Annotated in this window: 34 protein-coding genes (2 of these 34 cut by a window edge); 7 read left to right on the top strand and 27 right to left on the bottom strand. The window is 64.0% G+C overall.

Features of this window, described 5'->3' with window-relative positions; translation table 11 throughout:
* A protein-coding gene (locus A5724_RS29250; protein WP_232005023.1) for a phthiotriol/phenolphthiotriol dimycocerosates methyltransferase crosses the window boundary here: on the top strand, window positions 1-312 show its 3' end. 486 nt of this gene lie to the left of the window's left edge; only the last 312 of its 798 coding nucleotides appear in the window; its start codon lies beyond the left edge, outside the window; its stop codon occupies window positions 310-312.
* Between the two features lie 643 nt (window positions 313-955).
* On the opposite strand, the gene A5724_RS29245 is transcribed toward A5724_RS29250, so the two are convergent.
* Both A5724_RS29245 and A5724_RS29240 read right to left on the bottom strand, forming a co-directional pair.
* A complete protein-coding gene (locus tag A5724_RS29245) occupies window positions 956-1,801 on the bottom strand; it encodes a class I SAM-dependent methyltransferase (RefSeq protein ID WP_067810526.1) in 846 nt (281 codons plus the stop codon).
* Window positions 1,802-1,942: 141 nt separating this feature from the next.
* Window positions 1,943-4,057, bottom strand: a complete 2,115-nt coding sequence (locus A5724_RS29240; protein WP_156752505.1) for a hypothetical protein — start codon at window positions 4,055-4,057, stop codon at window positions 1,943-1,945.
* 511 nt (window positions 4,058-4,568) lie between these two features.
* Here A5724_RS29240 and A5724_RS29235 point away from each other — a divergent pair.
* Complete coding sequence (locus A5724_RS29235; RefSeq protein ID WP_067810523.1) at window positions 4,569-5,405, top strand: phthiotriol/phenolphthiotriol dimycocerosates methyltransferase; 837 nt, start codon at window positions 4,569-4,571, stop codon at window positions 5,403-5,405.
* 153 nt (window positions 5,406-5,558) lie between these two features.
* Here A5724_RS29235 and A5724_RS29230 read toward each other — a convergent pair whose 3' ends face one another.
* The 4 genes from A5724_RS29230 to A5724_RS29215 form a co-directional block, all read right to left on the bottom strand.
* Window positions 5,559-8,558 carry an RND family transporter gene (locus A5724_RS29230; RefSeq protein WP_067810520.1) on the bottom strand — a complete coding sequence of 1,000 codons (3,000 nt, stop codon included), beginning with the start codon at window positions 8,556-8,558 and terminating at the stop codon, window positions 5,559-5,561.
* A complete protein-coding gene (locus A5724_RS29225; RefSeq protein WP_232005022.1) occupies window positions 8,555-9,019 on the bottom strand; it encodes an MmpS family transport accessory protein in 465 nt (154 codons plus the stop codon). Before A5724_RS29225 ends, A5724_RS29230 begins: the two co-directional genes overlap by 4 nt.
* A gap of 179 nt (window positions 9,020-9,198) precedes the next feature.
* A complete protein-coding gene (locus A5724_RS29220; RefSeq protein ID WP_067810519.1) occupies window positions 9,199-10,686 on the bottom strand; it encodes an NAD(P)/FAD-dependent oxidoreductase in 1,488 nt (495 codons plus the stop codon).
* A gap of 182 nt (window positions 10,687-10,868) precedes the next feature.
* Window positions 10,869-11,654 (bottom strand): alpha/beta hydrolase, encoded by a 786-nt coding sequence (locus A5724_RS29215; protein ID WP_197518815.1) that lies wholly within the window; start codon window positions 11,652-11,654, stop codon window positions 10,869-10,871.
* Window positions 11,655-11,873: 219 nt separating this feature from the next.
* Here A5724_RS29215 and A5724_RS29210 point away from each other — a divergent pair, with 219 nt between their 5' ends.
* Window positions 11,874-12,707 carry an SDR family NAD(P)-dependent oxidoreductase gene (locus A5724_RS29210; protein WP_067810515.1) on the top strand — a complete coding sequence of 278 codons (834 nt, stop codon included), beginning with the start codon at window positions 11,874-11,876 and terminating at the stop codon, window positions 12,705-12,707.
* Between the two features lie 71 nt (window positions 12,708-12,778).
* On the opposite strand, the gene A5724_RS29205 is transcribed toward A5724_RS29210, so the two are convergent.
* From A5724_RS29205 to A5724_RS29195, 3 genes are read right to left on the bottom strand one after another with little or no spacing between them, the layout of a single operon-like run.
* Window positions 12,779-13,540, bottom strand: coding sequence for a nitroreductase family protein (locus A5724_RS29205; RefSeq protein WP_067810513.1), 762 nt, complete (start codon window positions 13,538-13,540; stop codon window positions 12,779-12,781).
* Window positions 13,533-14,036, bottom strand: coding sequence for a DUF2505 domain-containing protein (locus A5724_RS29200; RefSeq protein ID WP_067810511.1), 504 nt, complete (start codon window positions 14,034-14,036; stop codon window positions 13,533-13,535). Before A5724_RS29200 ends, A5724_RS29205 begins: the two co-directional genes overlap by 8 nt.
* A 12-nt stretch (window positions 14,037-14,048) precedes the next feature.
* Window positions 14,049-14,732, bottom strand: a complete 684-nt coding sequence (locus A5724_RS29195; protein ID WP_067810509.1) for a flavodoxin — start codon at window positions 14,730-14,732, stop codon at window positions 14,049-14,051.
* Between the two features lie 62 nt (window positions 14,733-14,794).
* Here A5724_RS29195 and A5724_RS29190 point away from each other — a divergent pair, with 62 nt between their 5' ends.
* A complete protein-coding gene (locus A5724_RS29190; RefSeq protein ID WP_067810801.1) occupies window positions 14,795-15,625 on the top strand; it encodes a class I SAM-dependent methyltransferase in 831 nt (276 codons plus the stop codon).
* Here A5724_RS29190 and A5724_RS29185 read toward each other — a convergent pair.
* The 10 genes from A5724_RS29185 to A5724_RS29140 form a co-directional block, all read right to left on the bottom strand.
* Window positions 15,618-16,871 (bottom strand): acyltransferase, encoded by a 1,254-nt coding sequence (locus A5724_RS29185; RefSeq protein WP_067810507.1) that lies wholly within the window; start codon window positions 16,869-16,871, stop codon window positions 15,618-15,620. The two genes, A5724_RS29190 and A5724_RS29185, sit on opposite strands and share 8 nt — an antisense overlap.
* A gap of 14 nt (window positions 16,872-16,885) precedes the next feature.
* A complete protein-coding gene (locus A5724_RS29180; protein WP_082965349.1) occupies window positions 16,886-21,268 on the bottom strand; it encodes a type I polyketide synthase in 4,383 nt (1,460 codons plus the stop codon).
* 47 nt (window positions 21,269-21,315) lie between these two features.
* Complete coding sequence (locus A5724_RS29175) at window positions 21,316-26,739, bottom strand: type I polyketide synthase (protein WP_067810503.1); 5,424 nt, start codon at window positions 26,737-26,739, stop codon at window positions 21,316-21,318.
* A complete protein-coding gene (locus A5724_RS29170) occupies window positions 26,736-32,093 on the bottom strand; it encodes a type I polyketide synthase (protein ID WP_067810501.1) in 5,358 nt (1,785 codons plus the stop codon). Before A5724_RS29170 ends, A5724_RS29175 begins: the two co-directional genes overlap by 4 nt.
* 5 nt (window positions 32,094-32,098) lie before the next feature.
* Window positions 32,099-36,853, bottom strand: coding sequence for a type I polyketide synthase (locus A5724_RS29165; RefSeq protein WP_067810499.1), 4,755 nt, complete (start codon window positions 36,851-36,853; stop codon window positions 32,099-32,101).
* Window positions 36,854-36,887: 34 nt separating this feature from the next.
* Window positions 36,888-42,131, bottom strand: coding sequence for a type I polyketide synthase (locus A5724_RS29160; RefSeq protein ID WP_067810498.1), 5,244 nt, complete (start codon window positions 42,129-42,131; stop codon window positions 36,888-36,890).
* A gap of 80 nt (window positions 42,132-42,211) precedes the next feature.
* Window positions 42,212-43,963, bottom strand: a complete 1,752-nt coding sequence (locus A5724_RS29155) for an AMP-binding protein (RefSeq protein ID WP_067810496.1) — start codon at window positions 43,961-43,963, stop codon at window positions 42,212-42,214.
* A gap of 1,155 nt (window positions 43,964-45,118) precedes the next feature.
* Entirely contained in the window at window positions 45,119-45,832 is a 714-nt protein-coding gene (locus A5724_RS29150) for a thioesterase II family protein (protein ID WP_067810492.1), read from the bottom strand.
* Window positions 45,833-45,842: 10 nt separating this feature from the next.
* Complete coding sequence (gene ilvA, locus A5724_RS29145; protein ID WP_067810490.1) at window positions 45,843-47,132, bottom strand: threonine ammonia-lyase IlvA; 1,290 nt, start codon at window positions 47,130-47,132, stop codon at window positions 45,843-45,845.
* 26 nt (window positions 47,133-47,158) lie between these two features.
* Window positions 47,159-47,599, bottom strand: a complete 441-nt coding sequence (locus tag A5724_RS29140; RefSeq protein ID WP_067810488.1) for a nitroreductase family deazaflavin-dependent oxidoreductase — start codon at window positions 47,597-47,599, stop codon at window positions 47,159-47,161.
* 87 nt (window positions 47,600-47,686) lie between these two features.
* Here A5724_RS29140 and A5724_RS29135 point away from each other — a divergent pair, with 87 nt between their 5' ends.
* Window positions 47,687-47,878: a hypothetical protein gene (locus tag A5724_RS29135; RefSeq protein WP_067810486.1), complete on the top strand. Its 192-nt coding sequence runs from the start codon at window positions 47,687-47,689 to the stop codon at window positions 47,876-47,878.
* Here the strand turns inward: A5724_RS29135 and A5724_RS29130 are convergent.
* Entirely contained in the window at window positions 47,875-48,276 is a 402-nt protein-coding gene (locus A5724_RS29130) for a polyketide cyclase (RefSeq protein WP_067810798.1), read from the bottom strand. The genes A5724_RS29135 and A5724_RS29130 overlap by 4 nt on opposite strands.
* Window positions 48,277-48,305: 29 nt before the next feature.
* Here A5724_RS29130 and A5724_RS29125 point away from each other — a divergent pair, with 29 nt between their 5' ends.
* Window positions 48,306-49,052: a hypothetical protein gene (locus A5724_RS29125; RefSeq protein ID WP_067810484.1), complete on the top strand. Its 747-nt coding sequence runs from the start codon at window positions 48,306-48,308 to the stop codon at window positions 49,050-49,052.
* 35 nt (window positions 49,053-49,087) lie between these two features.
* On the top strand, window positions 49,088-49,921 hold the full coding sequence (locus A5724_RS29120; protein ID WP_067810482.1) for a class I SAM-dependent methyltransferase: 834 nt from the start codon (window positions 49,088-49,090) through the stop codon (window positions 49,919-49,921).
* Here the strand turns inward: A5724_RS29120 and dnaE are convergent.
* The 7 genes from dnaE to A5724_RS29090 all read right to left on the bottom strand — a co-directional run.
* Window positions 49,918-53,451, bottom strand: coding sequence for a DNA polymerase III subunit alpha (dnaE, locus tag A5724_RS29115; protein ID WP_067810481.1), 3,534 nt, complete (start codon window positions 53,449-53,451; stop codon window positions 49,918-49,920). The two genes, A5724_RS29120 and dnaE, sit on opposite strands and share 4 nt — an antisense overlap.
* A 58-nt stretch (window positions 53,452-53,509) precedes the next feature.
* A complete protein-coding gene (locus A5724_RS34025; protein ID WP_156752504.1) occupies window positions 53,510-53,650 on the bottom strand; it encodes a hypothetical protein in 141 nt (46 codons plus the stop codon).
* Window positions 53,651-53,723: 73 nt separating this feature from the next.
* Window positions 53,724-54,458, bottom strand: a complete 735-nt coding sequence (locus A5724_RS29110; protein WP_197518814.1) for a TetR/AcrR family transcriptional regulator — start codon at window positions 54,456-54,458, stop codon at window positions 53,724-53,726.
* A gap of 31 nt (window positions 54,459-54,489) precedes the next feature.
* Window positions 54,490-55,692, bottom strand: a complete 1,203-nt coding sequence (locus tag A5724_RS29105) for an RNA polymerase sigma factor (RefSeq protein WP_232005017.1) — start codon at window positions 55,690-55,692, stop codon at window positions 54,490-54,492.
* 22 nt (window positions 55,693-55,714) lie between these two features.
* A complete protein-coding gene (locus A5724_RS29100) occupies window positions 55,715-56,095 on the bottom strand; it encodes a YciI family protein (protein ID WP_067810475.1) in 381 nt (126 codons plus the stop codon).
* Between the two features lie 30 nt (window positions 56,096-56,125).
* Window positions 56,126-57,028 carry an EamA family transporter RarD gene (gene rarD, locus A5724_RS29095; RefSeq protein WP_067810473.1) on the bottom strand — a complete coding sequence of 301 codons (903 nt, stop codon included), beginning with the start codon at window positions 57,026-57,028 and terminating at the stop codon, window positions 56,126-56,128.
* On the bottom strand, window positions 57,025-57,671 hold the 3' portion of the coding sequence (locus A5724_RS29090; RefSeq protein ID WP_067810471.1) for an RluA family pseudouridine synthase. It continues 283 nt past the right edge of the window; 647 of the gene's 930 nt are visible here — the last part of the coding sequence; the start codon falls outside the window, past its right edge; it ends in the stop codon at window positions 57,025-57,027. Before A5724_RS29090 ends, rarD begins: the two co-directional genes overlap by 4 nt.

The raw sequence follows: 57,671 nt of genomic DNA, 5'->3' as shown, positions 1-57,671 counted from the left end.
GAAGTGGTGCGCGTCCTCCGCCCCGGAGGGCGTTTCCTCTACGCTGATTTCCGCGACCGCAAGGATTTTTCCGATTGGGAGGCAGCGCTGGTCGACAGCCAGATGCGGCAGGTTTCGGAACGCATCATCAATGCGGAGGTTCTGCGCGGGCTGGAGAAAAATGCGCAGCGGTCACTCGACCTGATCGGTGTGCTGCCGGCGTTTCTGCGCCCCATAGGCCGCTGGTTCGCCGGTGTGCCGGGCGGGTGGATATACCGCGATATCCAGAGCGGGCAAATCGAGTACCGAATGTATTGCTTCACCAAGAATTGAGCGGCGTCCCGCCACCAAAAAGCGGCGCCGAGTTCGCTTTTCACGTGTCTTGGAAGTCAAGAGTGAAGAGCCGAACTATGGGTGTGCCGCGTCAACTTCAACTCGGCATCTACAGATGCCGTGCGGTGAACTCGAACCACCGCTAATGCGGATCGAACCCAGCGCGGCACAGATCGGCGGTATGACGCTCGCTCAGGCCCGCGGGAACCGATCCGAAGTCCTGCTCCCCCTAGGAATTACCTCAATTCACTCAATTGCCAGCTACCTGGGACGCAAGAGGGAGCTTTGACGGTGTCTTGAGTTTTCGGCCTGTCTTTGGCACGAGACGAGCCGGTCGATGGTTTGTGTTGTGTGAATGTGGATAATGCACAACGCATTTCGGAGTATCACCGGGGCGGGTAGCTGGTCGGCAGCGGGCGCCGCAGCCGGTGATCGACTTCGGTGTAGAAGATGGCAAACCGTAGTCCCTCGCCGGTAAGCGGGTAGCGGAGCGGGGACTCGATATCCAACCCCACCTGACTGTCGAGCACATTCCTCGACCGTGACAGTCGCAACCATTCACTCAGCCTGAGCGCGACGACCGCTTGACCAGCCCCGCCGCTCGCCAGTCAGAGGCGAAGCCGACTTCACGGTCATCAACGAGCTAGAAGCGGTAGCGCAACACAACGGTTGCCATTAGTCGAGACAGCTTCGCGCTCCTGGCTGCCAGCCGGGATGCCAACCTGCCGATCAGCGGCAACTCGGCAACCTCAGGTGCTCGGGTGAGAAAGATTTCGTCAAGCAGGGCCAGCCCATCGACCCAATGTTCGAGCAGCCGGGGGTCGTTGATACCGGGATTGGCCATGCCGCCCGCGATCGCCCGCATAGCGCGGGAGTGTTTGAACGTCCACATGGCGTATGTGGTGTAGGCGTTGAATGCCAGCTCCCCGCTGGGGAAGTGGGCGGTAAGCCGGTTCAGCAGCGACACGAAGTCATCCTGTCCGAGGAAGAGGATGAGCCCGTCGGCGACGATCATCGCTGGCCGGTTTCTGGGGATGTCTTGCAACCAGTCCGGATCAGTCAGGTCCGCGCCGACGTTGTGGGCATTGGCGCGCTGCGGCAACAGTTTACGCCGGAGGGCAACCACCTCGGGGAAGTCGACGTCATACCACTCGACGGTGGGCGGCGGGTTGACCCGGGAGACTCTGCCGTCCAGGCCCGCGCCAAGATCTAGCACGACCGCGTCCGGTTGACCGACTATGAACCGGCGCACCATCCCGTCAAGTATCTTGGCCCGCACCGCCACGTCGAACACCTTGGAACGTCGGTCGAGGAATTTCGTGTTCAGTTGGGGGAACTTGTCGAGACCGTAACCGATGGTCTTGATGATCTCGTCGGCCATAACGTCGCCCAGGAACGGGCGCGGCAGGCGACTGTCGAGTGCCCTGCTGCCCAGCGTGAGGAACAAGCTTTCTTGTGCCGGTGTGAACTCCGGAAGCGCGATCCCCATGTGTCGCCACTCTCACTTCTGTCGTGATGCAACAGGGCGGACAGTCCGACCTCGCGACGGGATCTCGCTGCTCCGATGCCGTCGAAACCCGCCGAGCAAACGAGCGAATCGGACCGCTGTACGCCCGGGCGCTACCGCTCCTTACGCAGCCCGGTGCTTGCCACCGGCATTGTCAGCCCGGTGCTTGCCACCGGCATTGTCAGCTTTGCCGCCGCCGGCATTGTCAGCTTTGCCGCCGCCGGCATTGTCAGCCTTGCCGCCGCCGGGATTGTCAGCCTTGCCGCCGTCGGCTTTGTCGGGTACTGCCTTCTTGCGATCAACGGTCAGGCCAGTTGACGTCGCGTCGGTTGACGTGGCAGTCGTCGGCTCGGGCGCTTCGACCGGCTTCCTCACGGGAGCCGGTGCCTGGCTGGCTTCGGGATCCGCATTGCTTGGCAGCGCCTCAATGTCGACGGCAGCCTCGGTGACGGGCCGGATCTTGCGCTCGACTTGGCCGACAACCGTATTGGTCAGTTGGCTGTCCGGCGCGGCGAGGGCCGCCGTCCCGTCCGTCGTTGCGGAGTCCGCGGTTAGCGCGGGGACCGACGTTGCCGAAACATCCAGCGTCCGCGAAGGTAGGCGATTTTCAGTGGAGGGGGGCGTGGGGTACGAGCCGATTCTGTTCAGCAGTGCGCCTACGCCCCACAGCGCCGCGTTGACTGTCTTGAGCACTTCGTCGACGCCCAGTTGGTGCCCGATGTCGATCAGCGCTGCGTTCAGCCTCGCATTAAGATCCGTCAGCGTTGCGTTTACCCTTGCGCCGACGTCCTTCAGCGTTGCGTCGAGGACCTGCAGCTGTCCGCCGATTTCCTGCAGCGTCTGGTCGATTCCCAGCCGATTGCCGATGTCCGCGAGCCCTGCGCTGATGCCTGTGAGGACGCCGATGTCCTGGAGCAGTGCATTGGCGTTGTAGCCGCCTAGCAGTCCGCTGTCGCGGGCGATGTCCACCAGTTCGGGATGGATTCCAGCCAGCCAGGTGTTGATCGCCGCTGTCGTGGCCGGATCAAACGTGAAGAACCCTGTTTGCAAGATCTTTATGGAAGTGTCGATTTGCTCTTGCGTTGGGCCGTTGGCCTGGCCGGCCGCCTCCAATTCCAGCCATTTCTCGAGAATCGGATTTCCCGGGTAGAGGTCTGAGATCCATTTGACGATCACCGGGGTGGTGATACCCAGGGTCGTATTGCATGCCCCCGGGCAAAAGGGGCTTCCGGGAACGAATGGGTTGAAGTCAACGACCAAGCCCGCGAGCAGGGCCTGGAAGGAATAGATGACGTCCTGGGGGCTGGCGACATGGATGCCGGTGCCGTAGACGCCGGTGGTGTCCGGCGTGGAAACCAGGCTGGCGTAGAACGCTTTCCAGGGCAGGAGCGGATCCCAGACAAATGTCGTGCCGGCCCACGGCATCACGGTCTGGCCGTTTTCGTCCACCTTCGTACCCACGAACGTGAACTCATTACCCATGCTGTCCGTGAAGGTCTGGGTTGGTATTGCCCCGTTTTCGCCCACCCCCGGAGACACGCTTGGGTAGAGGCCGTTGGGGAAGGTGTACCCGGCCGCCGAGGTCAGGCCAGCGAAGGCTTGCTGACTAAACCATTGGTTTAGGAGGGGAAACTTCCTCAGCCCGGCGATGATCTCCACGGAGTAGATGAGCCGGTCGAGCGAGGTGATACCGGTCAGAGGTACCACCGGAGTCAGCGGAGAGCAGCCCTCCGCGTCACAGGACACGCTCGCGGGGAGCAAGGCGGCCGCGATCATGGCAACTTGAAAACCCATGATGTTGGACATCGCCGGGAACGGATTGAACACGTTGATGATCGACTCGAAATGCCCCGGGTCTGCCGGATCCTCGCCCCACACGTTCGTGCCGCTGGGGACAAACCAGTTTCCGGTGTAAAGCAGCGATGCCGCTAGCTGGTTTATGGCCGTAGTCTCGTTGAACGAAACGTTGGCCAGGGCATAGAGCAGGTTGAGTGGAATGTTCCTGACGTCGCCATTCGCGATGGCTTCATCGACCTCGGCGCTCGTGGGAATCGTCCCGGCGGCACTGGTGACCGCGGCGGCCAGCCACACATCGAGCTTGGCGGCGTGGATGGCGGGCGGCGTTGGCGGTGCGACGATGGCGGGCGGCGTTGGCGGTGCGACCGGAGTGAGGGCGATGGCGCACGCCCCTGCAAGTGCGACGCCGGCTGCAACATGTCGACGCACAGCTATACCCATGCGTCCCCCCTTCCACTGATGTACTAGTGGCGACGCAGCGAACCCGACGTCGAATCTCCCCCGACTCGCCGGACGTTTGCTCAACTGAGGCTAGGACGCCGCTCGCCTCTGCGTCAACCCTGGCCAATGCTTGCGTGGCCAAGGGCGTCGTGCCAAGGCCGGATGCCGCTCGACCGGTTTGCGCGTCGTCGGCGGGTAGCGTCCGCGCGGCCAACCGCAGGCTAGGACCCAGCAAGGGTTTACGGCGCCGATAGGCCACCGCCAGGACCAGGATCTCGGTGAAGTTGTCGGCCTGCCACTGCGCTGCGCGCGCTGCATCATCATCGCGTCGGACAGCGACATGTGGAGGCCGGCCAACGCCTCGGACGCGGTCCGCACGATGTATCCGGACGGAGTGCCCGCATTCGGTGTGACAACATCGCGCGCCCGTGCCCGACCCGGGCCGCCGACCGGTCTGGACTGCCGCCCGATACCCGCCCACTATCGAGCCCTGCCTGCGATACTGCCCTGCATGAGTCGCAGCCCGCTGCAAACCTTGGACAGAATCGGCGTTGGCCTCGTGTACCGCATCGGGTCCACCGCGACCTATAAGAAGGTCTTCAAGTACTGGTATCCCTTCATGACGCGTCGGCTTGTCGGGCACGAGGATGTCGTGTTCCTGAACTGGGGCTACGAAGAAGATCCGCCGATGGGTCTGCCACTTGATGAGTCCGACGAGCCCAACCGCTACAGCATTCAGCTGTACCACCAGACCGCAACCCAAATCGATCTCAGCGGCAAAAAAGTGCTGGAAGTCAGCTGCGGCCACGGTGGCGGAGCCTCCTACCTGATGCGCACACTGCATCCCGACTCCTACACCGCGCTGGACTTCAATTCGGCGGCCATCGAGTTCTGCCGAAAGAGGCACAATCTGCCCGGCCTGGATTTCGTGCAGGGCGACGCCCAGAGCCTGCCGTTCCCCGACGAATCCTTCGATGCGGTGATCAACGTCGAGGCTTCTCACATCTACCCCGACTTCGACCGTTTCGTACGCGAAGTGGTGCGCGTCCTGCGCCCCGGCGGGCATTTTCTTCACGCCGATTTCCGCAACCGCGACAACTTCCCCGCCTGGGAAGCAGGACTGACTCAGCCCCCACTGCGGCTAATCTCCGAGAAGATCATCAACGACCAAGTTCTGCGCGGCTTGCGCAAGAATTCACCCCGGTCAAACGAACTGATCAATCGTTATTCGCCGCCCTTCCTGCGCCGCTTCGGCCGCGAATTCGCGGTCGTCGATGGCTCGATGTTCTACAAAGACCTCGAGCGCGGCGAAATTCATTACCGCACCTACTGCCTCACCAAGGACTGAAGCGGGCCTGCCTTAAAGCCTGGGAGTGCACGCGCCGTTGCGCGTACTTCTTTGCGGGCGTGCGCGTCGTCGTCATCGGCCCGCAAGGCCAGCAATGGCGTCGTCACGCGGCGATCAGGGCTGTGCAGCACCTGCTCAAGGCCTGAACCCTTCTTAAGCCAATGGCGGCAACTTGGCTGTCGGCAGATCCTCGGAGTGAAGGTCGGGTGCAACCGGCTGCTGCGCAACGCGGGGCGGGGAGCCATGGCTTCTGACGCGGGGCGGACGCGACCGAACCTTTGTGGGCCACCAGAACCAGGGTCCCAGCAGCGCGGCGGCGGACGGCATCATGAACGACCGCACCACCAGGGTGTCGAACAGCAGACCGAGACCAATCGTGGTGCCCACCTGACCGACGATTCGCAGGTCGCTGACCACCATCGAGGCCATCGTGAACGCGAACACCAGGCCGGCCGTGGTCACGACCTTACCGGTGCCGCCCATCGCACGGATGATGCCTGTTTTCAGCCCGGCGCCAATTTCCTCCTTGAACCGGGCGACCAGCAGCAAATTGTAATCAGCTCCCACCGCCAAAAGAATGATGATCGACATCAACAGGACCATCCAGTGCAGGTTGAAGCCAAGAATGTACTGCCAGACCAGCACCGACAGCCCAAACGAGGCCCCCAATGAGCCCACTACTGTCCCCACGATCACCAGCGCGGCAATAAGGCTTCGCGTGATGATCAACATGATGATGAAGATGATGCAAAGCGATGTGATCCCTGCGATCACCAGGTCGTATTTCGAACCTTCTTTCAGGTCTTTCAAGACTGCCGCGGTGCCCGCCACGTAGATCTTGGCGTCCGCCAACGGCGTCCCCTTGAGGGACTCCTCAGCAGCCGTCTTTATGGGGTCGATGCGTTCAATGCCCTCTTCCGAGGCGGGATTCTCCCTATGCGTAATGATGAAGCGCGCCGCCTTCCCGTCCGGTGACAGGAACAGCTTCATGACGCGCTGGAACTCCGGATTGTCGAATACTCCTCGAGGCAGGTAGAAGGAATCGTCGTTTTGGGCGGCGTCGAAATCCTGCCCCATGGCAGCCGTTTCGCCGCTAACCTCCTCCGTTTGCTCAATGATTCCGGACATCGTGCTGTACGTCGTCAGTAGCGTGGTCTGTACGCTTTGTACGGTAGCGATCTGCGCGGGTAACAGCGCGAGAAGCTGCGGCATCACCGTGTCGATATTCTCCAGATCTGGCACGACTTCGTCCCGCATGACCGTGTCGATTTTGTCCAGATCTGGCGTGAGCTCGTCCAGCTTGTCACTGATCCTGTCCACACCATCCGATGCATCATATGCAGACCTCAGCGCCCCGCAGATCGGGATGTTCTCGCAGTGCGGTTCCCAATAGAAATAATTGCGTATAGGTCTGAAGAAGTCGTCGAAATTGGCAATTTGGTCCCGTATTTCCTTAGTGATATCCACCGTTTCCTTCGTGACGCCAATTGCGTGGTGAGTGGCGTCGGCAAGGTCTTTCGTGGCGCCGACCGAATGGTGTGTGTTGTCGGTAAGCTGTTGCAAAAGTGCATACGTTCGCTCCAGCGTCGCAGTGGTTCCGCCAAGCTCGTCGGCCTGCTTACGCATGTCCTCCAGCCGGTCTTTCACAAAGGCCATATTTTGCATCAGTCCGGCGTTTTGGATGCTAAGCAAGAATGGAATCGACGTATGCTGGAGCGGCTCGCCTTCGGGCCGAGTTGCGCCCTGCACCATGGCAATCCCTTCAACGCCGAAGATGCCCTTGGCCAGTTTGTTCAACACCAGAAAGTCCGCTGGATTGCGCATATCGTGATCGGACTCGATCATCAAGACTTCGGGCCTCATCCTCCCCTCGGAGAAATGGCGCTCAGCAGCCGCCCACCCGATATTCGCGGGGCTGTCCTGAGGTAGGTACGGCCGGTCTTCGTAGTTGACCTTGTAGCCCGCCAGTGCCAGCAGGCCAACAAGCGCCAACGCGCACGAAGCTACAAAGATGGGTACGGGCCAGCGCACGACTGCCGTTCCCACCCGCCGCCAGCCACGAACCGACATCGTGCGCTTGGGTTCGAGGAGACCGAAACGGCCGGCAACGGTGAGAACGGCGGGAACCAGCGTTAGCGCAATCGCAACGACGACCAGCACGCCCACCGCGCACGGGGCGCCCATGGTTTGGAAAGTCGGCAGCCGGGTGAAACTCAGGCAAAACGTCGCCCCCGCGACAGTCAAACCGGAGGCCAAGATCACGTGAGCCACCCCGCGGTAAGCGGTGTAGTAGGCCGTCTCCCTATCTTCGCCGGCTTGGCGCGCTTCGTGATAGCGCCCGATGAGAAATATCGCGTAGTCCGTTCCCGCGGCAATCACTAGGCATATAAGAATGCTGATAGCAAAGGTTGAAATTCTGATAACGCCGACGTCGCTGAGAAAGGCGACGATTCCCCGGACCGCCGCTAGTTGGACCCCAACCATGGCTAACACTAGGAGCACCGTCGTGATCGACCGATACACCAGAAGCAACATGATAAAGATCACCACGACAGTGGCCACCGTGATTTTCACGGTCGCGCGGTCACCGGTGGCGGCCAGATCCGTTAGGAGCGGCGTCGGGCCCGTGACATAGGCCTTCACCCCAACCGGCGCGGGAGTTCGCTGCACGATATTCCGAACAGCCTCGACGGATTCGTTCGCCAGCGCCTCGCCTTGGTTCCCGGCGAGATTCAGTTGAACATACGCGGCCTTGCCGTCCGCGCTTTGCGCTGCCGGCGCGGTCAGCGGGTCCCCCCAGAAATCCTGGATGTGCTGCACGTGCTTCGTGTCGGCGGTCAACTGACGAATTAATTGGCCGTAATACTGGCGGGCATCGTCACCGAGGGGTTGCTCGCCCTCCAAGACGATCATCGCAATACCGTCAGTGCCTGATTCCCTGAATAATTCGCCGATGCGCTTCATCGCCTTTAGCGACGGCGCGTCTTGGGCGCTCAGCGATACAGCATGCTCTTTCGCGACCTGCTCTAGCGCTGGTACGCCGATACTCACCAGAAGAGTGATCACCAACCACCCAAGAATGACAGGCACCGCAAAACGACGGACCGTTCTCGCGACGACCAGTCTGTCGTGGCTTCTGTGCTGGGTGCTCATGGGCCCTGTACCAGGCAATGAGTAAAGGCGTTAACTCCGTTCGAAACTCTTTCGGTTTTGACCTCACCGTCGACGACGATGCGACAGCCAATACTGTGACTGTCACCCTGCGCCACGAGGCTGGCTACGACTGCCGACGAGTCGATCGTCATCGTCAACGACCACGGCAAGCGCACTCCATCGACTCGCTGGGGCTGCGAATCGGCATTGAAATAGCTGAGATCTACCACGGTCCCCGCTGGGCCGAAGACCTCGTATATCACCCGCTTAGGCTTGAGCAGCTTGGTGTCCGTAATGTGACCATCGGTATACGACGGGCGCTTTTCCGAGCCGAAAATGCCGTGAACCCGCGACACGATGAACACCCCACATCCGATTACCAGCAAAACAACCAGCGGTAACCACACACGAGCAAGAACTCTGGCAATCGTCATCCCCCTCAACCGCTCCCACTGGTGCACGGTAGTTGCCGCCGGCACGCGGTGTCCCGGTAGTCACATAAATCCGCCCCGCCCGGAATCATGCCGATGGTCCCGTCCCAATGACCCACAGCTCGGCAGGTCCGTCCCGATGCGGTTTTGACGCCGTGGGTTTGCTCGACGCCGGCCACCCCCACACCGATCATCGGCGACTTTCGGCGTCACGATATCGCGTAGTCCGTCATCGGGAACCGGTCCTGTTCCTGGACGGCGTTGCGCACTGACGTCGGACGAAAAAGCGGTGCTTCCCCGGTGTGGTGGTTGAACCAATATGAGCGTGAGGTTGCGCAGCTGCCGAGGTGAAACACCGAATCGTCGAGCAGCTTGGTCATCCGCTCCAGGAAGCGGGCATTGGCGTCTTCGGTGACCTCGAAGGTGCGAGCATCGCGACGCTGCAGTTCGCCGAACAGCCGATTCATGTGCCGCATCTGGTATTCCACCGTGTTGAACCACGACAGCCCTACCCACGAAAACGGGCTGGCCATGGTCAAGAGGTTCGGGAAGTACGGCACCGAGATGCCTTGATACGCCTGGAACCTGGTTTCCCGCCACCATTTTCCGAGGTTCCGGCCCTCCCGCCCGATCACCTCAATCGCCGGCAGGTTGGCGTCCCACACGTCGAACCCGGTTGCCAGCACCAGGGTGTCAATAAACCGCTTGGTGCCGTCGCGCCCGACGATGCCGTCGGGCTCGATCCGCTCGATCCCACTGGTTTCCAGGTGCACGTGCTGCCTGGTAAACGTCGGGTAATAGTCATTGGAAATCGTCGGTCGCTTGCAGCCGAAGTCGAAATTCGGGTCCAGCTTGCGTGATAGTTCCGAGTCGCGCACCGACAGCAACCGATGGATTTTGGACAGTCCCGACATGGCCTTGTTGACCACCTTGAAACGGCGGTATTTCCACATCGTGATGACCATCATGAAGTCCGTACCGGTATCGGTGAACCACCGCAAGATCCGTTGAGTAAGCGGCACCCGGGCGAAGAGCCGTTGGACGGCGGCCGGGAATACGACGTCGGACTTGGGCAGCACCAGGATCGGCGTGCGCTGATAGACGGTCAACTCGGAGACTTCCTTGGCCAGCTCGGGAATGACCTGAATACCGGTGGAACCGGTTCCGATGATCGCCGCCCGACGTCCGGTCAACGAGTAGCTGTCATCCCAGGCGGCGGTGTGGATGATGCGACCTTTGAACGTCTCGATACCGGGAATATCCGGGGTCCGCGGCTGGGATAGGAAGCCGGTCGCGGCGATCAGGAACCGCGTGTTCAGAACCTCACCACCGGCAAGCGCCACCCGCCAGAGCCGGGCATCGTCGTCCCACCGGGCGCCATCGACGGTGGTGTTGAACCGCATGTGGCGACGCACGTCGTACTTATCGGCCACATGCTCGGCGTAGCGTTTCAGTTCGGCGCCCGGCGCGAACAGCCGCGACCAGTACGGGTTGGGTTCGAACCAGTAGGAATACGTGGTCGACGGTTGATCGACGGACAGGCCCGGATAGTGGTTGACATGCCACGTACCGCCCAGGTCATCCTCTCGGTCGACGATCAGGATGTTGTCGTAGCCCAGGCGCTTCAACTGGATCGCCGCGCCGATTCCACCGAAACCCGCCCCCACGATGACCGCGTCGATTTGCTGGGTTCCCATAACCTACGGACGCTACTCCACCTATTCCCGGTCCGTCCGCGGTTAACTGCCATGCCGTCTGCGCATCTTGTTTCGCTTCGGCCGCGAATTCGCCGTGGCGGCCGGCTCGCGGTTCTATCGCGTTCTTGAGCTCCAACGAGACAGGCGTATGTGCCCGGCAGCGGCCGTCACCGGCGTGAGCATTACAGGCCGCGAGTGCCTAGCCAGGTGTGGATTCGTTCAGCGACGGCAGCCCAACCAGGCTCGAGCATCATGTCGTGTCCCATATTGGGAAAGAATTCCGCTTCGGTGCGGTAGGCGCGTGCGGTGGCGAGTACTTCTTTGCGTGTATGCGCGCCATCCTCCTCGGCCCCCAGGACCAATAACGGCGTCGTCACCCGTTTAGGCCGCGGCAGCCTCAGCACCGCGCAGTCGATGCCGATTCGCGCGCTCTCTTCTTGCAGCCGTGCCGCGTAGGCCACGACTTGGGGTTCGGGCGTGTGTGCGGAGAAGAATCTCTCCCGCGCGAGTTGCACAGTGCTGACGTACGGCAACGACTTCCCGGTGCTCACCATTTTGGCGAAATGCCATGGGCGATGTCGTATCCAGCGTAGGGCGGATCCCAGGTTGCCGTGCGGAGGCATGGACGTCATCAAAACGCCGGCAGGGGCGTCGTGCGACTCCAGATACTTTTGCACGATGAAACCGCCCATGGAGTGACCGATGACTACCGGTCTGGTGGGCAGGCTGTCGGCAACTACGCCGACGTCCTCGACATAGTCGGCAACCGAACAGCGCCGCAGCGGCTTGTCGGACGGACTGTTGCCGTGTCCGCGGAAACTCACCGCAAGCGCGCGATAACCCCTGTCCGCGAAGAAGCCGAGGAAGTTTTCGTCCCAACACCAGGCGGCATGCCAGGCCCCATGGACAAAGAGCAGTGGGACCGAGTGGGCCTCACTGACGCACCCCTTGTCGATCACCTCAAGCACCGTGCACGCCTCAGCCCTTTCCCGGTGAAGATTCCGTTCTGGAGCCATCGCAACGTATCACGCGGGGGTGGCCTACCGATCTCGACGCTGAGGTGTTCTCACGGTAGGTTCAGCGCAGCCGTTAGCGCGAAAATCGGAGGGTACATGCAGGCCGCCGTGCGTTCGTCTGGGACGAACTCGGCACGCGCTGGACTAGCCTTTTCCTGAGCACCTGACCCGATGAACACCAAGCCGATTGCCGTGGTCACCGGGGCGACGAGTGGCATTGGTGAGGCCACCGCTCACCGGCTGCACGCCCGGGGTTATCTGGTGTTCGCCGCTGGCCGCAATCCAACGGCCCTCGAAGCGCTGCGGTCGCGGGGCTTGGCAGCCCGCGCCCTCGACGTCACCGATGAGCACGCCGTGGCCCGGCTTGTCGAGGAGATCAACACCGACCACGGCGGCGTGGACGTCCTCGTCAACAACGCCGGATTCGGGCTTGCCAGCCCACTCGAGCAGGTGGCGTTACCCGACCTGCGAAGCATCTTCGAGACCAATGTTGTTGCGATGCTTCACCTTTCGCAGGCTGTGTTACCCGCTATGCGCGCCCGGGGAGCGGGCACTATTGTCAACATCGGTAGCACCGCCGGACGGTGGACGTCACCCGGCGCAGGCGCATACCACATCAGCAAATACGGCGTCGCGGCCCTCTCACAGGTCCTTGGGGCGGAAGTGCGGCCGTTCGGGGTGCGGGTGGTGTTGATCGAACCCACCGGGGTACGCAACACCAGGTTCACCGAAGCGCGACAGACGGCAATGCCGTCGGAGGCCTCCGACGATGTGTACCGCGAGTTCAAGCGGCGCTACGTCGAGATGACGTCCGCGCTGGCCGAGAAACCGGTCGTCACGGTCGATGCGGACACGGTCGCCCGCGCGGTGGTCCGGGCGGTCGAGGCCAAAAACCCCAAACCCCGCTACATCGTGGGGGTGTCAGGAAAGGCCTCCGTGCTGGCTCGTCTGCTGCTGACCGATCGGATGTGGGACCGGGTCATGATGAAGGGCCTCAGCGGCTAGGGTCGCATCCCGAAGGCCGCTGCGCGGCAAGAGAATCCGTGTAACCGTCGGATCCCAGCCAGTTGCGAAGCTCACCGGGCGGGTCGCTCGTGCGTGTCGAACCAGACCCGGTTGCCGTAAGCATCGCGATGCGCCACCTGTTCGACCGGTTTGCGGGTGGCCACCCCGTAGCGTCCGCGCGGCCACCCCAGCGGCACAATGCAGCACGGCGTTACTGCGTGCGGTAGGCCGAGGGCTCTTCGCGCCGCCGTCTGGCTCCACAGCGGCAAGGTGATCAGGGAGGCGCCCAGGCCGATGGCACGCGCGGCCAGTAACAGGTTCTGCACGCTGGGATAGATCGATCCCCAGTATGCCGACTCGGCCACATGCGGCATCCGCACGAACGGCAGCCGTCCCTCGCGGGCACCGAGGCGCAGGCAGGCCACCACCAGGACAGGGATCTCGGTGAAGTGGTCGATCTGCCACTGAATGGCGCGCGCGATCTTGGCCATCGACTCGTCGTGGGCAACCGCGCGCCGCAGCACTACGCCGCGTTGGATCTTCCATGCCTGGCGATAACGCTTGGCGAGCTTCTCCTTGACCCGGCGGTCTTTGACGACGATGAATTCCCAGTTCTGCCCGTCGTTACCGGTCGGTGCGCGCAAGGCCAACTCGATGCATTTCAGCACCACCTCGTCATCGACCGGATCGGGAAGCACGCGCCGCACCGCGCGCTGGGTCATCATCGCCTCGAGCAACGGCATGTCCAGACGCGCCAGCGCCTCGGCAGTGGTCGGCACCGCCACGGACGTACCGTCCGACGGATCAGGCAGCCGTTGTCCGGTATCAGGCATGCTCGGTAATCCAGTTCGTGGTGAAGCGGTGAATTTCAGCGAAGCCATTGGCGAACTGGCCCGCGACGTAGCTCTCGATCTTGCCGCCGACCAACGGGACGTTGAACTCCACCGTCGCAGACAGATTCAGCCTTGAGCCGTCTCCCGACGGCGCCAGCACGGCCGCACCACGTCCGGATCCCGGCGCGCCGATCACCGCGACGCTGATCTCCCCGCCGAGCCGACTATCAGCCGCCGGGCGCCACTTCTCCGTGCTCACGATGTGCAGGTCACCTCGATACAACGTGGCGAGCATTCTGGGCAGCCCACCCCGGCGCAGGTCGTCGGTAACGGTCACGGTTACCGTGCCGTCGGGGTCGACGACCAACGAGTCCAGCGTCTTGGCGCCGCCGAAGGCGGCGAGCCGGGCCAGCCAGTAATCCAGTGCGCCGAACGCTGAATGGACTTCTTCGACGGTGGCAGCCGATTCGAACGACACGTCGAATGAGCGGGGCATAAGTAGCTACCTCTACTTGCCGAACAGTCGATCCGCGAGGCCAGCGGCGAAGGTTCGGGTCTGCTGCAGCTGCTCGGGCTGAATGTTGGTCGGCGGAATACGCACACCCAGGTACTTTTCGCGGTACTCGCCTGAGCCCAGATAGCTGGTCAGCGACAGCATCGAACGCAGCGTGTCGCCGGGATAGGTGAAGTGAACCTCGTCGACGAATTTGCCGCCCTGCTGCTCGGCGAGCTCGCGCACCGCCGTGAGGTTTTCCAGCCAATACTGACGGCACACGACGAACACCGCGAAGGGCTTGCCGGACAGTAATTTTCGCGCCTCGTCCGACTTCAGGAAGGAGCGCATCGGCATACTCACGGTCTGCCACCAGGTCGGTGAGCCGATACAGATCAGGTCGTAGTCGCCGTTTCGCACTGTATCCGGGGTTCGGATCTCCCCAGTGGCGCCGCGCTTCTGGGCCGGCAGAACGCCGAGCATATCGGGCCATACACGTTGCATCGGAAAACGCGAAAACCGTTCGGAATACCGCGGATCGGTGAACTCGATCGGCGCCTTGTGTACCTCGCAACCGCGCTCGGCGAAAACCTTTCCCGCGGCCTCAAGCACTTTGAGCGACTGCCCCGTGTAGCTGTAGTACAGCAGCAAGACTCCGGGCGGACTTCCGTTGCGCCCATCGCTGGTCGTGTCCGTCATCGCGCCTCCTTATTCAAACTTCTGCTGCATCCATGGCCCGCCCGGCGTTTAGGCTGGGCGACGTGACCGACAAAGTTTCCGTCGACCTCCACGGCGCCGCTCAAACAATGTTGACGACCTTGTATCTCAAGGCGTTGGACGCCGATTTTGACCGGCCCGTTTTGGGCGACCGGTACGCGAAAGACACGGTCGACCGAATCGATTTCGACTGGGACGTACTCGAGGCGCCCGGCAGGTGGGCACCGCTGGTCACAGTGCGCAGCGCCCAGTACGACATCTGGGCGCGCCAATTCCTGGCGGTTCATCCGCACGCGACCGTCGTCCATCTCGGATGCGGTCTGGACAGCCGGGTGTTTCGGCTGGATCCGGGGCCAGACGTGGAATGGTATGACGTCGACTATCCGGACGTTATCGCGTTGCGCGAGAAGATTTTTCCGACCCGCCCACAGTGCCACCTGGTCGCGACGTCGGCAACCGATCCGTCCTGGCTGGACCAAATTCCCGCCGACCGCCCGGTGCTGCTGCTGGCCGAAGGCATCAGCATGTACCTGACCGAGCGCGACGGTGTCGCGCTGCTTCAACGCGTCGTCGACCGCTTCACCACCGGCGAACTGCAGATCGACTTCTACAACTGGCTGGGCATCAAGTCGCAGAAGACGCACCGGTTGCAGCGGCAGTCCGGTTCGACGCTGTATTGGGGGGTCAACAGCCCGCGCGACATCCTGGATCGGGTGTCGGGGGTTCGGCTGCTGACCGCCACGACGTTGTTCGACGCCAGCACGTTCAGCCGGGTACCGGCTGGCTTCCGGCACGGCAGCCGTCTGGCTCGTGCGGTTCCGCCGCTGCGCCACATGCTGCAGTACCACCGCTACGCCTTCGGCCCTGTCAACTGACACCCGCGTGCTGCTCGGCGATGCTGCGCAGCAGTGAACGTATTGCCTCGACCGATTTTTCCGGCGCCGGCCCATGCGAGTGGTACTCGATGTTCAACTGCCCGTTGAAGATCTGGGTGAAGTAAATATCGATTCCGGCGCTGACCGCGAAATACAACTCGCCATGGGTGGCGGTCACCTCCGTCCCCGGTGGTGTCCGCACCGGGGGGACCAGGCCATTATTGGACAGCACGACGACATCGGGCAGTCCCGGCGGGTTCCCGACGTATTGCGGGCTGAAGTGCAGCCGGGACTGTTGGATCACACCCTCGGACAGGTCTGCCTGAAAGGTGTCGGCGATGTCGCGGGCGAGGTCGACCACAGCGGTGTTGTGGTCAATTTCGGCGAGGTAGGTCGCCAGCCCGATCGGGTTGGTGCACCCGGTCGCCGACACCGGTGGTGAGAGGAAATAGCGCAAATCCACGGTGTAGACGTAGGGAACCGGGATGTTCAGCTCGCCCCGCAGCCGCCACTCCGCTATCAGGACAGCAGCAGAGAGCACGGCGTGCAAGCTGAGGTCATGTGCCCTACCGAAGGCAACGACGTCGTCGGTCTCGCGCTCGCTCAACCGACACGACACCATCGGAACACGCACCGGTGACGCCGGTTTGACGTCGGTGGCGGCACGCCGGGTGGGCGGAAGGTCGTAGGCGAACATCGCCGGCATGAACCGCTCGATGCCTGAGCGCTTCTGTTTCTGCACGCCTCGGTCGGCGAGCACCGCCTCGATCGATTCCGGCGCGGGCTCGACGCCGACCGCACCAATGCGGCCATTGCAGACCAGGTCGGTGTAGTACGACAGCAGTTCCTCGATGAGGACGTACATGTGATGACCATCCGCCAGAGCATGGTGGACGTAGAGCGTCGGCTGTGCTTGCCCATCGCGGATGGTCACTCGCAAGGCGACCAGCGCCTCGTTCTGGTCGAAATGCAGTGGAGGGGCTTCGGCGGCCGGATCATCGAATTCCACCACCTCGATTCCGGCCGGCAGCAGGTCATCGGTGACGAACTGGTGCCGTCCGTCGGGGAGACGTTCGAGGTGAGCGGTGAGAACTGGATGGGCTTCGAGCAGCGCATCATAGGCAGCCGACAGGACATCGATATCGATCGGGCCCGTCACATGCGCGGCCAGACCCACAAAATTATGGGTCTCAGCGAGCATCTCCTCGCTGTTCGCCAGCTTCCGAATGACCGACGTGGGAAACACTTTCCGGCTCTCTCTTATGCCTGAGTAGACGACAGGTCCACCAGCGTCAGTTCGTCGCTGCCCGCATCCAGTTCATCTTCAGCCACCGCTTCCTGGATCAAATCCATTACTGCTCTGGCGAAAACGTCGGCAAGCGACTCAGCCGCGGCCGGCTCGACTCGGCGCGCGTCATACCACCAATCGAGGTGTAGCTCGCCAGCGCAGCGGTACACCCGAAGCTCCACGGCGTGCCCCAAGCCCGGGATCGCCTCGCGCACCGGCATGGCGGTGTCGGCGTCCAATTGGACGGGTGCGTCGTCGGATGACACAGATGGCAGGTCAGGAATCGTGCCCATATACGAGAAGAGAACGTCGGCGTGACGGGCAGGTCCGAGCAATCGCGCCGTCGGTGCGTAAAGGTAACGCAACAGCCCGTACCCGATTCCGTAGTGCGGGACGGCGTTCAGCGTCTCGTACACGCCGTCCAACAGCTGCCGGGCACTCATGTCTTCGCCCTTAGCGCACCGCAGAGCGACAGGATAGAGGGTGGTGAACCAACCAACCGTCCGGCGCAAGTCGACATCGGGTCTGAGCACCGACCGCCCCGGCCCCCCGAGGTCAACGGCGACGGCGCCGTCACCGACCGTGGCCGCGATCGTCCGGCTCAGCGCGGCCAGCAGGATTTGGTCGATCGGCAGCCTCAGCCGGCGCCGCGCGTCGTCCACCTCGCTTGTTTCCGACACAGTCAGCGACGAAGACACTCTCACCAGGTCGGCTACCTCCGGGGGTTCCGAGACTTCCGAATCGACCACGCGCAGATCCGCTGAAATCTCGGTCTCTAGCCAGAAATCGCGGCTTTCCACCACCGCGGGATGCGTGGCGAGCGCGGCGCAACGCTGGGACCACTCAGCCCACGGTGTGGTAACCGGTTGCAGCGCAATGTCTTCGCCCGCCAACCGTTGTCCGAACGCGGTGAAGATGTCGGTGAGCAGGATGTCGCGCGACGCGTCGTCGCCCACGATCGCGTGCACACTGATCGCGAGATAGCACAGACCGCCCGGTTCGCCGCGGACATAAGTGGCGGCCAGGGGTGGGCTCGACAAATCCTGTTCGCGGATCTGCTCTTTCAGGATGCCGAACACCGCTTCGCGCTCCTGGAGGCTTCCTGGCGCGATGCCGTTGGGAAGCGACCGGGTGGCCAACTCGGCGAATTCCCGCGGTTCTTCCACGTGCTGTTCCCATGTTCCCGCGCGCTGCACTATCCGCAGGCGCAGCGCGTCGTGGTGGTTGGTCACGGCGGTCAGCACCGAACGGACGTCCTCGACCGACACATCGGGCCGAAGTTTCAGGATCACGGGAACCCGCCAGTGGCCGCGCTCGCGAACGCCCTGCTCGAGGAAGTACGTGATGTTCGGCGGAACGGGCGGATGCACGACTTCACCCGGCGCCTGGCGGGCCAGCCCGCCGGCCGCATACCGAGCCGCAAGAGCCTTGGCCAGCCCGGCCACGGTCGGGTTGTCGTACAAGTCCTGTGGTGTGAGGTCCAGTCCTTCGTGGGAGGCGGCCATCGCCACGCTGATGGCGACCAGTGAGTCGCCGCCGAGGTCGAAGAAATTGGTGTTCCGGTCAATCGAGCCGACACCGAGGCACTGCGCCCAGATGCGCTGCAACGCCGCTTCCATCGGCGAACTACCGTTGGCGGCTGTATGGGTTGGGGCAGCGGCGCCAGCCGACGGCGAGGCCGCCGCCCCCTTCGTCGCAGGGGCACCGTCCACCCACTTTGCGGCGGCATTGTGGTCTACCCAATGCCGTTGGCGTTCAAAGGCGTAGCCAGGAAGCGAGACGAGTTGCGGACGACGACCGCCACGCAGGGGTGTCCAGTCGACGTCGATCCCCGCCGACCAGAGTTGCCCCAGCGCCACCAGGAAGGTGTCACGATCGCTTCGGTTCTGGGCATGGTGGCGCATGAGCCGAACGGCACGATGACCTTCCGACCACTTCGGGTGACGCATAGCGGAGGCCGTCAGGGTGCCGCCGGGACCGACCTCGACGAAAACCCGGTCCGGATCTGCCAGCAATGCGTCGAGCTCGTCGGAAAACCTTACCGTCGCCCGTATTTGGCGTGCCCACGTCGCGGGGTTGGTCGCCTCGCCGGCGGCCAACCACGTCCCGGTTAGGTTCGACAGCAACGGTATCCGCGGTTCGCGAAGCGCCAGGCGGGACAGGAAGCCGGTGAATTCCGGGAGCACCGGCTCCATCAAACGCGAGTGGAAGGCGTGTGAGGTGCGGACCCGGCGGGCGGTGATACCCGCTTCGGCGAGGCGACTCTGGAACGTGCGGATGTTCTCCTCGGACCCGGCAACGACGCAGCCGCCCGGATCGTTGACGGTGGCCAGGTCGACGTCTGCCGAAAGATACTCGGTGATTGCATTGGGGCTCAGCGCCACCGCAACCATGACGCCCCGCGGTGCGGCGTGCATCAGGCGTGCCCGCATCGACACCGCCTTGACGGCCGTCGCGAGGTCGAAGACGCCCGCGATGGTGGCAGCGACATACTCGCCGATGCTGTGCCCCGCCAATGCTGCCGAGCGAACACCGTAGATCTCGATCAACTTCGCCAGCGCATATTCCACCGTGAACAGCGCCGGTTGGGTCCGGTCGGTGCGCTCCAGGTTTCGTGCGGTCCCCTCGAATATCTCCGCTCGCAGGTCGATACCCAACTCTTCACCGAACCCTGCGGCGCACTGATCGAAATGCTCGGCAAACACTGGCTCGGACTCGTAGAGGCCACGCGCCATCCCGATGTGCTGGGCGCCCTGGCCCGGAAACAGGAAAACAACTCGCTCCGAATTGTGTTTGCTCGCAACTGATTCGCCGACGAACACGTTGTCGTGCTCTTCAGCGGCCAGCACCGCCGCCGCGTGCTGCCCGTCGTTGACGACCGCCGCCATGCGGATGTTTTCTTTCCGGCGGCGAGCCAGGGTATACGCGACATCGGGCAGGGCGACCTCATCTGAGCCGGACAATTCGGCGGCCAGCGCGGAGCGTGACTGCTGCAGCGCCTCGGCGGTTCGAGCCGACAACAACAGCACCTGCGGACCGGGCTCTGTGACTGGGAGTACGGACGCCTCTGCCGGTGCTTCTTCCAAGACGACATGCGCGTTAGTGCCACCCACACCGAACGAGCTGACCCCGGCGCGCCGTATGCCGTCCCATTCCCATGGGCCGTAGTCGGTGCGTACGACGAAGGGTCCTCGGTCCAGGTGCAATTCGGGGTTGGGACTGGTGTAATGCAGGGTTGCAGGAATTGCCCGGTGTTTGAGGCAGAGAATCGCCTTGATCAAACCCGCCATCCCGGCCGCTGACTCCAGATGACCGATGTTGGACTTGACCGAACCGACAAAGCACGGACCAGGCCTGGTGGCCGTGGAAACACCGAAAGCTTGCCGCAGACCTTCGATCTCGATCGGATCGCCGAGGGGCGTACCGGTTCCGTGCGTCTCGACGTAGCTCACGGTTGAGGCGTCGATCTCCGCGACCGCATGCGCCTCGGCGATGACATCTGCCTGACCGGCCGCATTGGGCGCAGCGTACGTCATCTTCGTCGATCCGTCGTTGTTGAGCGCCGACCCCCGGATCACCGCGTGAATGCGGTCCCCGTCGTCGACGGCGTCCTGCAGTGCCTTGAGCACCACCACCCCGACTCCGCTGCCGAAGATGGTGCCATCCGACCGCACGTCGAACGGCCGGCAGTGACCGGTCGCGGACACCATCGAACCGGGTTCGTGCCAGTACCCGACGCGGTGCGGGATCCGGAGCGACGCGCCACCAACCAGAGCCATGTCAGATTCACCGTTCAAAATGCTCTGGCAGGCCAAGTGAAGTGCGACCAAGGACGACGAGCACGCCGTCTGAACCGACAGGGCCGGGCCGCGCAGATCGAACTGGTGCGCCACCCGCGTCGCCAGATAGTCTTTGTCGTTCTGCAACGACAGGTTGACCATCTCGAACGTGACGCCTTGCCCGATGATTTCGTTCGGATCGTGGTGCGACATCAGGTTGTGCAGTAGATACCCGCTGGTCGTGCTGGTTGCGTACACGCCGACTGAACCGTCGATATCCGCCGGGTCGCAGCCGGCGTCTTCCAGCGCATGCCACGCACACTGCAAGAACAGCCGGTGTTGCGGATCCGTCATCCGGGCAGCTTGTGGTGTGAAGCCGAAGAAGTCAGCGTCGAATTCGTCTATCGCGTTCATCAGCGCAGCGCGCCGCACGTACGCATGATTCGCGAGGGTTTTCTCGCTGACTCCGGCAGCAAGAAGGTCCTCCTCCGACAGGGTCACGATCGACTCCTCACCGCGCCGCAAGTTGTCCCAGAACTCTGACACGGAGTCGGCGCCGGGAAATCTGCCGGCCATGCCGACGACCGCAATCGCGTTGGGCGAGAAGGGTTCGCTGGTGCTCGTCACGCTCGGTTTCCTACCTTTCGCCGCACCGCGGCTCGTTGTCGCGCTGCGGCACGCTGCTGGGCTCGGGTGCGAACATCGTTCGCGTTCTCGGTGTTGTCGTGCCCACTCAGGCCGAGTTGACGGAGGAGATCGGTCGTCAGGTCGGCAAGTGAGGCACCCTGCAACAACAGGGCCACCGGCGGTTCCACACCGAAATCGCCGCGAACGGTGTTGCGGATCCGCACGGCCATAAGGGAATCCATTCCCAGTTCGGTCAACGGCTGGTCCGCGTCGATGGCGCTGTCTTTCGAGTAGCCCATGATCGCGAGGATGCGTCCGCCCAGACGCGCAGTGACGACCCGGTTGGCCTCGGCGGCTTCCATATCGCGAAGCGCATCGGGGCCCGGCCAGTCGTCGTCGGTGTCGACGTCCAGTTCCTCGGCGAGGGTTGCGAAATACCCGAGTTGCTGGATCTCCGGAAATGCAGCCGCCCCGCGATCAAGGCGCAGGCGCGCGACGCCCACCCGGGCGATGTCGCCGGCGAGCACCGCCTCCAGGGCCTCTATGCCTTCGATAGGAGTGATGGGGTCGAGAGCACTGAAGGTCAATGAGCGAGCGACGCCGACGTCGGACCACTGGCCCCAATTGATCGTGGTGGCAGGCAGACCCGATGCGCGTCGCCACGCGACCAAAGCATCGAGCCACGCACTCGCACAGGCGTAGGCTGCCTGCCCGGGCGAACCCAGCAGGGACGACGTCGAAGAGAACCCAACCCACCAGTCGAGCTGTCGGCGCGCCGTGGCACCGTGCAGACGCACGGCCCCGGCTGCCTTTGGCGCCCAGACACGTTCCAGGCTCTCCCTGCTGAGGGCGGCGACGATCTGATCGTCGATCACGGCTGCGCTGTGCACGATGCCCCGCAAGGCCAGCCCGGTCTCTTCGGCGGCCGTCACGAGTCGCTCGGCCACTCCGGGTGCGGAGATATCGCCAGTGATGACAGCGATCTGCGAGCGTTCTTCCAGCTCTGCGAGGACCGTCCGCTGCTCATCGGTGGGCTCGGATCGACCGTTCAGGACAATGCGCCCGGCGCCGCGGTCGACGAGCCAGCGGGCAACGACTAAGCCGATACCGCCCAGACCGCCGGTGACGACGTAGGAGCCATCCGATCGAACGACCGGGTCCTGTTTACCTGCACCGAGCGTCGCGCGCGATAGTCGTTCGACATGTCTGTGCTCTTGGCGCCATGCGATCACATCGTCCTTACCTGCCGAACCCAGCTCGGTGATCAAGGACGTAAGCGCATCGCCGGTCATATCCAGATCAAGCAAGGTGGTGTGTAGATCCGGATGCTCGTAGGCAAGGACCCGGACGAGCCCCTTAAGGGCACCGATCGTTGGATCTCCCGGCTCATCGCCGTCCACCACCAGTCCGTTTCGGGTCACCAGCCACAGCCGCGGCGACTTCCCGTGCCATCCCCCGATCAACGCACGCACCGTAGCCGAGATGGCCCAGATTAATTCGCGCCCTCGTGTCAGCGCGTCATCAGAGTCAGTGCCGTCGAACGGGCGATGCCCGGCGAACACGACCACCCCGGCCGGCGGCAAGTCAGGGTCTGCCGCCGTTTTGGCGAAGGCTTCCAGCACCTCAGGCTCACGCGAAATGTCCGCGCTGATCACTCGCCGGGTCGGGGAGCCGAATCGGCCAATAAAATCGTTGGCAATCTCCTCGGTCTCGGCACCATCGGTCAACACCAACCAGCTGCCATCAGATGCAGCCGAAGGCTCAGAACTGATCTGCGTCGAGGTGTGAACCCAAGTTGTCTCGAAGATCTTCTGCGCCAGCGGCAACGGCACTGTGCGGCGTTGCACCCTTTGCAAATAGACTCCGGTGATTTCAGCGGTTGGATTTCCCGCGTCATCCATCAGGATGGCGCGGCCCACCTTGCCGGTGCTGTCGGTATCGAGATTCAGCAACTCGGCGCGGCATCGCGCCCGGCGACCGACATCGCCGAATACCCGTATCGTCTCGAATGAGACCGGCAGATAGGTGGCCTCGTTCGAATCTGTCAACGATTCGGCGGGCATGGCGGCAGCCAAGCCCTGCAGTGCCGCATCGAGCATCACCGGATGTACCCGATAACTCCGGTGCGGGGCGGCCTCATCGGGCAGGACGATCTCCACCTCCGAAGAACCGCCGGGCACTCGAACGATTCGCGTCAACGCGGCAAACGCCTGCCCGTGATGCAAACCGGTGCGACGCAGCCCGGCGTAGAGATCTGCCGGCGATACAACGGTGCCTTCGTCGACAGAACTCATCCGTTCAGGCGGTATCCCGGGCTGCGTTGCCTCGACACTTGCAACCGCATGCCGACGCCAATTGCCGTCGGCCGAGCGTGAATGAATCTCGATACGAATGTCGTTCACCGAGTCGTCTGCGCTTCGCATCAGCTGCGTCGTCACCTGGGTCCGGCCTTCTAGACGAAGCATCTGTTCGACCTCGACCCGGTACACCGCCACGTCCTCTACCGGCAAGCCAAGGGCTTCGCTTCCGGCCGCCAGCGCCATCTCGGCGAAGCCTGTTGCGGGCATGACGGCTTGTCCATACACCTTGTGGTCCGCCAGCCAAGGGATGACCTCGGTTCCGACATCCGCCTGCCACACATGATCGCGGCCGGATGGCATCTCAACGTGCATTCCCAGCAACGGATGAACATCGGCCGGCTGTCGGTTAGCGGACGAAGATGCGGTCCAGTACTTCGAATGCAGCCACGGTGTCGGTGGGATATCCGCGAAACTGCTTGCGCTGCAGACAGTTTGCGTGGTCGCAGCGGATGGCGGTCGTACCGTGGCCAGATAGGTGTGGAAAGCGAGTGTTTCAGGGTTCTCACGGTTCAACGTCGCCACTACCTGGACATCGCCGCGCGGCCTGGCCGACTCCAGGTTCCCGCCTATGGCATGGACGAGCAGCGGATGCGGGCTGACCTCGATGAACGTAGCATGGTTTTCCGCAGCCGCCGCCACGGCGTGGCTGAACCGAACCGGCTTGCGCAGATTGGCCGCCCAATAGTCGGCATCAAACGCCGGCGGCACGCCGTTGGTTTGGCTGACCGTGGTGATCAGTGGGATCTTCGGCGCACCCGGTGCCAAATCGGCGAGCGCGCTTCGTAACTCGGGCAATATCGGATCGACGGTGGGGTGATGCGACGCCACGTCGACCTCGATGCGCCGCGCCAATCGGCCCCGGGCGTCCACCACGGCGATCACCGGGTCGACCTGGTCGGGCGGTCCGGCGATCACCGTCTGCTGCGGTGCGGCGTATACCGCCACCGTCACATCCGGGTAGTCGACAATCAGCGCCTCGGTGGCCTCGACGTCCAGTTCCAACAGCGCCATCGCCCCTTGCCCGGCCAGCCGAGACATCAGCCGTGACCTGGTGGCGATCACTTTCAGCCCCTCAGCCGGGCTCAGCGCCCCGGCCACCACCGCAGCGGTCACCTCCCCCATTGAATGTCCGATTACCGCATCGGGTTCTACCCCGTACGAGCGCCACAAGGCGGTCAACGCCAACTGCATACCCACCAAAACCGGCTGGATACGCGCGATACCCTCCACCGGCTCAGCGGAGGCCAGCACTTGTCGCAGCGAGAACCCGACCTGCTCGACGAACACCGGCTCCAGCTCGGCGACCGCCGCGGCAAACGCCGGCTCCGTGGTCAACAACTCGCGACCCATACCGGGCCACTGCGAGCCCTGACCGGAAAACAGAAATACTGTGCCGGGCCCAGGCACGTGCGGATGTGGTGCCACCACCCCTGGCGCCGGGCGCCCCTCGGCCAGCGCCCGCAACCCGGCCACCGCCTGCGTGCGGCCACCCGCACACACCGCGGCCAACCTGGCATGCCGCGGACGGTGATGATTGAGCGTGTACGCAACCTCGGCCAGCGGCACCGCGGCCCCAGCGCCCTCAATCCAGTCCGCCAGCACCGTCGCCCACGCCGCGATCCGCTCGTCCGATTTGCCGGAAACCACCAAGGTGGTGATCTCCGAACCGGGGCTTTCCAACGGCGCCGGATCCGGCCCCTGCTCGAGCACCACATGCGCGTTCGTCCCGCCTAGTCCGAACGACGACACCGCAGCTCGCCGGGGACCCTCGGAAGAGGGCCAGGGCATCAGGTCGGTGGGAACGAACAGTCGTGTTGACGCCGCGTCGATCGCCGGATTCCATTGCGAGAAGTGAAGGTTCGGCGGAATCTGCGCTCGCTGCACCGCCAGGGCGGCCTTGATGAATCCGGCAATCCCGGCGGCCGCCTCCAGATGGCCGATATTCGTTTTCACGGCGCCCAGCCCGCATGGACCGTCGCCGCGCCCGTAGGTATCTGCCAACGCTTCGAACTCGATCGGATCACCCAAAGCGGTGCCGGTGCCGTGCGCCTCAATGAAATTCACCGAGTTACCGGTTATCTCGGCGCTGCGCAACGCCCGGGTGATCACGTCCCGCTGCGCGATCGTATTCGGCGCGGTCAGACCGTTGGAGCGGCCGTCCTGATTGACTGCTGAGCCCCGAACCACCGCTAAGACCTGGTCCCCGTCGCGTATCGCGTCGGTGAGCCGCTTGAGTACCACGATTCCGGCACCCTCTCCCCGCACGAACCCGTCCGCCCCGGCGTCAAAGGTGTGACACCGGCCCCTGGGCGACAACATGCCCCACTTAGCCATCGCGATCTGAGTTTCGGGACGCAATATGAGACTGACCCCGCCCGCCAGGGCCAGATCGCTCTCTCGCAGCCGCAGGCTCTGGCAGGCCAGATGAATGGTGACCAACGACGACGAACATGCCGAATCCACGGCCATCGCCGGACCACGCAACCCCAGCAGGTACGCGATACGCCCGACGGCGACGGCGTGAGCGTTACCAGTTGCCGAGTAGGCATCGATGTTGTCGGGGTTGGCCGCCGAAATACCTTGGTATTCGGTGTAGTACACACCCATCATCACTGCGGCGCGGGTTCCGGCCAGTTGATCCGGCGCGATCCCGGCGTGCTCCAACGCCTCCCAGGCGACCTCCAACATCACCCGCTGCTGCGGGTCCATCGCTTCGGCTTCACGCGGGGAAATCCCGAAGAAATCAGCGTCGAAACCGCCGACGTCAGATATGAAACCGCCCCATTTCGACGACATCCGGCCGGGCGCGAACGTGTCCGGATCATAGAATTCGTCGGCATTCCAGCGATCCGGCGGGATTTCACTGATCGCATCCCCGCCGTTGGCCAGGAATGTCCAGTATGCCTCCGGGCCAACCACACCGCCGGGGAAACGGCAGCCGATCCCCACCACCGCCACTGGCTCCGCGGCCGCGATGCGGGAAGCCTTGACGAACTGCTCATTCAACGCGCTCTGCTGGTCGGCGGACATGGCCGAAACTCTGTTGAAGATCGTCTTCATCTCTCACTACCTACTGAAGTCGATTCCACACTGGTGAACAATTCATCCAACACACTGCTTGCCGACTCGACAGTCCGATCGGCGTCGTCCCGCGGCACCTGTTCTGGCGCAAGCATTTCCGCTAAGTACATGGTCAGTGACGAGATGGTCGGGTGATTGAACAACATGTTCGCCGACAAGTCGGTGCCCACTAACTGCTGAGTCTCTCGTAGGACCGTCATCGCCATCATCGAATCGAGTCCCAACTCGGGGAACGGCTGATTCACGTCGACCGCTGATGCCGGCATGCGGAGTTCGCGGGCCAGGATGGCCCGGAGCCCAACTCGAAGCTCGGCGCACAGCTCCTCGGCTGACATCAGCGACCAATCCCGCGCAGGCGCTTCGGATCGGTCGGTCGAGCGCTCCGTGCCGTTCAGAGTGTCCACATCTGGGACGACCCTCTCGAAGTAGCCGAGTTCGCGGAACTCGGGGGTCACAGTGACTGCGCGATCGAGACGCAGGCGTGCGACGCCCACCCGAGTGAGGTTGCGACCCAGCAGCGACTCGAGCGCTTCGATACCTTCGCCAGGCGTGATCGGGTCTAGAACACTCAGCGTCAGCGAGCGGCCGATCCCGACGTCCGACCACTGACCCCAGTTGATCGCGGTAGCAGGCAGACCCGATGCGCGTCGCCACGCAACGAAGCCATCGAGCCATGCGTTGGCGGTGGCGTACGCAAGTTGGCCCGGCAAACCCAGAAGCGCTGCCATGGATGAGAATCCAACCCACCAGTCGAGTTGGCGAGTGGCCGTCGCTTGGTGCAACCGCAATGCGCCGGCCGCCTTGGCCGCCCACACCCGTTCCAGGCCTTCCCTGCTCACAGCGGCAACCAGACCGTCGTCGAGCACACCCGCGGAGTGCAGGACTCCGCGCAGTGGCCGTCCGGTCTCTTCGGCGACCGCGACCAGTCGCTCCGCTACTTCCGGCGAAGCGATATCGCCACGGACAAAAACGATTTCGGCACTGGCCGCAAGGCCAGCGAGGTCTCTGCGCTGAGCATCGCCGGGATCGGTTCGCCCGTTGAGAACAAGCCGCCCCGCACCGTTGGCGACGAGCCAGCGCGCGACGACCATGCCCAGGCCGCCGAGGCCCCCTGTGACGATGTATGAGCTGTCTGCGCGAACGACCGCGTCATGCTTGTCTGTGTCGAGCGTCGCACGCGTCAGTCGTTCAGCGTATCGGCGACCTGCACGCCAGGCGATCACATCGTCGCTCGTCGGCGACTCGAGTTCCCTCATCAACGCCGCGACGACGTCATCCGCGGAATCCAGATCGACGAGAGTCGCGTCTAGATCCGGCTCGTCGGCGAGGACGCGAGCCAATTCGCCTGGGAAACGCCAGGTACGGACGACGCCTTTGAGAGCGCCGATCGCTGGATCGCCCGGCTCATCGTCCGCAACTGTAAGACCGTTGCGGGTCACCAACCACAGCCGCGGCGCCTTCCCGACCCGGCCGACGGCAGCAGCGCGCGCCGCCACCGAGATCGTCCAGACCAATTCGCGTGCGCGCCGGAGTGCACCATCGGCGTCGGTGCCATCGAACGTACGCTTTGCGACGAACACAATCATGCCGACCGGCGGAAGCTCCGAATCAGCTGCGGTTTTCGTCACGGCTTCCGAAACTGCCGACTCGTCGGACATTCTTTCACTGATGACCCGTCGGGTGGCCGAGCTGAATCGGGCCGTGAATTCCGCGGCCAATGCGGTTGTTTCGGGGTCGTCGTCGGTCAACAGCAGCCAGCTCCCCGCACGCGCAGCCGACATCCCGTCGCCGGTTTCAGGAGTCGAACTCTCCGCCCATACGGTGTTGAAGATCTTCTGCTCCAGGGGTAGCGGCACCATGCTGGGGTCTGTGCGCCGCAGCCGAATGCCGGTGAGTTCCGCGGTCGGGGTACCGATGTCGTCCAGGAGTGTGACCCGGCCAAGAAGGCTGCCACCCTCATGCTCGAGATTCACCAGCTCGGTGCGGCACCTGGCCCGTCGACCGACATGCGCGAACACCCGCATCGTCGTCAACGACACTGGCAGATATGCGGCATCGGTCGAATCACCCGGGGATTCATCTGGTACGGCGGCGGCGAGATTCTGCAGCGCCGCAGCGAGTGTCATCGGATGGATGCGGTAGCCCGGATGGTCCGCAATGTGCTCAGGCAGTACGATTTCGGTGTCTGAACTACTGCTGGCCAGCGACCCGGGCCTCTCGGCCGCACGGTCCCGGTGCGTGACGTCCACGCTGGCCGCCGCACATCGACGCCAGTTCCCGCCGGCGAGATTGGCATAAATCTCAACGTGAATCGCGTCGTCGTTGCTTCGAGTGAGCTGCGTGGTGAACCGCGTCTGACGATCCAGGACAGGCATTTGCTCAACCTTGAGCTCGTTGACCCGGACGGCCTCAGCAGGCAGGCCAAGAGCTTCGCAGCCGGCAGCCAACGCCATCTCGGCAAAACCGGCCATCGGCATAACAGCCTGCCCATCCACGTGATCAGCCAGCCACGCCATCGTCGGGGTTCCGATCTCCACCTGCCACACATGGTCTCGGCCCGACGGCATGTCAACGTGGAACCCCAGCAGTGGGTGAGTTTCTGGCATCCACTGAGTGGGCGACGGAGCCTGGACCCAATACTTCGAATGCAGCCAGGGCGACGGGGGAACGTCCACGAGTCGGCAGCTGTCCCCACCGGGTGGCGTCACACCAACTGCAGCAAGCCGTGTGTGGAAGAACAGTGTTTCGTCCTCGCTGTGCTTCACCGACGGGGTCACCAGGACGCTGTCAATCGAAGACGTCGTCTGTAGTGTTTCGGAGATGGCGTGGGTGAGTGTGGGGTGTGGGCTGATTTCGATGAAGGTGGCGTGGTTTTGCGCTGCCGTTTCGATGGCTCGGTGCAGTCGCACCGGTTGGCGCACGTTGGCGACCCAATAAGCGGCATCCAAGGCCGGTGTGGTGGTGTCGGTGATGGTGGACAGAAACGGAATCGTCGGGGCCTTGGGCGCCAGATCCGCCAGCGCCGAACGTAATTCACCCAAGATGGGATCCATCAGCGCGGTGTGGGAGGCGACTTCCATGTTCACCCGCCTCGCGAACCGCTCCTGCGCCATCACCGCGGCGATCACCGCATCCACCGACACCACCGGCCCGGCGATCACGGTCTGCCGCGGCGAGAGGTAGCCCGCCAAACTCACCTCAGGAAAGTCGGCGATCAACGCCGTGGTCGCCTCGGCGTCCATTTCCAGCAGGCCCACCGCGCCCTGACCGGCCAGCCGCGACATCAATCGCGACCGAGTGGCGATCACCGACAAACCGTCGGCCGGGCTCAACGCCCCGGCCACCACCGCCGCGGTCACCTCCCCCATCGAATGCCCAATCACCGCATCGGGTTCCACACCATACGAGCGCCACAACGCCGTCAGCGCCAACTGCAACCCCATGATCACCGGCTGCACCTGCGCATCCCCGCACACCGGGGCACCGATGGCGAGCAGCCGCTGCAGCGAAAACCCCACCCGCTCAACAAACACCGGCTCCAACTCGGCCACCGCTGCGGCGAACACCGGCTCATCGGCCAACAACCGCCGACCCATCCCCGGCCACTGCGAACCCTGACCCGAATACACGAACACCGTGCCCGACCCGGGTGGCCCCTCATGCGGATCGACCACTCCCGGCGCCGATTCACCAGCCGCTAAAGCACGCAACCCGGCCACCGCCTGAGCACGATCCCGCGCACACACCGCGGCGAAATACTTGTGCCGAGTGCGGTGATGACTGAGCGTGTGGGCGACATCGGCCAACCCCACCGCGGCGCCCTCGCCGGCCACCCACTCGGCCAACAGCCCCGCCATCGACGCGATCCGTGCCGGACTCTTGCCCGAAACCACCAGTGTGCTCACCACCGGCTCCGGTTGCACCGCAACGGGTTCGGGAGTCGGGGCCTGCTCAACCACCACATGGGCGTTGGTGCCACTGACCCCGAACGACGACACCCCCGCCCGACGCGCCCGCCTCACCGCCGGCCACTGCATGGATTGCGCAGCGATGGTGAACCGCGAAACGCCCGCACTGGCATGCGGAGTCAGCTGATTAAAATGCAAATGCTGCGGAATATGCCCATGACGCACGCTCAACACCGTCTTGATGAACCCAGCGATACCGGCCGCCGACTCCAAATGACCCAAATTGGTCTTGACCGACCCCACCACCAACGGCGCCGCACCATTGCGTTCGGCGAACACCTGACTCAACGCGTCCAGTTCGATCGGATCACCCAACGCGGTACCGGTACCATGGGCCTCGACATAATCGATCTCACCCGGCTCTAGCCGCGAAGCCGCCAACGCCGCACGCAGCACCGCCTGCTGGGCCGGACCATTGGGCACCGTCTGCCCACTGCTCGGACCGTCCTGATTGACCGCCGACCCACGCACCACCGCCAACACCGAATCCCCGTCACGCAGCGCATCACCGAGCCGCTTGAGCACCACCACCCCGGCACCCTCACTACGCACGTAACCATCCGCGTCGGCATCGAAAGTTTTGCAGCGCCCGTCAGGAGCCAACATCCCCCAAAGCGAGCACGCAATACTGTTTTCCGGACTCAGGATCAGATTGACCCCAGCAGCCAACGCCTGATCACTTTCCCGCCGACGCAAACTCTGACAAGCCAAATGGATCGCCACCAGCGACGACGAACACGCAGAATCAATCACCACCGCAGGACCATGCACACCCAGGAAATACGCCAACCGCCCCGCAGCAAAATTCCCCGCATTCCCGAACGTGACATACGGGTCAACATCCTCCGGCCGCGAGCTTCCAACGTAGATCAAGGAATAGTCATAGGTCGTCAAACCGACGAAGACAGCGGTCTGTGTCCCACGGATCGCCTGCGCGGTGATACCGGCGTTTTCCAATGCCTCCCAAGCCACTTCGAGCAACAACCGATGCTGAGGATCCATCCCAGCCGCCTCACGCGGCGAGATACCGAAGAACTCGGCATCGAATTCATCCGGCTGCCACGAAGTCAGAAAACCCCCCTCCCGACTACAAATCGTGCCCGCAACCGTGTGATCCTCGCAGTAGAGGGCATCGGCATCCCAGCGGTCGGCCGGCACCCGCACGATGCCGCTGGCCCCGTCCTGCAACAACCGCCAAAACTGGGCCGGAGTGCTCACCCCACCAGGAAACCGACACCCCATCCCCACCACCGCGATCGGCTCGACGTCACCCTTTTCGGCAACCTCCAGACGCGCACTCAAATCATCAATCTTGCGAAGTGCCTCAGCGAAGATCGCCCGACGATCCGACGGCGCAACAGTCATCGCGCTCAACCCAGCCTCTCCGAAAGCTGTTGCAGCAACTCGTCATCACTGAGATCCTCGTAGTCGTCAGCGCTGTCGTCTTCGGCAACCTCAATCAGCTCGGGCAGAATTGTGGCTAAGTAGCCGACGAGCGCGTCGACGGTCGGATAGTCGAACACGACAGACGCCGGTAGCGCCTCGCCGACGCTGTCGCCGAGCGACCGCTGAAGTGTCACGCTCATCAGCGAATCCATCCCGGATTGGAAGAAACCCGCCGACGGATCGAGCAACTGCGGCGACGCCAATCCCATCGCTGCCGCAACCTGCGCGGTCACATGATCAACCAGAAGACGGTGGCGCCGCGTCGGTTCGCAGTCGCGCAATGCTTCCCGGAACTCGGTTCTGAGCACCGATGAAGTGTCGCTCTGCGCGTCGGTCGGCATCATGTCATCCACGATGTGCAGTGCTGCCCGGGTGCGATAGGCGGTGGCCAGTCGGCTCCAGTCCGCGGAGACAATCGTGGAGCGGACGGGGGCGTCTTTACCGGTGAGGGACGCCAGTGCTTGGATGGCGACCTCGTCGGGCATGGGCTGAAGTCCCGAGTCCAGGGTCACCTGGCGTTCCTGGTCGGATTGGATGTCTGTCAGCGACTTCCACAGGCCCCAGTTGATCGCGGTGGCCGAAAGTCCGGCCGCTCGGCGCGCATAGGCGAAGGCGTCCAGGAAAGTGGTAGTCGCCGCGTAGTGGGCCAGCCAGCGGGAGCCGGTCACTCCGGAGATTGAGGTGAACAGCACAAACTGGTGCACTGAGTGCCGCAGTGACAGTTTGTGCACAAGCGCCGCCACATTCAGTTTCGGTCGGAACATAGCGGCGACGTCGTCGTCGGTCATATCGCGAAGTGTCACCGGCCCGCCGCCGAAGGCGGCCAGGTAGATACCGGCCAGCGGTGGAAGGTCTGTACCGAAGCGGTCGAACAGTGTGTTCATTGCGCTTTCATCCGCCGCATCGGCGGCCACAGTCACCAACGTCGTACCGGCCGCGGCCAACCTGGCAGCCAACTCATCGAGACGCGAGCCCGGATTGCGTGACACCGCAACAACGGTGCCGGCGCCCATGTCAGCGAGCTGCCGGATGAGATGCGGGCCGATATTGCCGGTCGCGCCGATGACTAGATGGCTGCTGTCCTTGTCGAGTTCAACCGGGCTGGTCGATGGCGGAAGGCCCTTTCCCAGCCGCGGGACACGCCGGGTCCCGGCCCGATAAACGACCTGATCCTCGTCTCCACCGCCAGCCTCATCCAGCACATACCGGGCGGCTACCCCCTCGGGCACCGACGCGTCGACATCGATGATGCCGCCCCATATTTCCGGATGCTCCAGTGCCGCCGTGCGACCCAAACCCCACAACACCGCATGAGCGGGATTGGCCCGATCGCCTTCATGTACCGGCTGACCGTTGCGCGTGAGTAGATACAGCCGCGGTGGCAACGACGTCGCGGCCACCGCTGCCATCAGCCGTCGCGCAGAATTGAACACGCCATATCCAAGTTCAGCGTCGAAATAGCCAGACGTCGACAGTTGGGGCGCGTAAAGCACATGGGTCACTCCAGCGAGGGCCTTCGCAAGCGCAGTCTTATCGGTGTGTTCGGCCACCATCGACGGCGGCAGCACTGTCACCCGGGAATCGTCACCAAGCACACGACCTATCTCCGCACCGAGTCCGGGGTCGCCGAATACCAGCCACCAACTGTCTACGTTGGTCTGCGCATCGGGCAACCGACGAGCTGGCCAGGTTAGCTCGCAATACCACTCCGCGGGAACGCCTTTACCGGTCGGTACACCCGAATCGCCATTCCGCTCGTTACGTTTGGCCGAATCCGGCGATGTCGGACTGAACCAGTGCCGGGAGTGATGCCATGGAGTGGTCGGGAGCACCGGGTGCGGTTCGTGCGGATGCGGAATCTGTGGCGGATGGCTCGTGTGGATCCTGTTCAGATTGGTGTGGAAGCTCACCGTGTCATCACCGTCGCGCAACAGCGTCCCCAGACTGTGGTGATGGGTCACCGTCTCCAGCGTGTCGCTGACCGCGTGCGCCAGAATCGGATGAGCGCTGATCTCGATAAAGGTGGCATGCTCTTCTGCGGCTGCCATGATGGCCTGGCTCACCCGCGCGGGTTGGCGCACATTGGCGGCCCAATACTCGGCGTCCAGCATCGGCACGGTGGCCTCGGCGACGGTGGAAAAGAACGGAATGGTGACGATGTCCGGGGTCAGATCCTCCAGTGCCGAACGTAATTCGGGCAGAATCGGATCCATCAAAGCGGTATGCGAGGCCACCTCCATGTTGACCCGCCGAGCAAAACGGTTCTGGGCGCTCACCGCCGCGATCACCGCCTCGACCGGCGCCACGGGCCCGGCAATCACGGTCTGCCGCGGGGACAAATAACCCGCGAGACTGACTCCGGGAAAGTCTGCGATCAACGTCGCGGTGGCCTCGGCGTCCAGTTTGAGTAGTGCCACCGCGCCTTGCCCCGTGAGCTGCGACATGACGCGGGATCGGGTAGCGATCACCCGCAAGCCGTCGGCCACGTTCAGCGCCCCAGCCACCACCGCCGCGGAGACCTCACCCATCGAATGTCCGATCACTGCATCGGGATGCACCCCGTAGGAGCGCCACAATTCGGTCAGCGCCAGTTGCAACCCCATCAGCACTGGCTGGACCCGCGCGTCGCCGCTCACCGGCGCACCCTCGGCGATCACCCGCTGCAGCGAAAACCCCACTTGTTCAACAAATACCGGCTCCAATTCTGCGATCGCCGCGGCGAACACTGGCTCATCGGCGAGCAATTGCCGCCCCATGCCCGCCCAATGAGATCCCTGACCCGAGTACAGGAACACCGTGCCTGCGCGACACGATCCCTCATGCGGGCCCACCACTCCGTCGGCCGATCGGCCGGCGGCCAGCGCCTGCAATCCCGTCACTGCTTCGGCGCGATCGCGGGCGCACACAGTGGCGAACTGCGCATGGCGATCCCGGTGGTGATTGAGAGTGTGAGCCACGTCGGGCAACGGCACCTCCGCACCAGCTCCAGCCATCCACTCCGCCAGCGATGCGGCCATCGACGCAATGCGCTCCGGTGATTTACCTGACACCACCAACGTGGTCACCGCCGGATCGGACTCGCGGATAACAGGTACGGAAGTAGGAGCCTGCTCGATCACCACATGCGCGTTGGTGCCGCCGAACCCGAATGAGGACACTCCCGCCCGCCGCGGCCGCCGCGTAGGCGGCCACTCCTGTTGCTCCGCAACTACTTTCAGCCGCATTTGGTCGAAAGCAATGTGCGGATTTGGGGTATGGAAGTGCAGGTTCGCCGGGATACTTGCGCGCTCGACCGCCAACACCGCCTTGATGAAACCCACGATGCCAGCCGCCGCCTCGAGATGACCCAGATTCGACTTGATCGCACCAATCAGCAGCGGCGACTGCTCCGCACGCCCACGGCCCAAGACCGTGCCGAGGGCACGCGCCTCGATGGGATCCCCGAGATTAGTGCCGGTCCCATGGGTTTCGACATAATCGACTTCATGCGGCGGCACCCCAGCGTTGGTGTAAGCCGCGCGCAACACCGCCATCTGAGCGGCTGGATTAGGAGCCAACAGGCCGTTGGACCGGCCGTCCTGGTTGACCGCTGAACCCCGTACCACCGCCAGAAGCCGGTCACCGTCGCGCACTGCATCACTCAGCCGCTTGAGGACCACTACCCCGCAGCCCTCACCGCGGACGAACCCGTCAGCCTCCGCGTCGAACGCATGACACGCACCGGTCGGCGACAACGCACCGGATTGGTCGAAACCACGAAATACTGCAGGCGACATCAGCAGGTTTACGCCCGCTGCAATGGCCATATCCGAGTCATGCATCCGTAGGCCCTGGCACGCCAGATGCAGTGCGACCAATGACGACGAACAAGCAGTGTCCACCGTGACGGACGGGCCACGCAGATCCAGAAAATACGACAGCCGATTGGCGATGATGCTCAGTGCACCGCCGGGATTACTCCATGCATCAACATTCGGCAGATCAGTGGACGCGAGGTATCCGTACTCTGTGATACTGGCGCCGACGTAGACTCCCGTTTGCGAGCGGCGCAGTGAACTCGCACGGATCCCGGTATGCTCCAACGCTTCCCAAGCTACTTCGAGCAGCAGACGCTGCTGGGGGTCCATCTTCGCCGCTTCGCGACGAGAGATGTCGAAGAATTCCGCGTCGAAGGCGTCGATGTCGCTCAAGAACGATCCCCAGCGCGTGGTCTGCGACAGTGCTGCGGCCACCGCGGGAGAGCCATCGTCGTACGGCGCCCACCGGTCCGGCGGCACCTCGTCCACCGCGGAGCGCCCCTCGCGCAGGAACTGCCACAATGCCTCGGGCCCCGCGATTGCGCCTGGCAAACGACATCCCAGACCGATTACCGCGATCGGCTCGTCGCCGCTGCCTCGGTCGTGCTCGAGCACCAGCCCGGCGTCGGTGTCGGCCTCGGAACCGCTGAGAAACTCCGCCAGTTCGCCAATTCTCGGATGTTGCCAAAACTCTACGGGTGAGATTTGTCGGCCCACCAGCTCCGACAGCTCACCGGCAAGCACGACCGCGTCTCGCGAGCCCACACCCAGATCGTTCATCGACGCGTCGAGGTCGATGTCGTCGGGACTGCAACCGATATTCGTCACGAGGTAGTCGACCAGCCAGTGCCGAAGACGCTCCTCGTCGAAAGCCGCTGTCATGCCGCACCGTCCAAACAGCCGATTTGAGTCCTCATCAGATACCGCTCTCACTACCGGCAGGAGCCGATTCGACACTGTCGAACAACTCATTCAGCACACTGCCGGCCGAGGCGGGCAGCAAGTCGATGTCGTCGTCCGAATCTTCCTGTGGTAGTAGCTTCTTCGCGAGATGGCCCGCTAATGTCGCGATCGTAGGATGGTTCCACAGCATCGTCACCGACAGCTCGATGCCGACCAACTGCTCTGTCTCTCGTCGGACCGACATTGCCATCACAGAGTTGAGGCCCAGCTCCGCGAACGGCTGGTCCAGATCGAGCTCCGCCTCGGGCATGCGAAGTTCGCGGGCCAGAATGCTGCGTAGCCCGTTCTCGAGTTCGCAGATCATGTTCTCGGCAGGCATCTGTGACCACGTCAGCTTCACTGAATTGCTATGCGGGTCTGGCGCGGTCCCGTCGGACGACGGTAGCGGAGCCATCACAGCTTGATCGACGTCGTAGCGCTCGAGGTGCTCCCAGGCGATGAAGGCTTCTCCTGGCGTGACCGGCCGCGAGCCCAGCCGCTCAAGCTCTTGCAAGACGACCTGCGCCTCCGTGGCGAATCCGAGTCCCTGCCAGGCCACCCAATCCAAACTGACAGTGTGGCAACCTTTTTGGTGACGTGCTCGGGCCAGGCCGTCGAGGTAGGCGTTCGCCGACGCGTAGGCGCCCTGCCCGGGTATACCGAACACCGTACCGGCCGAGGCAATCAGGAAGAAGAAGTCGAGGCTGCACGGCGGAAAGGCTTCGTGCAGCACTTGTGCGCCGGCGATTTTCGGCCACATGGTGCGCCGAAGACGGCTCTCCTCTGTTTCGGTGAGGAGTTGGGCTTCGGTCAACCCGGCGGCGTGTATGACACCGCGTATAGGCGGCGCACCGTCGTGGTCGCGCTGGGCGAGCAGAGCCTGTACCGCGCCGTGGGATCCGACATCGAGAGCCACGGCGTCGACGGAGACGCCACGCCTCTCTAACGCGCGAATCGCGGCGATCTTGTGGCGCACGTCTGCGTCGTTGGTGTCGTTGTCCCAGTCGCGCCTGGGCGGCAACGGCGTGCGGCCCGCGAGTATGAGTCGACGTGCTCCCAGGTCCGCCAGCCAGCCGGCCATCAGTAGCCCGAGAGCGCCCATTCCGCCGGTGATGAGGTATGCAGCATCGGGACAGCACCGCAACGGTTCTCGCTGGGGTTGACCGCAAACCGGTGCCAACCCGGGCGCGAGCAGTTCGCCGTCGCGCAGCGCGAGGATGGACTTGGCCGGCTTTCGCAGCAAGCTGGCCAGCCCCTCCGCGTAATCACCTATGTCGCCTTCACCCGGGATGTCCACGAGGCCGCCCCACAGCTGGGGCTGCTCCGCCCGGATGACCCCGGCGAGTCCCCACAGGCTGCTCTGGCGCACTGCTGCGGCGGACACTGCCTCGCGGACGCCGCGAGTGATGATCCACAGTGTCGCCGGGTTGACATCCACGTGGGCCAACCGGCGGACGAGGTCGGCAACGTCTGTCGACAACCGCACCGCGCAGTCGATGTCGGTCTCATCGGCGGCCACCCGCTCGGGGTCGGCTACATAGAGGACACATTGCGCCTCGGCGACATCGGCCGCGACGTACCCGGCATCGGCGAGCCGATCGCGCAGAGTGCGGGCAGCATCGTCGTGCCCCAGGACCGCGAGCGTGCACAGTGCGTCGGGCGCCGGTTGCACGTCGGTATGATCGTCCCACGGTTGCCACTGGATAGCGTGCGCCAACGGGACCGTGTCAACGTCTAGCGGAGCCGCCGCTGCGGGAGCCGGCTCCGCCTCTGCGTATCGAAGTGAACGGATGTCGATGCACGTACTGCCGTCGGGTGTCTTCACCTCGATATCAACGATCAGTTCATCGGCTCTGCCCCCACACCGGTGTATTTCGATGGAAGCATGGTCATCGACGAGTTCGCGTGCGAACCAAACCCTTTCCACAGCGCGCGGGGACATCAGCCGCGGGTCGGAATCATCCACCATGCCACCGACGTGGATGGCGGCGTCGAGCAATGCGACCGTCGACACTTCGCACAACGCCACGTCGGCGCGCAACCTCCCGGGCGCCGCCCGGCATGAGCCGATCGACCACCCGCACGGCTGACCCTCGTCGACCGGCACAGTCTCGTAGCCGCCGATGTCGTGGTCGGCGCCGTTGCGCCCCGGCTCGTCGTGACGATAAGTGATTCGGGCGCTGACGTGCCTTACCCAACGGCGCGTACCAGTTTCGGCCGCGGGGCTCGATGAAACTGTGACGGATTGTCCGTCAGCGACCACCTGGATGACCCGCGCCTGGTCGATGACGATCGGATTCTCGAATCGGACGTCAGACAGAATCGATGCGTCACATTCCGCTGCAGCGGCCGAAAGGGTCTCTAGCACCACGGATGTCGAAATCTGCGGCTGGGCCTCGGGCATCAGTCGCGCCTGCCACAGATGTGCGTGCGGTGTGGTGGCGACCGCGATGTGCTCGCCGAGCAGGGTGCCGGGCCTGGGCGCAGATACCGTTGCGGTTACCCGATTCTCGATTGTCAACCAGTGTTGTGTGTGATGCCAGGGCGTGTTCGGCAGGACGGGATGCCGCTCAGGCGGTTGCGGCGTGTGGGGGGGTTGAGTGATGTGGGTGCTGTTCAGGTTGGTGTGGAAGCTGACGGTGTCATCACCGTCGCGCGACAGCGTGCCGATGCTGTGGTGGGGGGTGGATTCCAGTGTTTCGGAGATGGCGTGGGTGAGTGTGGGGTGTGGGCTGATTTCGATGAAGGTGGCGTGGTTTTGCGCTGCCGTTTCGATGGCTCGGTGCAGTCGCACCGGTTGGCGCACGTTGGCGACCCAATAAGCGGCATCCAAGGCCGGTGTGGTGGTGTCGGTGATGGTGGACAGAAACGGAATCGTCGGGGCCTTGGGCGCCAGATCCGCCAGCGCCGAACGTAATTCACCCAAGATGGGATCCATCAGCGCGGTGTGGGAGGCGACTTCCATGTTCACCCGCCTCGCGAACCGCTCCTGCGCCATCACCGCGGCGATCACCGCATCCACCGACACCACCGGCCCGGCGATCACGGTCTGCCGCGGCGAGAGGTAGCCCGCCAAACTCACCTCAGGAAAGTCGGCGATCAACGCCGTGGTCGCCTCGGCGTCCATTTCCAGCAGGCCCACCGCGCCCTGACCGGCCAGCCGCGACATCAATCGCGACCGAGTGGCGATCACCGACAAACCGTCGGCCGGGCTCAACGCCCCGGCCACCACCGCCGCGGTCACCTCCCCCATCGAATGCCCAATCACCGCATCGGGTTCCACACCATACGAGCGCCACAACGCCGTCAGCGCCAACTGCAACCCCATGATCACCGGCTGCACCTGCGCATCCCCGCACACCGGGGCACCGATGGCGAGCAGCCGCTGCAGCGAAAACCCCACCCGCTCAACAAACACCGGCTCCAACTCGGCCACCGCTGCGGCGAACACCGGCTCATCGGCCAACAACCGCCGACCCATCCCCGGCCACTGCGAACCCTGACCCGAATACACGAACACCGTGCCCGACCCGGGTGGCCCCTCATGCGGATCGACCACTCCCGGCGCCGATTCACCAGCCGCTAAAGCACGCAACCCGGCCACCGCCTGAGCACGATCCCGCGCACACACCGCGGCGAAATACTTGTGCCGAGTGCGGTGATGACTGAGCGTGTGGGCGACATCGGCCAACCCCACCGCGGCGCCCTCGCCGGCCACCCACTCGGCCAACAGCCCCGCCATCGACGCGATCCGTGCCGGACTCTTGCCCGAAACCACCAGTGTGCTCACCACCGGCTCCGGTTGCACCGCAACGGGTTCGGGAGTCGGGGCCTGCTCAACCACCACATGGGCGTTGGTGCCACTGACCCCGAACGACGACACCCCCGCCCGACGCGCCCGCCTCACCGCCGGCCACTGCATGGATTGCGCAGCGATGGTGAACCGCGAAACGCCCGCACTGGCATGCGGAGTCAGCTGATTAAAATGCAAATGCTGCGGAATATGCCCATGACGCACGCTCAACACCGTCTTGATGAACCCAGCGATACCGGCCGCCGACTCCAAATGACCCAAATTGGTCTTGACCGACCCCACCACCAACGGCGCCGCACCATTGCGTTCGGCGAACACCTGACTCAACGCGTCCAGTTCGATCGGATCACCCAACGCGGTACCGGTACCATGGGCCTCGACATAATCGATCTCACCCGGCTCTAGCCGCGAAGCCGCCAACGCCGCACGCAGCACCGCCTGCTGGGCCGGACCATTGGGCACCGTCTGCCCACTGCTCGGACCGTCCTGATTGACCGCCGACCCACGCACCACCGCCAACACCGAATCCCCGTCACGCAGCGCATCACCGAGCCGCTTGAGCACCACCACCCCGGCACCCTCACTACGCACGTAACCATCCGCGTCGGCATCGAAAGTTTTGCAGCGCCCGTCAGGAGCCAACATCCCCCAAAGCGAGCACGCAATACTGTTTTCCGGACTCAGGATCAGATTGACCCCAGCAGCCAACGCCTGATCACTTTCCCGCCGACGCAAACTCTGACAAGCCAAATGGATCGCCACCAGCGACGACGAACACGCAGAATCAATCACCACCGCAGGACCATGCACACCCAGGAAATACGCCAACCGCCCCGCAGCAAAATTCCCCGCATTCCCGAACGTGACATACGGGTCAACATCCTCCGGCCGCGAGCTTCCAACGTAGATCAAGGAATAGTCATAGGTCGTCAAACCGACGAAGACAGCGGTCTGTGTCCCACGGATCGCCTGCGCGGTGATACCGGCGTTTTCCAATGCCTCCCAAGCCACTTCGAGCAACAACCGATGCTGAGGATCCATCCCAGCCGCCTCACGCGGCGAGATACCGAAGAACTCGGCATCGAATTCATCCGGCTGCCACGAAGTCAGAAAACCCCCCTCCCGACTACAAATCGTGCCCGCAACCGTGTGATCCTCGCAGTAGAGGGCATCGGCATCCCAGCGGTCGGCCGGCACCCGCACGATGCCGCTGGCCCCGTCCTGCAACAACCGCCAAAACTGGGCCGGAGTGCTCACCCCACCAGGAAACCGACACCCCATCCCCACCACCGCGATCGGCTCGACGTCACCCTTTTCGGCAACCTCCAGACGCGCACTCAAATCATCAATCTTGCGAAGTGCCTCAGCGAAGATCGCCCGACGATCCGACGGCGCAACAGTCATCGCGCTCAACCCACCCCCCTATAGCTGATATTCGTCAACCTCGATCACTTAGTGCCGAACCCCCAACTCGGCGGCCGTCGTCATACGCAGACATCCATACGGCTGAACTCGGCTTGTTGATAACGCTCCACGCACGCAGAACGACGCACCTTGCCACTCGTGGTGATCGGGATCGAACCTGGCGGCACGAACACCAGATCTGCGGCCCGCACGCCGTGCGAACGCGAAATTGCAGACGCCACCCTGCGTTTGACGTCTCGGACGCGATCCCGCATCTCGTCCGCGGAGCTGTCCCGTGTCTTGAATTCGATGATCGCGACCAGTTGCTCGCTTCGCTCGCCTGGGACAGATATCGCGGCGACGCGACCTCCGGTGATCTCCTGGATCGTGGCCTCGATGTCGTCGGGATAGTGATTGCGGCCGTCGACTATCAGCAGGTCTTTGATCCTGCCGACGATGAACAGCTCACCGTCCGATATGACACCCAGATCGCCGGTCCGCAGCCAGGGTCCGTGCGGCGTACCTACCGCAGGCTCTACTATTTGGCCGCCAAAGGTGCGCTCGGAGGCCTCTGGGTTATGCCAGTAGCCGGCAGCGACGTTGTCGCCGTGTACCCAGATCTCGCCGACTTTGCCCGCCGGATTCTCCACCCGTGTCTCCGAGTCGACGATCCGCAACGTGGTGGCCCTCGGTGCACCGTAGCTGACCAGTTCCACTCCGCCACCGCTGCTGCATCGCTTCGCATGTCCTGCTGACAACTTCTCGTAGTCAAACCACGCCGTCGTCGGGGGGCGGTCGGGCGCCAGCGACGTCACATACAGGGTCGCTTCGGCCAGGCCGTACGACGGCAGCAGGGCGGTGCGGGGAAGGTTGACGCGGGCGAATCGCTCGGTGAACCGTCGGATCGTCGCCGCGTGGATGCGTTCGCTGCCACTTATGATGCCCTGCACGTTGGCCAGGTCGCAGCCGGCCATGTCGTCGTCGGTCGTCCGTCGCGCTGCCAGTTCGAACGCGAAGTTCGGCGCTGCCGAGAACGACCGCGTATGCCCACCCAGCAGCTGGATCCACCGCGCGGGCTTCTGCAGGAACGCCATGGGGCTCGTCACTACCGCGTGTATCCCAGCCGCGACCGGCGCGAAGATGCCCAGGAGCAAGCCCATGTCGTGGTAGAACGGCAGCCACGACACGGGTGTGATGTCGGGAGGTGGGAAGCTGCCGAATGCCTCGAAGTAGTCGGAGAACACCTGTTCGAGGTTCGCGACGATGTTTCTGTGCGTCACGACGACACCGGCCGGCTTACGAGTCGAGCCCGAGGTGTATTGCAGCAGAGCGATTTTGGCTTGCGCGACCCTGTTCACGTTCAGCGTCGGCTGCGCCTCCAGGTCGAGGGCATCGATCTCGATCAGCGCCACCGTAGCCAGGTCTTGCTCGGCACGAGTGGAAGCAATGACGTCACTGACGACAGCTGACGTCGTCAGAATCGCGACCGGCGAACAGTCCCTCAGGGCCGCCGATACGCGTTCGTCGTGCGTGCCGAACACCGGGACGGACAGCGGGACCGCGACGTAACCCGCCTCCATCGCCGCGAGGAATCCGACGATGTATTCAAGACCTTGCGGCGCGATGATCGCAACGCGGTCACCCGGCGCGCCGCACGAAATTATTTCTGCTGCGAGCGACTGCACGCGCTGGTACACCTGAGACCAGGTCACGCTCTCGGCAAACCCCGCCGGGTCGAGTTCGTAGTCGACGAACGTGAAAGCAGGTGCATCGGGTCGTCGCCGCGCCTGTTCTCGCAGTGCAGCGGGGATGGAGGATTCGATCACCGGCATCGCGACACCTTTCCGTCCTGATTGCTGGCCACGGAAAATGTCACTTTACAACGCCCTGGCGAATGTGTGTTGCCAATTTTCTGAAGTAGAAGTAGGCGCGTTCGGGCCATTTATTTGCATAGTGAAAAGCCGAACAAGAAGCCTTTGCAGCGCTCCCGTGAGATTTGATCATGTCAGGCGAAATTGCTGCAGGTCAAAGTGCTGACGGCGTTGGGTCGGGATGCTGCATGGCGGCACATAATCTTTGCTAGTCTCTGCCATGTCGCGGATGGTGCTGCGAAGCGCCTCGGTGCGCGAGAGACGGGCCGTGCACCCGATCGCGGAGGGTGGCCGCCACCGTATCGCACCCCTTCGCAGATGCGACCGCAACGTACTCCGCAGCGATAACGTAGGAGCGGCGCGGCGTACACCGCTCCCTGCGCCGCGGTCAGACACTGTTGCTAACTTTGCGCAGTTAGGCGCATCCTTCGAAGAAAACTCTTAACTAACTGCCAAGTAACATTTGCTTAGCCTGCGGTAAGATTGCCCACTCCACCGCCCGCCAGCAGCTTGGCACCACAAGCGCCGGGTTAAGACAATCGACGCCGCAGTCATCCCGAGTTTGGCTCATCCGTACGCCACAGTTCGTGACTCGGGATGACTAACGCTCTCCCGGCATCGCGACAACATTCCCAATATCGGGATCGACTCATACTTTGCCAAATCGGGACGTCGGGGACCTTGCAACTGCGGAATGGGATGTCGTATTACCGACCGCCCATTCGGGGCAAGCGCCGCTTAAATATTAAAACGCGGATTTATGGTGCGGTATTTTGAATCGTTATTGACGTCAGCGTTGATTCAATTCAACAGTGGCAAAATCTTATTCGGTCAAATGGTCAAAGCCGCCGCACAATGATCGTTCATTGACCGGCCGCGCGGTCTTTAGCTGGATGTATGTCTTGCAGCGGCGCAGGCGTCGTCGGGGCCGAGCGCGCCGATCGACGGCGCTACCCAGATCGCCGATTAACGGCATTAACGTCGCGCTGATTGACGGTATGGCATGTCGGTGCCGTCAATTTGGGTACGGAGGCGATGCCACACGGATTCGCCCACGGTCTTGAGGGAGTTGACAATCGCGTCAATAAATTCAAAAGTTCAGGTAGGCGCGGCCAGCTATCGGCTATCGCAACACGACAGGATCTTCTCCTCGATGTCGCCGACCAACTGCGGCAAGTGGTCATCGAGATAGAAGTGGTGACCAGTGAATACCCGGGCGGTGAACTCGGCCGTCGTGCGCTCCGACCACGGCACCACCTTCTCGTAGGTGGCGACGTCGTCATTGTCGGCCAGATACGCGGAGATGGGACAGGACAAGGCAACATCGGGTGGGCAGTCATAGTTTGCTATGGCCCTCAGCCCGCGCAGTGTGGGCAGGATCTTCGCCGCAAACTCCTCGTTCTCGAGGAACTCCGGGTTTGCGCCCGTCATCTCGCTGACCGCACTGAGCAGGCCGCGGTCGGACTCGGGGATGTAGTCATATCCGATCCGCCCCGGTGCGGCGCAGGCGGACACGAAGAGAGCACAGATCGGTGTACCCGCCTCGTCGAAACGGCGCGCGACCTCGAACGCCAGCAGGGCGCCCATACTGTGGCCGAAGAAAGCGACCGGATCGCCAGAGCCTTTCGGCGGCGAAACCAACCGGCATGCCTGATCGGCGAGGTCCTCAATGCTCGTGAACGATGCGAGATCGTGCGTCCCGCGTTGTCCCGGATACTGCACCGCGATGCGTTGAACGTTGTCGGAGAACGTGTTCGCGAAAGGGACGTAATACTGCGCCGATCCCCCGGCATGCGGGAAGATGTACAGTTTCGGCTTTCCCCCGGTCACTCTGCACCCCCTAGAGCAGATAGCGGTAAGCCGGCGAACCGGGCTCCAGCGTCTCGACGTGGATGTCGGAGGCCTTCATCCGCTCCAGCAGGCCCTCGAAGTCGGCGGCCGAGCCAAGCTCGATGCCGACCAGCGCCTCGCCGGTGTCGCGGTTGTTGCGCTTGACGTACTCGAACAGCGTGATGTCGTCGTTGGGCCCCAGCACGGTGTCCAGGAAGCGCCGCAGCGCACCGGGCTCCTGCGGGAAATCCACCAGGAAGTAGTGCTTGAGACCAAGGTGCACCAGCGAGCGTTCGAGCACCTCGTTGTAGCGCGAGACATCGTTGTTGCCGCCCGAAATCAAGCACACCACAGTCGATTCCGGCTCGATGTTGGCCTCCATCAACGCGGCGACCGACAGCGCACCCGCCGGTTCGGCGATGATGCCCTCGTTCTGGTACAGGTCGAGCATCGCGGTGCATACCGCGCCCTCGTCGACCGTGGTGATCGACACCATGTCCCCGGCCGCGGCCAACGCCGCGTATGGCCGAGCCCCCGCCCTGTTCACCGCCGCACCGTCGACGAACTGGTCGACGTGCTCCAGCGTCACCGGCTCCCCCGCGGCCAACGCCGCGATCATCGCCGCCGCCCCTGCGGGTTCCACGCCGAGCACCGACGTGTTCGTCGTCCGCTCGGCCAGATAGGTGGTGATGCCTGAGATGCACCCGCCGCCGCCCACCGGGACGATCACCAGGTCCGGTTCGCCGTCGAGCTGGGCGAGAATTTCTGCGGCGATGGTGCCCTGGCCCGCCATCGTGCGCAGATCGTCGTACGGCGGCACCAGCGTCGCGCCTGTCCTGGCGACATCGTCGAGGGCGGCCGCAGCGGCCTCGTCGTAGGTCTTGCCGATCGCGATCAACTCGATGAATTCGCGTCCGTGGTAGCGGATGCGGTCGCGTTTCTGCTTCGGCGTCTTCGCCGGCACGTAGACGCGACCGTGGATGCCCATCGAGCGGCATGCCATAGCGAAGCCCTGGGCGTGATTGCCTGCCGACGAACACACCACACCGGCGGCGATCTCCTCGTCGGACAGTTGCATCAGCAGGTTGTGTGCGCCGCGCAGCTTGTACGACCGGACCGCCTGCAGGTCCTCCCGCTTGAGGTAGACCGTGGCACCGGTGGCCTCCGAGAGCCGCTCGCTGTACTGCAGCGGGCTGCGCAGCACCACCCGGGAAATTCGCTGAGCGGCCTCGTCGATGTCTGCAGCGCGAAGCGGCATAGACACTCCAGTCAAGGGGCTCTGGCTCAGTTCAGCGGACACCGATCAATGGTGCCACCAACCAGCGGTTATCCGGAAATCGGGGTGAGCACGAAGACCGGAATCTGCCGGTCGGTCTTCGTCTGGTACTCCGCGTAGTCCGGCCAGGCCTCGACGGCGCGCTCCCACCAGACGGCCTTCTCGTCACCGACCACCTCGCGGGCCTCGTAGTCCTTGGTGACGTCGCCGTCCTGCAGTTCGACGCGCGGATGGACCTTGATGTTGTAGTACCAAACCGGGTTCTTCGGAGATCCACCCAGAGAAGCCACCACCGCGTACTGGCCGTCGTGCTCAACCCGCATCAGCGGCGTCTTGCGGATCTTCCCGGTCTTCGCGCCGACCGTGGTCAGCAGGATGAGGGGCTTGCCCTTCATATCGACACCGTCGGTGGTACCGCTTTGCATGATCTTGTCGGCGTGCTCGCGCACCCAGTCCGACGGGCTTGGTTCGTAGTCTCCGGAAAGTGGCATTTCGCCAGCTTAGACCCGCTAGGAAAGGCGGCGCCCCGATCCGTGTTTCGGTTGACCGAAAACTGGATTGCGAGTTATCGTCAAATTATGACCGTGCGCGACGAAGTCAGCATCGCCGGCGTGGCCTGGCCGGTGTACAAGCTGCTCGCGCTTGCCATTGCGTTCGTCGTCCTGGTGATCGTCGCCGTCGCGACCGGTAGTGCCGCGCCGTCGGTACTGGCCGCCGCGGCCGCAGGCACCATGGTCTGGTTGACGCTCGGCGCCTTCCAGCGCCGCTAGGCCTCCACCAGCCGCCGCAGCGTCTCCAAATCGGCGGCCACCGCCGCGACGTCGGCGTCGAACTGCTCCTCCGTCATACCGTCGCGTCGGCGCACGCTGAACAGCACCTCACAGCGGTCCTCACCGACTCCGCCCGGAATCACCCGCATCGGGTTGTAGACCGCTTCGCCGTTCGGCAGTCGCACCACATGGTCGAGCACGCCGAACGCGTTGGCCGGCGTGAACTCGACGGTGACCTGTCCCATCGGCGAGTCGGCCACCCAGCCGTCGGCGCTCTGCCGCAGCCCGCCCTCGGCCAACCCGGCCGCCCATCTCGGCCAGGTCTGCGGGTCGGCGGCGAATTCGTAGACGGTTCCCGGTCCGGCTTCGATCCATGTGCTGACGTGTCGCGACTCCATCTGTCCATCGTGGCGCACACACTGACCTGATGGACACCACACCGGAACCGTCGAAGGCGGTCGACGAGTTCGTGAAGCGCGCCGAACTGCTTGCCTCGCACACCGAACGCCACATCCCGTCGTGGCTTCGACCGGGTGATCCGGAGAGCCGGCTGCCGGTGCTGGCCGCGTTGATCGCCGCGATCACGCTGCAGATGGTGATCTCGAAGAGCTATGTGCTGGTTCCCCGCTGGCCGCTGGTCATCGCCGAGGTGCTCCTGCTGGTCGTGCTGGTGGCGCTCAACCCGCTGCGACTGACCCGTTCGACGCTGCTCGGCAAGTACGCGACCTGGGTGTTGCTGGGCGCCATCACGTTGGACAACACGCTGTCGGCGATCGTGTTGGACGCCCGCATCATCACCGGCGCGGTGAGCAATGACGCCGCCCTGCTGCTGGGCAGCGGCTCGGCGATATTCGTCACCAACATCATCGTGTTCGGCATCTGGTACTGGGAACTGGACCGCGGCGGCCCGTTCGCGCGCCGCGCGGGGACGCGTCCGTACCCCGATTTCATGTTCCCTCAGATGGATCCCGACACCGCAAAGCTGGCCAGGCCAGGGTGGCGCCCGACGTTCATCGACTACCTCTACGTCAGCTTCACCAACGTGGTGGCGTTCTCGCCGACCGACACCATGCCGCTGTCGCGGTGGGCGAAGATGATGATGACGGTGCAGGCGATGGTCGCACTGACCACCGCTGGACTCGTAATCGCAAGGGCGGTGAACGTTTTGGGCTGATCGTTCAGCCGAGAAACGGGAGTACGTTCACTGTCATGCGAATCGCAACCGCCGAGCTGACACCCGTCGAACAGACCGCATTTCTCACCGAATACGCCAGAGCGTTGGACAGTCGCTGGGCGCGACCGATTCTCGACGACACACTCGCCGACGACGTCGTCGGCAAGATCGACTACGACTTCGCCGGGTTGGGCGTGCAGACCAGCGTGATCTGCCAGACCGCGCTGCGCGCAAAGATGCTCGACGACCGGGTCCGCGCGTTCATCCGTCGGCATCCGGACGCCGTCGTCGTTGACCTGGGCGCCGGCCTGGACAGCGGCTTCTACCGCGTGCAGCCACCGGCCTCAGTGGACTGGTACAGCGTCGACCTGCCCGGCATCATGGCGCTGCGCGACGAGGTACTTCCCACCGACCCACATTCGCATTCGGTGCCGGTGTCGCTGACCGAAAAGCGTTGGCCGGAAACGATTCCGGCGGATCGCCCGGCGATCCTGATCGCCGACGGGTTGTTCGCCTTCCTTCCAGAAGCGGTCATCGTCGACGTGTTCCGGCGGATCACCGAGCACTTCCGCACCGGCGAGTTGGCGTTCAACGACTACGGTCGCATCGGGTGGTTCAGCGAGCTGGCCATCAAGGTCGCCCCGCAAAAGATGTTCAAAGATGTCGGAAGCCAGTGGGGTTATGCAGGATTCAAGGACGCGCACCATCCCGAGACGTGGAACCCGCGGATGACGTTGGTCGAGGAGGCCAGCCTGACCCACGCGCCCGAGGTCGACCTCTTTCCGGGCTGGGTCAGGGTGGCGACGAAACTGACCGGCAAGAGCAAGACCGGCGCGCGCAAGGCCCGAATCCTGCGCTACGTGTTCTAGCCGCCCAGACAGCCGGGACCCAGCAGCGCCTTCAGGTCGCCCATCAACGCCGACGACGGTGTCACCCGCAGCGAGGCGTCCAGTTCCAGCGTGGTGATCCGCTCACCGCTGATCAGTCGCAGATGCACCTGCGACGTGCCGGGATGCCGCGCCAACACCTGTTTGAGCGCCGACACTTTGTCGACGGTGCACTGCCGCGTCGGCAGGCTCACCGCCAGCGGTCGGTCGACCTGCGCGCTGGAGAAGTCCGGCACCACGAGTTCATGCGCGATCAGCGCGATCCGGTCGTCGCGCGCGGCCACCTTCGCCTTGACCAGCACGACCGCGTCGTCGGTGATCTCACCGCCGTACATCGAGTAGGTCTGTGGGAAGAACAACACCTCGATGCCGCCGGTCAGGTCCTCCAATTGCGCTGATGCCCAGGGTAAACCGTTCTTGTTGACCCGGCGGTTCACCGACGCGAGGATGCCGCCGACCACCACCTGGGCGTCGTTGGCGACGTCACCGTCGAGGATGGCCGGGATCTGCGTGTCGACCTGCATGGCCAGCAGGTGCGCGACGCCGTTCAGCGGATGCCCCGACACGTAGAGGCCCAGCATCTCGCGCTCGAGCGCCAGCTTGTGCTTGTCCTCCCACTCCTCGTCGGGCACCTTGATGGTGAACACCGCGTCGGTCGCGGTGTCCGCGCCGCCGAAGAGGTCGAACTGGCCCATCGCCTCGGCCTTCTTGGTGCCCAGTACCGAGTCGACCGCGTCGGTGTGAATCAGGAACAACCCCTTGCGCGGATGTCCCAGCGAGTCGAACGCCCCCGCCTTGATCAGCGATTCGGTCACCTTTTTGTTGCAGGGGCCGATGTCGATCTTGTTGAGGTAGTCCGAGAAGTCGATGTACTTGCCCTTAGCGGTGCGCGTCGCGACAAGGGAGGAAACGACATTCGCGCCGACGTTGCGCACCGCCCCGAGGCCGTAGCGGATGTCTTCGCCGACCGAGGTGAAGTTCAGGCTCGACTCGTTGACGTCGGGCGGCAGCACCGTGATGCCCAACCGACGGCAGTCGGCGAGGTACACCGCGGCCTTGTCCTTGTCGTCGCCGACCGATGTCAGCAGGCCCGCCATGTACTCCGCCGGGTAGTTCGCCTTCAGATAGGCCGTCCAGTACGACACCAGCCCGTAGCCGGCGGCATGCGATTTGTTGAACGCGTAGTCGGCGAACGGGAGCACCGTGTCCCACAGCGCCTTGATGGCGGCCGCCGAGAACCCGTTGGCCTTCATGCCCTCTGAAAAGCCCTCGTACTCCTTGTCGAGCACCTCACGCTTCTTCTTGCCCATGGCTTTTCGCAGAATGTCTGCTCGGGCGAGCGAGTAGCTGGCCACCTTCTGCGCGATGCGCATGATCTGCTCTTGGTAGACGATCAGGCCGTACGTCTCCGCCAGGATCTCGCGCAGCGGCTCCTCGAGTTCGGGATGGATCGGCTTGATGGCCTGCTTGCCGTTCTTGCGGTCGGCGTAGTCGTTGTGCGCGTTCATGCCCATCGGCCCGGGCCGATACAGCGCGATGACGGCGACGACGTCCTCGAAACCGGTGGGCTGCATGCGGCGCAGCAGGTCACGCATCGGCCCGCCGTCGAGCTGGAACACGCCGAGCGTGTCACCGCGGCCGAGCAGTTGGTAGGTGGCGGGGTCATCGAGCGGAACCGACTCCAGATCGAGCTCGATTCCCCTGTTGGCCTTGATGTTCTCCAGCGCGTCACCGATGATCGTCAGGTTGCGCAGGCCGAGGAAGTCCATCTTCAACAGGCCGATGGCCTCACACGACGGGTAGTCCCAGCCGGTGATGATCGCGCCGTCCTGCGGCCGCTTCCACAGCGGGATGGCTTCGGTCAGCGGCTCGCTACTCATGATCACCGCGCAGGCGTGCACCCCGGCGTTGCGGATCAGACCCTCGAGACCGCGGGCGGTCTCGTAGATGGTGCGGACATCGGGATCGGTGTCGATCAGCCCGCGAACCTCGGCGGCCTCCTTGTACCGCTCGTGGTTGGCGTCGGTGATACCGGACAGCGGGATGTCCTTGGCCATGATGGGCGGCGGCAGCGCTTTGGTGATCCGGTCGGCGATCGCGAAGCCGGGCTGGCCGTAGTGGATGCGGGCCGAATCCTTCAGCGCCGCTTTGGTTTTGATGGTGCCGAAGGTGATGACCTGGGCGACCCGGTCGCTGCCCCACTTGTCGGCGGCGTAGCGCACCATCTCACCGCGGCGGCGGTCGTCGAAGTCGATATCGATATCGGGCATCGACGCGCGTTCGGGGTTCAGGAACCGCTCGAACAGGAGTCCGTGCTCGATCGGGTCGATGTCGGTGATCCGCAGCGCGTAGGCGACCAGTGACCCGGCGGCCGAACCGCGGCCCGGCCCGACCCGGATGTCGACCGACCGGGCGTAGCCCACCAGGTCGGCCACGATCAGGAAGTAGGACGGGTAGCCCTTGGCGCAGATGACTTCGATCTCGTAGGCCGCGCGGTCGATGTACTCCTGCGGCACACCGTCGGGAAAACGACGCGCGAGGCCAGCGTCGACCTCGTGACGCAGCCACGACGCCTGATCGTGTCCTTCCGGCACCGGGAAGATCGGCATCCGGTCGCGCAGTTCCCACACGTCGGCGTAGGACTGCACCCGTTCGGCGATCAGCAGGGTGGAGTCACACGCGCCGGGGATGTCGTTGTCCCAGATCTGCCGCATCTCGGCGGCGGACTTGAGGTAGTAGCCGTCGCCGTCGAACTTGAACCGGGTGGGATCCGACAGCGTCTTGCCGGTCTGCACACACAGCAGCGCCTCGTGGTTGTGGGCGGCGTCGCGGGTGACGTAGTGGCAGTCGTTGGTGGCCAGCGGCGGGATGCCGAGCTTGCGGCCGATCTCCAGCAGCCCCTCGCGGACCCGGCGCTCGATGTCGAGGCCATGGTCCATCAGCTCGAGGAAATAGTTGTCGGCACCGAAGATCTCACGCCATTTCGCCGCCGACTCCAACGCTTCGCGGTCGTGGCCGAGCCGCAGCCGGGTCTGCACCTCGCCGGACGGGCAGCCGGTGGTGGCGATGATGCCCTCGGCGTGCTCGGCGATGAGTTCGGCATCCATGCGCGCCCACTTGCCCAGCTGACCCTCGAACGAGGCCAGCGAGGACAGCCTGAAGAGGTTGCGCAATCCCGTCGCGTTCTCGGCGACCATGGTCATGTGGGTGTAGGACCCACTGCCGGAGACGTCGTCAGCCTTCTGACTGGGATCGCCCCACAGGACGCGCTTCGTCTCGAAGCGCGAACCCGGCGCGATGTAGGCCTCGATGCCGATGATCGGCTTGATGCCCACTTCCGTGGCGGCGTTGTAGAACTCGCTGGCGCCGAACATGTTTCCGTGGTCGGTCATCCCGATCGCGGGCATCTGCAGCCGCTGGGCCTCGGCGAGCATCGGCTTGACCTTCGCCGCACCGTCCAACATCGAGTACTCGGTGTGATTGTGCAGGTGCACGAAGGAGGAAGAGTTCATAGGGAGGCCAGTCTATGACCGTGGCCCGACAGATCCCGGCGTGTCGCGGTGCGTGTCTCTACGGTTGATCGACGCGCGTGCGTCCGCGCCGAAACACCCGTTTCACCGTGGGCATTGGGCGCAGTTCCCAGCCGACTTGGGTGAGAATCCCGGCCGCGATGAACGCCGCGACGAGGATTGCGAACCAGATCCCAACCATGCCCAGAAAGGTATTGCGGCCGGAGCAGAAAGAAATCGGGTGTTTCCCTCGAAAAGAAGATTGCCGCGAGTCGTCAGCCCGTCAGTTCCGGCCAGGTGTGTCGCAGCGCGTCGACGCCTGTTCCGGCGGAAACCGGCGGCGCAATGATAAGGGGACGGCCGTTCCTGTGGTGATCCAGCAATCCGCGCGTTATCAGCCGATGAAGTTGCTTGGCAACGGTTAGCATGTCGTTTTCATCGGCAATGAATCCGGCGTAGAAACCCATCCCGAGGAACAAAGCAAGCAGCAAGTTCACCACAGCGCCGACGTCAGTGTCTGCGGCGATCTCGCCACGGGCGACGGCCTGCTCGACGATCGCGGTGTAGAAGCCGTGCACCGCCGACACCACCGGGCTTGGTTGCTCGCGCAGGCTGAAGCGGCGCCGGGATTCCAACCTGGCGGTGATCGCGAACTGCAGCATCGACCGGTCTGTGAGCCCCGACCGGTGCATCGCGATGACGAACTTCGACAGCTGATTCAACAGGGTGTCTTCGCCTTTCGCTTGCGCAATGCAGTCGGCGACAATCGAATAAGACTCCGCGATCAAGCATTCGAAGATCTCTTCGCGGGCGTGGAAGTAGTAGTGCATGGTCGGCCTGCTGATGCCGGCGCGGGAGGCGATGGCCTGGAAATTGGCGCCTTCGAACCCCCGCTCGTTGATCACATCGCGGGCCGCGCGAAGGATGCGCGCACGTGTCTCGGCCGAATCGGCACCTACTGGGCGGCCCCGCCCCCTTGCAGCAGGCAGCGGTTCCGCGTCAGACTCCACGAGCAAACGTTATGGCATAGCTATCGGCCGGTCAACCGGTGATCGTGCGCAAACACTGCAAAAGGTAATCGGCCACGCCTGCGTCGGCGGTGAGTGCAATCGCTCTGCGGAAGGCGTCCGCGGCCTCGGCAGGGCGTGCCGCCTCGGCGAGCAGATGCGCCCGCGTCGTCCAGTACGGCTGGAACCGTGCCACGGCTTGGTCGTCGATTTCGTCCAGCGCGCGCAGTCCTGCGTGCGCGCCGTCGATCTGGCCGTCGACGGCCGCCGCGGCGACGGCCGCGCCGAGCGACGGTGCCACCCGCAGCACAGCACGATGCAGTTTCCGCAGCGCGGTGAGGTCGATAGCGCCGCGCACCGCCCGCGCGCAATGAGCTGACTGGATCGCCGCCTCGTACTGAAACCGCCCAGGGGCGCCGTATCGATGCGCCCGCCGCAGCAGCGCTTCGCCGCGCGTGATCAACGCCGGATCCCACAGTCGGCTGTCCTGTTCGTCGAGCGGGACGAAGCAGCCGTCAGCGGTCCGCCTGGCCGGTCTGCGCGCCTCCGACAGGCACACCAGCGCCGCGAGGCCGAGCACCTCCGGATCGTCGGGCAGCGACTCAGCGAGCACCAGCGCCAGGTGCAGCGCCTCGGCCGCCAAGGATTCGACGGATGCGCGTTGCGGTGCGAATTGCCAGTCGATCGCATAGGCGCCGTAGACCGCCTCCAGCACGGCGGGTAGTCGCCGCGCCAGATCCTCGCGCTCCGGCAGCACGAACGGGATGCCCGCGTCGCGGATGCGCTTCTTGGCGCGCACCAGTCGCTGCGCCATCGTCGCAGGCGCGACCGCGAACGCGGTGGCGATGGCGGCGGCCTCGACGCCGAGCACACACTGCAGCATCAGCGGCGTCCGGATGTTCGGCGCGATCGCCGGATGCGCGCAGACCAGCATGAGCTCCAGCCTCCGGTCCGGGATGGCGGACAGGGACTCATCGAAAACTGTTGCAGCGTAGTCGTTTTCACTCAGCGATTCAGTCATCCGGTGCCCCGCAGACTTCCACAGGTCCCGCAGTCGATTGCGCGCTACCGTCAGCACCCAGCCTTCCGGGTTGGTCGGGACGCCGTCGTCGGGCCAGCGGACCAGCGCGCGTTCCAGCGCATCGGCCAGCGCGTCCTCGGCCGCGGCGATGTCGCGGGTCGGCGCCGCCAGCACGGCGAGCAGCTTGCCGTAGGAGTCCCGGGTGAGAGCGGCCACCCGGGCTCGTACGTCGGCAGGCTCATTCAGGGGTGTACCACCCGCGGTCCGCGGCGTAGGTCCGCCCCACCGGGCGAATCTCGACCCAGCCCCAGCTGTTGGCGGGGTTGCGCTGCGCCCACTTCAGCGCCTCGTCCAGGTTGTCGACCTCGATGACGAAGATGCCGCCGAGCTTCTCCTTGGTGTCGGCGAACGGCCCGTCCTGTATCTCGAGGGTGCCGCTCTGGGCGGTGACGGTGGTGGTGGCGACGACGGACTCGAACACGTCGGTGCTGACGAGCACGCCCGCGGCCGACAGGTCGTCGGCGTATTGCTGGAAGGCGGCCATGGCCGGTGCCATGTCCTCTTCCGTCAACCCGATCTCAGAGCCCTCCTGGTAGTGCATCAACAGGCCGTAGCGCATGTCTGGTTCCCTCCTGACTCGATGGTGTCATCACAGAGATGACGATTCGAGTGAGCGCCGATCGACACTTGCCCGCCACAGCGCGTCGGCGCTGAAAACGGCCAGCGCCACCCAGATCAGCCCGAAGCCGAGCCACCTCGCGGGCGGCATCGGCTCGTGCCCGACCACCACGCCCCAGGTCAACTGCATGGCTGGGGTCAGGTAGAACAGCAGCCCCATCGTGACCAGTGGCAGCCGCTGCGCGGCGGCCGCGAACAGCAGCAGCGGAACCGCGGTCAACACGCCGGACATCACCATCAGCGCGATGTGGCCTGCGCCCAGGCCGGTGAACGTCGCGCGGCCGGTCACCTCGATGACGACGAGGAACGCCAGTGCCGGCGGCGTCGCGATAGCGGCCTCGATGCCGACGCTGACCCGCGGATCGACCGGGACCACCTTCTTCACCGCGCCGTAGGAGCTGAACGACAGCGCCAGCCCCAGCCCTATCAGCGGTGGCTGACCCACCTCGACCGTCAGCACCACCACTGCCACCACCGCGACCGCCAGCGCCGCGAACTGGGCGCGGTTGAGCCGCTCACGAAAGATCAGCAGGCCCAGCGCGACAGTGGCGAGCGGGTTGATGAAGTAGCCGAGGGCGGCGTCGACGACGTGGCCGTTGTTCACGGCGTAGATGTAGATGAGCCAGTTGGCGGAGATGAGCGCCGAAGCGAACGCCAGCAACAGCCAGGTGCGTCCCGACATCGCGCGAATGTCGCAGAGTCGGCGCACCGCCGCGATGACCACGACCATCAAGGCGAAACACCACACGATGCGGTGCGCCAGGATTTCGAACGGCCCCGCGGGTTCCAGCAGCGGGAAGAACGCGGGAAACAGTCCCCACGACGCGTACGCGCCGACCCCGAACAACAACCCCGCTCTACGCCGCTCGCTCACAGTTCGTGGTTACGCAACACGTCCAGCGCGTGTTGCAGATCGTCAGGATATGGGCTGCTGATCTCGACGCGACGACCGTCGGCGGGATGAGCGAACGCCAGCGACCGTGCGTGCAGCCATTGCCGTTCCAGGCCAAGCTTTTTCGCCAAGGTCGGGTCGGCGCCGTAGGTCAGATCCCCGGCACACGGGTGGTGTAGTGCGGCGAAGTGCACCCGGATCTGATGCGTGCGCCCGGTCTCCAGTTCGATGTCGAGCAGGCTCGCCGCCTGGTGCGCTTCCAGCGTGTCGTAATGCGTGACGCTGTGCCTGCCGTGTTCGGTCACCGCGAACTTCCAGTCGTGCCCGCGGTGCCTGCCAATCGGGGCGTCGATGGTTCCGCTCGACGGATCCGGGTGCCCCTGAACCAGTGCGTGGTAACGCTTTTCGACGGTTCGCTGCTTGAACGCCCGCTTCAGCACCGTGTAAGCGCGCTCGGACAGCGCCACCACCATGACGCCGGAGGTGCCGACGTCGAGGCGATGCACGATGCCCTGCCGCTCGTGAATGCCCGAGGTGCTGATGCGGAAACCCGCCGCGGCAAGGCCGCCGAGCACCGTCGGGCCGTGCCACCCGACCGTCGCATGCGCGGCCACCCCGGGCGGCT

The sequence above is a fragment of the Mycobacterium sp. ACS1612 genome (assembly GCF_001667505.1).
Classification (GTDB): domain Bacteria; phylum Actinomycetota; class Actinomycetes; order Mycobacteriales; family Mycobacteriaceae; genus Mycobacterium.
This window is presented reverse-complemented; position numbering and strand designations above follow the sequence as displayed.

Bases quoted from the DNA above. Each gene is read 5' to 3' on its own strand.
- A5724_RS29245 (WP_067810526.1), bottom strand. From the start codon at position 1,801: ATGGGGATCGCGCTTCCGGAGTTCACACCGGCACAAGAAAGCTTGTTC.
- A5724_RS29240 (WP_156752505.1), bottom strand. From the start codon at position 4,057: ATGGGTATAGCTGTGCGTCGACATGTTGCAGCCGGCGTCGCACTTGCA.
- A5724_RS29235 (WP_067810523.1), top strand. From the start codon at position 4,569: ATGAGTCGCAGCCCGCTGCAAACCTTGGACAGAATCGGCGTTGGCCTC.
- A5724_RS29230 (WP_067810520.1), bottom strand. From the start codon at position 8,558: ATGAGCACCCAGCACAGAAGCCACGACAGACTGGTCGTCGCGAGAACG.
- A5724_RS29220 (WP_067810519.1), bottom strand. From the start codon at position 10,686: ATGGGAACCCAGCAAATCGACGCGGTCATCGTGGGGGCGGGTTTCGGT.
- A5724_RS29210 (WP_067810515.1), top strand. From the start codon at position 11,874: ATGAACACCAAGCCGATTGCCGTGGTCACCGGGGCGACGAGTGGCATT.
- A5724_RS29205 (WP_067810513.1), bottom strand. From the start codon at position 13,540: ATGCCTGATACCGGACAACGGCTGCCTGATCCGTCGGACGGTACGTCC.
- A5724_RS29200 (WP_067810511.1), bottom strand. From the start codon at position 14,036: ATGCCCCGCTCATTCGACGTGTCGTTCGAATCGGCTGCCACCGTCGAA.
- A5724_RS29195 (WP_067810509.1), bottom strand. From the start codon at position 14,732: ATGACGGACACGACCAGCGATGGGCGCAACGGAAGTCCGCCCGGAGTC.
- A5724_RS29180 (WP_082965349.1), bottom strand. From the start codon at position 21,268: ATGGCCGGCAGATTTCCCGGCGCCGACTCCGTGTCAGAGTTCTGGGAC.
- A5724_RS29175 (WP_067810503.1), bottom strand. From the start codon at position 26,739: ATGAAGACGATCTTCAACAGAGTTTCGGCCATGTCCGCCGACCAGCAG.
- A5724_RS29170 (WP_067810501.1), bottom strand. From the start codon at position 32,093: ATGACTGTTGCGCCGTCGGATCGTCGGGCGATCTTCGCTGAGGCACTT.
- A5724_RS29165 (WP_067810499.1), bottom strand. From the start codon at position 36,853: ATGACAGCGGCTTTCGACGAGGAGCGTCTTCGGCACTGGCTGGTCGAC.
- A5724_RS29160 (WP_067810498.1), bottom strand. From the start codon at position 42,131: ATGACTGTTGCGCCGTCGGATCGTCGGGCGATCTTCGCTGAGGCACTT.
- A5724_RS29155 (WP_067810496.1), bottom strand. From the start codon at position 43,963: ATGCCGGTGATCGAATCCTCCATCCCCGCTGCACTGCGAGAACAGGCG.
- A5724_RS29140 (WP_067810488.1), bottom strand. From the start codon at position 47,599: ATGCCACTTTCCGGAGACTACGAACCAAGCCCGTCGGACTGGGTGCGC.
- A5724_RS29135 (WP_067810486.1), top strand. From the start codon at position 47,687: ATGACCGTGCGCGACGAAGTCAGCATCGCCGGCGTGGCCTGGCCGGTG.
- A5724_RS29130 (WP_067810798.1), bottom strand. From the start codon at position 48,276: ATGGAGTCGCGACACGTCAGCACATGGATCGAAGCCGGACCGGGAACC.
- A5724_RS29125 (WP_067810484.1), top strand. From the start codon at position 48,306: ATGGACACCACACCGGAACCGTCGAAGGCGGTCGACGAGTTCGTGAAG.
- A5724_RS29120 (WP_067810482.1), top strand. From the start codon at position 49,088: ATGCGAATCGCAACCGCCGAGCTGACACCCGTCGAACAGACCGCATTT.
- dnaE (WP_067810481.1), bottom strand. From the start codon at position 53,451: ATGAACTCTTCCTCCTTCGTGCACCTGCACAATCACACCGAGTACTCG.
- A5724_RS34025 (WP_156752504.1), bottom strand. From the start codon at position 53,650: ATGGTTGGGATCTGGTTCGCAATCCTCGTCGCGGCGTTCATCGCGGCC.
- A5724_RS29100 (WP_067810475.1), bottom strand. From the start codon at position 56,095: ATGCGCTACGGCCTGTTGATGCACTACCAGGAGGGCTCTGAGATCGGG.